This window comes from Nitrospirota bacterium, from assembly GCA_040756155.1.
Taxonomy (GTDB): Bacteria; Nitrospirota; Thermodesulfovibrionia; order JACRGW01; family JBFLZU01; genus JBFLZU01.
In genome coordinates this window covers 29,433-78,359 of record JBFLZU010000042.1, presented here as the reverse complement: position 1 = coordinate 78,359, position 48,927 = coordinate 29,433, and the positions used below count along the sequence as shown (strand labels likewise).

Genomic DNA, 48,927 nt, shown 5'->3' with positions numbered 1-48,927 from the left:
ATACCCCATTTTTCAATGGGTATCGTCCCCAGTTCTACTTCAGGACAACAGATGTCACTGGTGTGGTAAAGCTGCCTGAGGGTGTTGAGATGGTAATGCCAGGGGATAATATCTCTACGACAGTAGAACTCATCACCCCTATAGCGATGGAGAAGGAATTAAGATTCGCAGTAAGAGAAGGTGGAAGAACCGTAGGTGCAGGTGTGGTAACGGAGATAATTGAATGAGGGACATAATATTATTGACATGTACATCGTGTAAAAGACAGAATTATTCTACAACTAAGAACAAAAAAAATACTCCAGATAAACTTGAGATAAAGAAATACTGTCGGCATTGCAGGAGACATACTACGCATAAGGAGACAAAAGCATAGGCCAGTAGCTCTAACGGCTAGAGCGCCGGACTCCAAATCCGGGTGTTGGGGGTTCGAATCCCTCCTGGCCTGCCACATATGAGTTATAAGTGATGAGTTATAAGTAAAAAACGCGAAACGGTATTTAAGATACGATGCTAAACAGGGTTAAGGAATTCTTAAGGGAAGTAAAGATCGAATTAAAAAAGGTAGTCTTCCCGACAAAAGAAGAGATAAAAGGTTCTACATGGGTTGTGATAATTACTGTTATAATTGTTGCTATTTTCTTAGGCATTATTGATCTGGGGCTCTCGAAGCTTGTTGGTCTGGCATTTAAATAGGAGGATTTGAGTTTTGTTATGGCAAAAAACTGGTATGTAGTTCATACCTATTCTGGATTTGAATCGAAGGTAAAGGCTAACATAGAAGAGAAGGTAGAGGCATTAGGTCTTCAGGAGAGGATAACAAAGATACTTGTACCTTCAGAGGATGTGGTTGAAATAAAAGGCGGGAAGAAAAAAGTATCTACAAAGAAATTCTATCCTGGCTACATACTCATAGAAATGGATATGGCTGAAGATACATGGCATCTTGTAAAGAGTACCCCAAAGGTCACAGGATTTGTAGGAGGTGCAACATCACCTTCTCCTCTTTCTATAGAAGAGATCGAGGCAATAATGCATCAGATGTCAGGAGAGAAAATTGCCCCTACGCTGAAGGTACAGTTTCAAAAAGGTGACAGTGTTCGTATCGTAGACGGACCATTTAATAACTTTATAGGTATAGTCGATGAGGTAAATACAGAGCAGGGGAAACTTAAGGTCATGGTAAGCATATTTGGAAGACAGACACCTGTGGAGCTTGATTTTTTGCAGGTTGAAAAGGCATAGAGACAGTGACAGTGAACAGTGTCTGTGAACAGTCTTTACTGACAACTGACCCTGTCTGCGTGCGGACACGCACAGGCAGAACGGACACTTTAGGGGAGGTTTAGATGGCTAAGAAGGAGATCGTAGCGAGTGTAAAGCTGCAGATACCAGCTGGCAAAGCAAATCCAGCACCACCTGTTGGTCCTGCACTTGGACAGCATGGTATCAATATAATGGAATTCTGCAAGACATTCAATTCCCAGACACAGAATCTCGGTGAAACCATTATACCTGTGGTTATCACAATTTACTCTGACAGATCATTTATATTTATAACAAAGACACCACCTGCTGCTGAACTATTGAAAAAGGCTGCAGGAATAATAAAAGGTTCAAGTACCCCAAACAGAGAAAAGGTTGGGAAGGTTGCTTCGTCACAGATCGAAGAGATAGCACGGACTAAATTGCCTGACCTTAATGCAAATGACCTTGAGGGTGCAATCAAGATAATTGAGGGAACAGCAAAGAGCATGGGAATAGAGATTGTTAAATAAATTAAAAATGCAAAAATCAAAAATCAAAACCTGTCCTGACGACAGGTCAAGATTAATGGATTCCATAATTTTGCATTTTGCAATTTAATTTTGAATTTAAATAGGTGGAGAGATGGGTAAAAAATATATTGAAAGCAAGTCAAAGTTCGATAGTACGAAGCTATATAGTCTTGAAGAGGCATTGAGGTTAGTTAAAGATATTGCGAACGCAAAATTTGATGAGACAGTAGATATGGCTGTGCGATTAGGAGTCGATCCTAAACATGCAGATCAGATGGTAAGGGGTACGGTTGTTCTTCCACACGGCACCGGAAAATCGGTAAAGGTGATTGTGTTCGCAAAGGGTGAAAAGGAAAAAGAGGCAAGGGATGCAGGTGCAGATTATGTTGGTGCAGAGGATTTAGCGGAGAAGATAACACAGGGGTGGTTGGATTTTGATACCGCAGTAGCTACTCCTGATGTAATGGGTATGGTTGGCAAGTTAGGCAAGATACTTGGACCGAGAGGATTAATGCCAAATCCAAAGGTTGGAACGGTTACCTTTGATGTAGGGAAAGCAGTTAAGGAGATAAAGGCTGGTAAGATTGAATATAGGGTAGAGAAGGCTGGGGTAGTCCATGTTCCTGTTGGAAAGGTCTCCTTTGAACTTAAAAAACTTTATGAAAACACAGTAGCAGTACTGGGGTCAATTATGAAGGCTAAACCACCAACAAGCAAGGGTAGGTATCTTAAAGGTATTTCAGTTTCTTCAACAATGGGGCCTGGAATTCCCGTAGATGCCCTTCAGGTCGCAGCGATGTTCGGGAAATAGACCATCGGGGCACCCCAAAAAATCCCAAAGATTTTTTTGGGACTCTATCAGTAAAGGAGGGGAGAAGGATATTGAAAAGAGAAGAAAAAGTGAGGGCGGTAAAAGAACTCCATGACAAATTTAAAGATGCTTGTGCCGTCATTCTTACGGATTATAAAGGACTTAATGTCGCTGAGATAACAGAGTTGCGGAGAACACTGAGGGCGTCTGGAGTAGAGTACAGGGTCGTAAAGAACACACTTGCTAAGAGAGCATCTGAGGGGACGCAGGTTCGATCAGTAAATGAATCGTTCAAAGGCACTATTGGTATAGTTCTAAGCTATAAAGACCCCTTAGTTGCTGCTAAGGTTATTACGGGTTTCACAAAGAAGCAGGAAAAGCTAAGATTGTTATCGGGTATAGTTGAAGGTAGTCCTGTAACAACCGAGAAGATAAAATCAATAGCAGAGCTTCCACCACGTCAGGTATTACTCGCGGTGTTTGCATGTAACTTGCAAGCACCAATAAAGAGTCTTGCAGGGCTTCTATATGCAACGGTTGCAAGATTTGCATATGCCCTGGAAGCTGTTAAGTCAAAGAAAGGTAATTTAGGGAGGTAAAAAGATGGCAAAGGTAACAAAAGAACAGGTCTTCGAGTTTATAGATAACATGACAATACTACAGATGTCTGAGTTTATAAAGGAGTTTGAAGAAAGATATGGTGTTACTGCATCTGTACCAGTAACTGCCGTCACCGCCGCACCTTCAGCTGCCACTGTAGCACCACAGGAAGAAAAGACGACTTTTGATGTAGTCCTTACTTCCTCAGGGGAAAAGAAAATACAGGTAATAAAGGTTATTCGTGAGCTTACAGGTTTAGGGCTGAAAGAGGCTAAAGAGTTAGTTGATGGAGTACCAAAGACCATTAAGTCCGGCGTATCAAAAGAAGATGCAGAGACAATAAAGTCAAAGCTTACAGAGGTTGGGGCAACTATAGAAATTAAATAATTTAGACGGAGAGACAATGGAAGAAAAGATATTGAGGCAAAGGGTAGATTTTTCAAAGATACCTGCGATAATAGATATCCCGAATCTCATCGATATCCAGAAGTCTTCCTATGAACGATTTCTGCAAAAGGATGCATCTCCAGAAGAACGAAAAGACATCGGGCTTCAATCTGCACTTCTAAGTGTATTCCCGATATATGATTTTAATAAAACAGCATCTTTAGCGTTTGTAGAATACTCTGTGGGAAAGCCAAAATACGATGCCCGTGAATGTCTGCAGAAAGGAAGTACCTATGCGGCACCCCTTAAACTGAAGGCACAACTCATTTTGTGGGAGAAGAAAGAGGACACACAGTCTCCATCGATTCGGGGGGATGTAAGAGAACAGGAGGTCTATCTTGGCGAAATTCCTCTCATGACAGAGAATGGAACCTTTATAATAAATGGAACGGAGAGAACAGTTGTAAGTCAGCTCCATAGATCTCCGGGTGCTTTCTTTACACATGATAAGGGAAAGACACACGCCAGCGGTAAAGTTCTCTATTCAGCCCGTATAATCCCCTACAGAGGGTCATGGCTCGATTTTGAATTTGATGTAAGAGATATCATTTATGCAAGGATTGATCGACGCAGAAAATTTTCAGTCACTATACTGCTTAAAGCCCTTGGCTACACAACAGAAGAATTACTTAAGATATTTTATGCAATTGAAGAAATAAAGATAAAGCGGAATGGATTTACAAGAAAGACATCTGAGATATTCGTCGGTAGCAAGGCAACTACAAATATCATAAATAAACAGACAGGTGAATATATTGTAAGGGATGGTGGCCGTATAACTAAAACAGCCATAAAAAAGATGGAGGCTGCAGGGATTACAGAGATACCTATTTCAAGAGAAGAACTGATTGGACGTGTAACACTTACCGATATCATTGATACAAATACAGGCACTGTGATTATTGGTGGTAACGAAAAGCTAACAGACGACGTGCTTGAAAAGATAGTAGCTGCAAAGATAGAGGCGATAAAACTCCTCTATATAGATAATGTCTCCTCCATACCATCGCTCAGGGATACCCTTCTTATGGATAAGGTTACTAATAGAGAGGAGGCAATCATTGAGATATACAGGAGGCTTAGACCAGGAGAGCCACCAACACTGGAAATGGCTGAAGCACTCTTCAAAGGACTCTTTTTTGACCCAAAACGCTATGATCTTTCACCTGTTGGGAGACTCAAGCTGAATAAGCGTTTGGGACTGGATCAACCACTTACACAGAAAACACTGACAGCCGAAGATATAATAAAAACAATACACTACCTGATAAACTTGAGAGTAGGAAAGGGTGAAATAGATGATATAGACCATCTTGGCAATAGAAGGGTGAGATCTATCGGAGAACTTCTCGAAAACCAGTTCAGGATTGGTCTTGTCAGGATGGAGCGGGCTATCAAGGAAAGGATGACCCTGCAGGATCTTGAGGACCCCAAAGTAATGCCACATGACCTTATAAATGCAAAGCCGGTTATGGCATCTATAAAGGAATTCTTTGGGTCGAGCCAGTTATCACAGTTTATGGATCAAACAAACCCTCTGGCAGAAATAACACATAAGAGAAGGCTCTCGGCATTAGGTCCTGGGGGACTCACAAGGGAAAGAGCAGGATTCGAGGTGAGAGATGTTCATCCGACACATTATGGAAGGATATGTCCTGTTGAAACCCCAGAGGGTCCTAATATAGGTCTTATCGTATCTTTAGCTACATATGCGAGGGTTAATGAGTTTGGATTTATTGAATCACCATACAGAAAGGTCAAGAATGGAAAGGTAACGAATGAAATAGAATATCTCTCTGCTATAGAGAGTGAGAACTTTGTTATAGCACAGGCAAATTCACCTGTAGATTCAAAAGGAAGATTTACAAGGGATACAATATCGGCACGGGTTGGTGGAGATTTCAAGATAGTATCGCCAGAAGAGATACATTACATGGATGTTTCGCCCAAGCAGATAGTAAGCGTTTCTGCAGCACTTATTCCATTCCTGGAAAATGACGATGCAAATAGGGCTTTGATGGGTTCAAATATGCAGAGACAGGCAGTCCCGTTATTACAATCAGAGACACCGATAGTTGGCACAGGTATGGAGAGGATTGCAGCAAGAGACTCAGGTGTAGTGGTTACTGCAAAAAGAGGTGGAATTGTTGAAAGTGTCGATGGAAGCCGTATTGTAATAAGGGTTGACGGTAAAGAAGGTAAGGAGCCGTCAACAATTGATATATATAATTTAATTAAGTTTTACAGGTCGAACCAGAACACATGCATAAACCAGAGGCCTATCGTTACAGTAGGACAGCGGGTGAAGGAAGGAGAAGTGCTCGCAGATGGACCTGCAACAGATAGGGGTGAACTTGCCCTCGGTAAAAATGTGCTTGTTGCATTCATGCCATGGGGTGGCTTCAATTTCGAAGACGCCATATTGATAAGTGAAAAGCTTGTTAAGGAAGATGTATATACCTCTATCCATATTGAGGAGTTTGAGATAGAGGCAAGAGACACAAAACTTGGAAAGGAAGAGATAACAAGAGACATCCCGAATGTCAGTGAAGAGGCACTGAAAGAGCTTACGGAGGAAGGTATTATACGAATAGGTGCTGAGGTAAAACCCGGTGATATTCTTGTCGGTAAGGTAACCCCAAAAGGAGAAGTTCAACCTACACCTGAAGAGAAACTTCTTCGCGCAATATTTGGAGAAAAGGCAAAAGAGGTGAAGGAGGCATGTTTATATGTTCCGCCCGGGATCGAAGGAACAGTTGTAGATGTTAAGGTATTTTCGCGAAAGGGCACAGAGAAAGATGGACTGACAATTGCCGATGACGAAGATATACAGCGGATAGATCGAAATTTTCAGGATGAACTTAGAATACTTAATGAAGAAAGACAGAAAAGAATCCAGAAAATGATTTTAGGCAAAAAGGCATTAGAGGATATAATAGATGCTGAGACAGACGAAGTTATAGTTCGGAAAGGAAAAAGAATTCTTGAAAAACACCTCGATAAATTCTCTGAGGACTTCTTAAAAAGTGTAGAACTCGATGAAGAAACATTGGAAGAGACAGAAGCGATAAAGGAAGCAACAGAAGATCAGATACATCTCCTCAAGACCATTTTTGATGAGCAGATAGGAAGATTGAGAAAGGGTGATGAATTGCCTCCAGGTGTAAATAAGCTTGTGAAGGTATATATAGCAATGAAAAGGAAGATACAGGTCGGAGATAAGATTGCGGGGAGACATGGAAATAAGGGAGTAGTCGCAAAAATACTCCCTGAAGAAGATATGCCTTATCTGCCTGATGGTACACCTGTTGACATTGTCCTTAATCCACTTGGTGTTCCCTCAAGGATGAATGTTGGACAGATATTAGAAACCCATCTTGGATGGGCGGCAAAGGCATTGGGACTGTATGTTGCCACACCTGTATTTGATGGTGCCTCTGAAAAACAGATTAAGGATATGCTAAAGGATGCAAAACTGCCAACTACAGGACAGATTACATTATACGATGGTAAAACAGGTGGGCCTTTTGATAAACCTGTAACAGTAGGATATATGTATATTATGAAACTTCACCATCTCGTTGAGGACAAGATACACGCAAGATCTATTGGTCCCTACTCACTGGTGACACAGCAGCCTTTAGGTGGTAAGGCTCAATTTGGAGGACAGAGGCTTGGAGAAATGGAGGTGTGGGCTCTTCAGGCATATGGTGCAGCATATACACTTCAAGAGTTTCTTACAGTAAAGTCTGATGATGTATCTGGGAGGGCACGGATGTACGAGGCTATCGTGAAAGGCGAAAATACTCTTGAGCCAGGTATACCTGAGTCCTTTAATGTCCTCATAAAAGAACTCCAGAGCCTGTGTCTGGATGTAGAGCTTCTTGGAAAAAAGAGCACCTGAGTCAATGACTCATAAAGTGGAGGTTTAAATTGAAAGACATACATAGCATCTTCGAAAAACCAAAGGACTTAATAGAGTTTGATGCTATCAGGATAAAAATTGCCTCTCCTGAGAAGATAAGAGAATGGTCGCATGGAGAGGTTAAGAAGCCTGAGACTATCAACTATCGCACCTTGAAGCCAGAGCGCGATGGTCTTTTCTGTGCAAAGATATTTGGACCTATCAAGGATTGGGAATGCCTATGCGGGAAATACAAAAGGATGAAACACAGAGGGGTTGTCTGTGATAAATGTGGAGTCGAAGTCATACAATCAAAAGTCAGGAGAGAAAGATTGGGGCACATAGAGCTTGTAAGCCCTGTCGCTCATATATGGTTTTTTAAAGGAATTCCAAGTCGGATAGGGATGTTACTTGATATGACTCTGAGACAACTGGAGAAGATACTGTATTTTGAGTCTTATGTCATTATTGACCCAGGTGATACGCCTTTAAAAGAAAAGGAACTTATAACCGAAGACAGATATAGAAAACTCCTTTCTGAACACGGCGATCGATTAAAGGCTGGTATAGGTGCCGAAGCGATAAAAGAGCTGCTCAAAAAGGTTGACATCGATAGATTAGCCGAAGACCTGAGAAAAAAGGCTGGCAATACTACATCACTTGCAACCAAGAAGAAGCTCACAAAGAGGCTAAGGATAGTTGAGGCATTCAGAAAATCTGGTAATAAACCTGAATGGATGATACTTGATGTGATACCAGTACTTCCACCAGAACTGAGACCCCTTGTACCTCTTGAAGGTGGGAGGTTTGCAACCTCTGACCTTAACGACCTTTACAGGAGAGTGATAAACAGAAATAACAGGCTTAAGAGGCTTGAAGAGCTCAAGGCGCCAACTGTTATTATTAGAAATGAAAAGAGGATGCTGCAGGAGGCTGTAGATGCGCTATTTGATAATGGTAGAAGGGGAAGGATACTTCGCGGTGCAAGCAAGAGACCACTCAAGTCCTTGAGTGATATGCTGAAAGGTAAGCAGGGAAGATTCCGGCAGAATTTACTTGGAAAGAGGGTTGATTACTCCGGTAGATCGGTTATAGTAGTTGGTCCAGAGCTTAAATTACATCAGTGTGGATTACCTAAAAAGATGGCACTTGAACTATTTAAGCCATTCATCTTCAATAAGCTCGAAGAAAAAGGTTATGTTACCACAATAAAGGCTGCTAAAAAGATGGTAGAGGCTGAAAAGGATGAGGTATGGGATGTCCTTGACGAGGTGATAAAGGAGCACCCTGTGCTTCTAAACAGGGCACCCACACTCCACAGACTGGGTATCCAGGCATTCGATCCAGTACTGGTTGAAGGAAAAGCAATAAAACTACATCCTCTTGTATGCGCTGCCTACAATGCAGATTTCGATGGTGATCAGATGGCAGTTCATATCCCTCTTTCTATCGAGGCACAGATAGAAGTAAGAGTATTGATGATGTCTATAAACAATATCCTTTCGCCTGCTAATGGAAAGCCTATCGCAATTCCATCTCAGGATATGGTCTTGGGATGCTACTACATGGCAAAGGTAAAGAAGGGCGCCGCCGGCGAAGGTAAGGTATTCTCTAACCCTGAAGAGGTAAGGATTGCTTATGATGCCAACAAGGTAGAATTGCATGCATCCATAAAAGTCCGCATAGATGGAAAGATAGTTGAGACATCTGTTGGAAGGGTGATATTCAGTGAGATTCTTCCGGAAGGGATACCTTTCTCTCTGGTAAATAAAGAACTGAATAAAAAGGAAATTACGAAACTCATAGATTATGTTTACAGAGAAAAAGGGCATAAGGAAACGGTTATTCTGCTCGATAAGGTTGAGAAGATAGGATTTGAATATGCAACAAAGTCAGGCACATCTATCTGTATAAATGATATGCATATACCATTAAGGAAGGCTGATATCATCAGAGAAGCAGAAAAAGAAGTTAGAGAAGTTCAAAAACAGTATGCCGATGGCTTGATAACAAACGGTGAACGCTATAACAAGGTTATAGACATATGGGCAGAAGTTACAGAGCGGATTGCCGATGAGATGATGGCAGAGCTTGGAGCCGAAGATGGCAAGAAGATAAAAGAAGAAGAACTTAAAGAGAGGCGTTCGTTTAACAGTATATTCATGATGGCAGATTCGGGTGCAAGAGGCAGTACAGCTCAAATAAGACAATTAGCAGGGATGAGAGGACTCATGGCAAAACCCTCGGGTGAGATTATCGAAACACCAATTACAGCAAATTTCCGTGAAGGACTCACAGTCCTGCAGTATTTTATATCAACCCATGGTGCGAGAAAGGGATTGGCAGATACTGCTCTTAAGACAGCGAATTCCGGGTATCTTACGAGGAGACTTGTGGATGTATCACAGGATGTTATCGTTACCGAAAATGACTGTGGCACACCTGACGGCATATATGTTAGCTCACTTGTAGAGGGTGGTGAGATCATAGAACCACTTGAAGAGAGGATACTTGGTAGGATTTCATCAGAAGAGATCCGCGATCCGATAACAAAAGAGCTGATCATAAAGAAGGATCATGAGATAGATGAAAAGATTCAGAAGAAGATAATAGAGTCAGGCATAGACAGGGTAAAGATACGCTCAGTGCTTACATGTCAGTCAAGGAGGGGTGTTTGTGCAAAGTGTTATGGAAGGGACCTGGCTCGTGGAAAGATAGTAGAGGTAGGTGAAGCAATAGGAATAATTGCGGCACAGTCTATAGGTGAACCAGGAACACAACTTACAATGAGAACATTCCACATAGGGGGTACAGCAAGCAAAGTAGTAGAACAGACCGTACTTGAAGTCAAAAATGCAGGGAAAATTAAATATATAAATCTCAATACAGTCGTAAGCAAAGAGGGTGACAGGGTTATCATGAACCGAAACGGAAGTCTCGCAGTTGTTGATGAGGTCGGTAGAGAAAAGGAAAAATATTCAGTGCTTTACGGTGCAAAACTAAAGGTCGAAGATGGACAGAAGGTTGAACCTGGACAACGGTTAGTAGAGTGGGATCCTTACTCTTCTCCTATACTTACAGAGGTGGGAGGAAAGATTGCACTCGGTGACATAATCGAGGGAACAACCATGAAGGAAGAAGTGGACGAGGTTACAGGATTGTCAAGAAAGGTTATTATAGATTATCCATCAAACATGAGACCAAGGGTCTCAATAAAAGATGACCACAACAGAACACTCAAGATACCTCTAACAAATAATCCTGCCAGATATCTGCTTCCTGCTGGCGCACACATACTTGTTGAGAGGGGAGATGTGGTATATCCAGGAGATGTGCTTGCAAAGATTCCCAGGGAGACGACAAAGACAAAAGATATAACAGGAGGACTCCCGAGAGTGGCAGAATTGTTTGAGGCACGGAAACCAAAGGAACAGGCAATCATCAGCGAAATAGATGGTGTTGTAGAATATGCAGGCTTTATAAAGGGAATGAGGCGAATAATAATCAAGAATGGCATGGGTGATGAGAGAGAATATCTTATACCAAAGGGTAAACATGTAAATGTTCATGATGGAGACTGGGTGAAAGCAGGGGAGCCCTTAATGGATGGTTCTGTAAATCCCCATGACATCCTTGATGTACTCGGGCCAAAAGATCTTCAAAAGTATCTTGTTGACGAGGTTCAGCAGGTATACAGGCTGCAGGGTGTTTCGATTAACGATAAACATATAGAGGTAATTGTCAGACAGATGCTTAGAAAGGTAAAGATAGAAGATCCAGGAGATACAAACTTTCTTATCGGGGAGCAGGTTGACAGGTTCCAGTTTGCCAATGAGAATGAACGAGCTATCAAGGAAGGCAAAAAGCCTGCTATAGGTAAGCCAATACTTTTAGGTATTACCAAGGCATCTCTGACTACAGACAGCTTTATATCCGCTGCTTCATTTCAGGAAACTACAAGGGTATTAACAGAGGCGGCTGTCAGCGGGGCTATCGATGAGTTGCTGGGGCTCAAGGAAAATGTCATTATGGGACGACTTATACCTGCAGGAACAGGGATGAGTAAGTATAGAGATACTTGCCTTAAATCTCAGCCTCAAATGCTCCAATCTTCTTGAGTCGTTCGTATCTTTTGTTGACGAGTTCATCCGGAGAGAGAGTAAGAAGCTCTTTTAGATTTCTTTTTATTGCCTGTGCAAGGTTTTTTGCAGATGTCTGCATGTCTCTATGGGCTCCTCCTAATGGCTCGTCAACTATCTCATCTATAATCCCCAGTTGTAAGAGGTCCTGTGCTGTTATCTTGAGTGATTCCGCAGCCTTGTTTATTTCAGATGTATCTGGGGTAAAACCATTCTCTTTTTTCCAGAGTATTGCTGCACATCCTTCAGGAGAAATTACAGAGTATATTGCATGCTCAAGCATTAATATCCTATCTCCTACACCAAGCGCTAATGCACCACCACTTCCACCTTCTCCTATTATACAAACAACGATTGGTACCTTCAGCATCGACATCTCAAAAAGATTCCTTGCTATAGCTTCTCCCTGACCTCTTTCCTCTGCTCCAATACCAGGATAAGCCCCAGGGGTATCAATGAGGGTAATAATCGGTTTTTTAAACTTTGATGCTAATTTCATTATCCTTAATGCTTTTCTATAACCTTCGGGATGGGGTTGCCCGAAGTTTCTATATATCCTTTCTCTTGTGCCTCTTCCTTTTTGATGTCCAATGAACATAACTGACGTCTTTTCAAACCATCCATATCCTGTAACAATAGAAGGGTCGTCTGAAAAACCTCTATCACCGTGAACCTCTATAAAATCTTCTGCAATGAGGTTTATGTAATCAAGTGTATATGGCCTATAGGGATGGCGGGCTATCTGGGTCTTCTGCCAGGGTGTCAGATTAGAGTAAATTTCCCTTTTCAACCTATCAGCACTCTCCCTGAGCCTTTCTAATTCAAGAGTATATTCTCCTTTCTTTCCATTGGTAAGCCGTTTAAGGTCTTCTATTCGTTTCTCAATATCAGCTAACGGCTGTTCAAAACTTAAATAATATAGAGTCATTGACTTCTCCTGTACTTATATAAGAGCCACCGTGCCCTTGCCAAGCAGATCTTCTACCTCTGAGATCATAGAATCTGAAGGAATCACCTTCAGTGAATCGCCCACAGCGATCAGTGATTCATTGTGATTTGGTGCAATTATCCTCAGGGAAAGTGGGCAGTTTCCCTTATGTTTGAGTAATATATCTTTAAGTTTAATCAGATCATCCTCTGTCATTCCTGTTGAGTAAATCCTGAGTTCAACCTGAGAGGGAAACCCATCTGTAATCTGTGTTCTGTCTTCTGTCTTCTGTGCTCTGTATTCTGTCTTCTGTCTTCTGTCCTCTGTGCTCTGTGACTTCGTCGAGCTCAGTCGAGACGTTCTGTCTTCTGATCTTATCTCTGAAAGGGGGGCTATCTTCTTTGCCTTTATCTTATATCCATTCTCTGTCTTATCGATTTCACCGGTTATAAGTATCGGAAAATCTGAACTCAAGTAGTGGGCATGACTCCTGTAAAGATCTGGAAAAACAATTACCTCTGCTGTCCCGTAGAGATCTTCGATCGTAAAGGTTGCCATTTTTTCAGCCGTTTTCTTGGTCGTCATCTTTTTTATGGCAGTAACAATACCACATATTGTGACTTCACTTTTATCAGGAACATCCTGTAAATCAGATGTCTTCAGAGTGGAAAATCTCTTTAATTCACCTTCAAATCGATTGAGAGGATGTCCGGTTATATAGAAACCAAGCGTTTCTTTTTCAAAGGATAAGAGTTGATGTTCACTCCATTCAGGAATGTCAGGTAGTGACTCAACTGTTGATTCTTTACCTTCGGAGAAATCGAATATACTGACCTGACCCTGTATCCTGTCTTTTTGCCTCTTGTTTGCTGTATCCAGTGCAGAGTCTAACATTATGGAAAGTTGTGACCTCTTAATACCTAAGGAGTCAAATGCACCACACTTTATTAAGGATTCGATTACCTTTCTGTTTACTTTACGCAGGTCAACCTTAAGACAGAAGTCAAGTAGAGATGTAAACCTACCCGATTTTTCCCTTGCTGAGATGATAGATTCTATTGCCGAAACTCCTACATTCTTCACAGCAGCAAGTCCGAATCGTATCGCCTTCCCTACTACCGTAAAATCCTTGCCACTTTCATTTATATCGGGTGGAAGAATATCTATGTCCATTTCCTTACATTCTGTTATAAATCTAACGATCTTGTCGGTATTTCCCATATCGCTGCTTAGAAGTGCAGCCATGAACTCAACAGGGTAGTGAGCCTTTAGATAGGCGGTCTGATATGCTATAAGGGCATAGGCAGCACTGTGGGATTTATTGAAACCATAACCTGCAAAATACGCCATAAGGTCGAAAATCCTCTCTGCCTTTTTTACTGTGATTCCATGTGACCTTGCGCCCTCGATGAAACGTTTTTTCTGTTTTTCCATCTCCTCAGGCTTCTTCTTTCCCATAGCCCTTCTTAGTATATCTGCCTCCCCGAGAGTAAACCCTGCCAATGTATTTGCTATCCTCATCACCTGCTCCTGGTAAAGTATGACACCATAAGTCTCTTTCAGTATATCTTCTAACAGTGGAAGCTCATATTTGATAGGGATTATGCCTCTTTTTCTCTTGATAAAGTCATCTACCATGCCACTTCCTAATGGTCCGGGTCTATAAAGTGCAACTAATGCAATCAGATCATCGAATCTTTCTGGATGGAGCTTTGCCAGCAGATCTCTCATACCTGCGGATTCGAGCTGGAAGATACCAGTGGTATTTCCCGAGGAAAGTAGCGCAAATGTCTTTTCATCATCCATCTGGATAGACTTAATTGAAAAATCCATCAACTCAGGACTTCGCTCTCTTATCAACCTCTCAGCCATATCAATAACTGTAAGGGTTTTAAGTCCCAGAAAATCAAACTTTACCAACCCTATTTTCTCTATAGCGGACATATCATACTGGCTTGTGATTACATCTTCATTCGGGTTTTTATAAAGTGGCATATATTCTGTGAGTGGCTCCCGTGAGATTACTACACCAGCGGCGTGCGTTGATGCATGGCGGGCTAACCCCTCAAGTGACATAGCGATATCGATTAATTCCCTGACCTTATCATTACCCTCGTAGAGTTCTGCAAGTCGTGGTTCAGAAGATAATGCCTCTTTGAGAGTAATATTCAGTACATTCGGTATAAGTTTTGCAATCTTATCCACCTCTGCGTATGGAATCTCAAGAACCCGTCCCACATCTCTGATGACACCCCTTGCTGCCATTGTACCAAATGTAATTATCTGTGTAACATGGTCCTTACCATATTTTCTGCTTACATATTCAATGACCTGATCCCGTCTATCCATGCAAAAATCAACATCAATATCAGGCATACTGACCCTCTCAGGGTTAAGGAACCTTTCAAAGAGTAAGCCATATTTAATAGGGTCTATCTCTGTAATACCGAGGGCGTAGGCAACAAGGCTGCCTGCTGCAGAACCCCTTCCTGGTCCAACAGGGATGTTATAACTCTTTGCATACTGTACAAAGTCGTTAACAACAAGGAAATAACCAGGAAATCGCATCTTCTTTATTATATCGAGTTCTTCTATCAGCCTTTCCCTGTACTTTTCTGTATCTATATGATAACCTGCTGTCTGCATTTCTGAGAAACGGGTCTCGAGACCCCTGAATGCCAGTTCATAAAGATATGTATCTGAATTATAGCCCTCAGGAACATTATATTGAGGCAGGTGGTCCTCTCCAAATTTAATATCTACATTACATTTTTCGGCGATTTCGATTGTGTTTCTTATAGCCTGAGGTATATCTTTAAATGCATCCTTGATCTCTTCTGGCGATTTAAAATAAAAGCCCTCTGAGCCAAACTGAAGTCTATCTGTGTCCTTCAGATTCTTACCTGTTTGTATACATAATAGTATATCGTGTGCCCTTGCCTCATTTTTGTATAGATAATGACAGTCACCTGTGGCTACAATCGGGATATGAAGTTCCTCTCCAAGTTCTATTAAAAGGCGATTTACCCGTTTCTGTTCAGGAAGCTCATTATCCTGTATCTCAAGGTAGAAATTCCCTGCACCAAAGATTCTTTTATACTCAAGGGCTATCTTTCGAGCACTATCAGCCTGACCTTTTTCTAACAGGAATGGAATCTCTCCTTTCATACAGGCAGAAAGACCGACCAGCCCTCCACTATGCTGCGACAGAACATCTTTGTCTATTTTCGGTCTGTAATAAAAACCTTCAAGATAGCCGATGCTTACGAGTTTCATGAGGTTCTTGTAAGCATCGTTGTTTGATGCAAGCAAGATGAGATGGTAAGATGCCTCAGATATCCCATGAGTATTCTTTTCAAATCTACTTTCCGGGGCTATATAGACCTCACAACCAATAATAGGTTTTATCCCCGCTCTTACAGCCTTTCTGTAAAATTCAATTACACCAAAAAGATTTCCATGGTCTGTTATTGCAACTGCAGGGAATTTGAACTCTACAGCCCTTTCAAATAACTGGTCTATCCTTATGGCTCCATCGAGAAGGCTATACTCCGTATGGAGATGTAAAGGGACATAATCAGAGTGTTGCATAAAAGATTTTCTCCATTCTTGTAAAATTACTGGTGTCCCAGTATTTCCATTTAAAATACTCATTAATCGCATTTGCTGCTTTTCTCCCTGCTCCCATAGCCAGGATAACTGTTGCAGCGCCTGTAACTATATCTCCACCCGCAAAGACGCCTCTTTTAGAGGTCATGCCTGTCGCCTCTTCGGCTATAATATAACCCCTCTTGTTCAATTTTAAATCCGGCATAGTTTTCGTTAATAGCGGATTTGCCCTTGTCCCGATTGCAGGTATTGCTACATCTATTTCAATCTGAAATTCACTGCCCTTTATAGGAATGGGTCTTCTCCTGCCTGATTCATCAGGTTCCCCCAGCTCCATTCTTATGCATTCAACCCCACAGACATTTCCTTTACCATCATCAATAAATCTTATAGGATTTGTTAAGAGTACAAATTCTATTCCTTCCTCATGTGCATGATGGATTTCTGCCTTCCTTGCTGGCATCTCAGCTTCAGAACGCCTGTATACAAGATAGACTTTTTCTGCACCAAGTCTTAAGGCTACTCTTGCTGCATCCATAGCTACATTTCCACCGCCAAATACAGCAGCTTTCTTGCCTCTTTTTATCGGAGTATCATATTCAGGAAAGAAATATGCCTTCATGAGATTAGCCCTTGTTAAAAATTCATTTGCAGAGTAAACACCATTTAGATTTTCCCCTGGTATTCCCAGAAATATAGGCAAACCCGCGCCTATACAAACAAAACAGGCATCGTACCGTTGATCATTTAATAACTCATCAACCGTATAGAGTTTTCCAATCACTGCATCAAGTACGATTTCAACCCCTAACTTTTTTATATATTCAACCTCCCTTTCCACGATTACCTTTGGAAGTCTGAATTCTGGTATGCCATAGATTAATACCCCACCTGGTTTGTGTAACGCCTCAAATATGGTAACCTCATGCCCAGACTTTGCAAGGTCAGCTGCACAGGTTAAACCACCAGGTCCTGAACCTATTATGGCTACTTTTCTACCGGTAGTCTTTGGTCTCTCAGGAATCTTAATCTCGCCTTTCTCTGCCTCGTAATCGGCAACAAATCTTTCCAGATTCCCAATTGCAACAGGCTCACCCTTTTTCCCTACAATACATAAAGTCTCACATTGAATCTCCTGAGGGCAGACCCTTCCACAGACGGCAGGCAATGCATTTTTTTCCTTAACCTTATAGCATGCCTCTAAGAATTCCCCCTCTTTAATCAGAGTTATAAATCCAGGTATATCCACCTCCACAGGGCAGCCATCTTTACAGGCAGGTCTCTTGCATTGTAAACATCTGACTGCCTCCTCGACTGCCTCTTCAGGAGAATATCCATAAGGAACCTCATCAAAATTCCTGACTCTTATAAGAGAGTCTTGCTCTCTCATATTTACTCTATTTTTTGGTTTTTTCTCCTCTTTCTTCTCTTCCATATTAAATCCCTACTTTTTCTCTATACCTTTCCATATGCCTTTCCATGGCTATCCTTTCTTCATCAAGATACATCTGCTGTCTTTTCATAAGCAAATCAAAATCAACCTTGTGACCATCAAATTCAGGACCATCAACACAAGCGAACTTTGTCTCTCCCCCCACCTCTATCCTACAAGCACCACACATTCCTGTTCCATCAACCATGATTGAATTTAAACTAACTATTGTTTTTACATTGTATTTTTCTGTTGTCTTACATACGAACTTCATCATAATAGCAGGACCGATAGCAACTACTAAATCTACTTTATCTTTGTTCAGGGTCTCATCGAGAGGAACAGTTACAACTCCCTTCCTGCCATAAGAGCCATCATCTGTCGTGACAATTAATTCATCTGATACATTTCGCATCTTTTCTTCCCAGAAAAGGAGATTTTTTGTCCTTACACCTATAATTGAAAAAATTTTGTTGCCAGCCTCTTTCAATCCTCTTGTTATTGGATATATAGGTGCAATCCCGACCCCTCCACCTACACAGACGACTTTCCCGAAATTTTCTATATGGGAAGGCAAGCCGAGTGGGCCAATGACATCAGATATAAAATCACCTTCATTTAATGTCCCCAGGTGATAGGTTGTCTTACCAACCTTCTGAAAGACGGTAGTTAAGGTTCCTCTGTCCCTATCGAAATCAGCAATAGTTAAAGGTATCCTCTCTCCTTCTTCATGGATTCTAAGGATTAAAAAATTGCCTGGCTTAGACTTCTTTGCAATATCTTTCGCATCAATCTCAAATAAGGTTACTGCATCTGATAACTCTTCCTTCTTTAAGATCTTAAACATTGTACCTCCATACTTCATCCCTTCAGCACTCAGCACTAATTCGGTTATACTGTCCTTGCAAGCGTAACTGCATACACGCTTTCTGCACCTGCCCTTTTTAATACTCTTGTGCATTCTTTAATGGTTGAACCTGTTGTATAGACATCATCAATAAGCAGAACTGTCTTCCCTTCCACTGAAAGAGGTTTCTTTAAAGAAAAGGCACCCTTCATATTCCTTTTTCTTTCATCTACTTCAAGTCCTATCTGTGCTCTTGTATTGCGAATCCTGAAGAGATTATCTATCATCATAGGTATTGAGAGTCCTTTGCTTAACTCCTTTGCCAGGAGTGTGGATTGATTGAACTCTCTTTCCCTCAATCTTTCTGGGTGAAGTGGCACAGGGACTAATAACAGTGAAGAGTGAAAAGTGAAAAGTGAAGAGAAAGGAGAACTGCTCAGATATTCATATAATAATCCACCAAGGATACTGCCAAGGCTTCTTTTTTTACTATATTTGAACTTATGGATCGCCTCTGCCATAGTTCCTTCGTATGGACCAACAGAATAAGCGATATCAAAGGGTGGTGGAGAAACCCTGCATTCACCACAGATATGTTGTGGACTCTTACTCAGCGTCTCCTTTGATGAAAATGGTATCCCGCAGCGAGGGCATGTCGGTGGTGAAAACACCTTTATGGAGTCCAGACATTCTTTGCATAAACCTTGAGTATCTTTCATAGATCTGCCACAGAGAGAACAATACCTTGGATATAGGAAATCAAGCATCCTATAAAAAATCTTTAATCCTCCCATCCTTGCCGCTTAATCCTTACCCCTTAATCCTCATTATCAGAGATTCCCCACTCATCTCTAATGGTTTATCAAGCCCCATAATCTCAAGTATAGTAGGTGCAACATCTGCTAAGATGCCCTTTCCCCTCAATCGCACCCCCTTTTTAAGCAGGATGAATGGCACAGGATTTGTGGTATGTGCGGTATGGGGTTCACCGGTTATTTTATCAATCATTTCCTCGCAGTTTCCATGATCGGATGTAATTATTGCAATCCCCCCAATATTTTCTACCGCAGTAACTACCCTTTGTAAACACTTATCTATTGCCTCACATGCTGCTATTGCTGCCTGTAGTGAGCCTGTGTGCCCTACCATATCAGGATTGGCATAATTAAGTAAGATAAAATCATACTGCCTTGATTCTATCCGTTTTACCACTTCATCTGTGACCTCTAATGCACTCATCTCAGGTTTTTTATCATAAGTCGACACATTCCTCGGAGAGGGTATAAGACATCTGTCTTCTCCCTCAAAAGAAACCTCTTCACCGCCATTAAAGAAATAGGTAACATGGGCATACTTTTCTGTCTCTGCGATCCTCAATTGCTTCAGTCCATGTCTGCTTATGACCTCAGCAAATATACTCGATAACACCTCTGGAGGGAACGCTACAGGATGCGTAAATCTCTCATCGTATGAGGTCATTGTTACAAATCTGCTAAGATTCGGGATATTACCCCTCTGAAATCCATCGAACTCCTTTTCGGTCAGTGCCCTCGTAAGTTCTCTTGCTCTGTCTGCCCTGAAATTGAAGAATATTACCGCATCACCATCTGATATTATTCCTCTTGGTTTACCATCCGTTGTAGTGATTACAGAGGGAAAAATAAACTCGTCCGTCTCTCCATGTGAGTAGCCATACTCGATTGCCTCATCCTCAAAACGACGTATCCTTCCTTCTCCGAGCACTATTGCATCATAAGCCATTTTAACCCTTTCCCATCTTTTATCTCTATCCATAGCATAATACCGTCCCATGATTGTTCCAATTTCCCCTGTCCGTCCATCTGCCATATGTTCGAGGAGCTTTTTGATAAAAGATAAGGCGCTCGATGGCGGTGTATCTCTTCCATCAAGGAAGGCATGAACAAATACCTTAGAGAGACTATTCTCCTTTGCCATATCAAGGAGAGCTATCAGATGGTCTATATGGCTGTGCACCCCACCATCTGAGAGAAGCCCCATAAGGTGAAGAGCAGAACCATTATCTTTTGATGTCCTCATCGCTGAAAGCAGAGCTTCATTATTAAAAAAATCTCTATTTTTTATAGCCCTGTTTATCCTCGTGTAGTCTTGATACACAATTCTTCCTGCACCGAGATTGAGGTGACCTACTTCTGAGTTCCCCATCTGACCTTCTGGCAATCCTACAGCCTCTCCAGATGCGTCAAGCTCAGATACAGGGTACTTCAGGATTGAATTATAGAAGGGAATATTTGATAGCGCGATTGCATTCCCTTCGATTTTTGTGTTATTACCCCAGCCGTCAAGGACAACAAGGATGACAGGTCTGTAGGTCATGACTTATAGATTGAGGCCCCCAAAAAATCATTTGATTTTTTGGGGTACCCCGTTTGTGGTTTTTGTGGCGAAAGAGTAATCTCAAAGGTATTCCATCTGCCACAATTAGGACACCTTCCCGACCAGTTTACTGATTGATAACCACAATTTGAACATGTATATGGCACAACCACAAGCTTCTTGAATCTTAAGGCAGATTTAAATGAATTTACCGCCATCTCTGGCATACCGCGCCTCAGGTAGATGTTTCCTAAAAGTTTGTGCAATTCAGGGATATCAGCCTCTATCGAAGAAAGTATCTCTTCTGCATCATCTATCATCTCTAATCTGTAATATAGCTTGCCAAGAAAGAAGTTTAGGATAAGGTTCTTTGCATCCTTTAAGAGTGCGCGCCTGTAAAATTCAATTATCTTCTCAGGTTCTTCCATATTGAGATAATGGTCCTCAATCCTCAGCAGGATTACTGTTGAAGCTGTCTGTTCATATGCCCTTTCCCAGAGAGATATGGCATCTGATTCATCTCCATCCAGCAAATATATCTCACTAAGTCCTAAATATGCAGGAATGAAGTCTTTATCGAGTCTTAATATCGCTTTGAATATCCTCTTTGCCTTTTCGCGATCTCCGCCTTCGAGCAGTGACCTTGCGAATTCGTATTTAAAGCCTATAAGTCGGCGATATTCTGTCTCCTTTTCGTCCTCAGGAAGTTTACATCTCCTTACAATTCTATGCTGAGTATCTTTTGCCTCTTCCCACCTGCCGAGTCTCTGATAGATATCCCTCATTTTATAAAGTGCAGTTATATTGCAATCATCGAGGTTCAGTATATCATTAAGGATTTCAATGGCATCCTCCCAGCGATTTGCATCTTCGTAATCCGCCTCAATTGCAAATAATGTCTCTATACTCTCTCTGGCAATATCCCTTGCCTTATGGTGAAGACGGATAGCCTCTTTAAGATTCCCTTCCTTTAAATACAGGGTACCAAGCTTTAAGAGGGATTCTACATGGTGTGGATCCTGTTCGAGTATTCTGGAGAAATAGGTCTTTGCCTCTGAATATTTTCTTGCAAGCATAGAATCTGTACCTTTAGAATATAGCTCATGTATTCTTGATTCCCGTCTCTGGATCCTCGATGCTTTTAAATTGAGGAAATATCGCCTTGTATCTCTGACAGCAAAAACGATTGCCACAAGGAGAGCGCCAAGTCCAAGAGACGACACTATTAAACCTATCGTTGATATCTCATAAGATAACTTTGGTGTAAGGTTAACAACAACGGTATCTCTGTTTATATTAGCCATATACCCTATAACAACCAGCACCAATATAAAAAGAAAGAATATAAACCGTGCCATTGTGTTAACCTCTCTTCCTCGTATCCTGTATCTCTACAAGAGAGGCATCCCCCCATAGTCTTTCAAGTTCATAATAATGACGAGTCTCACGATCAAATATATGAACTATAAGGTCACCATAATCCATAAGAACCCACTTTGCCTCCTTAAGTCCCTCTATATGAGAGGGAAAACTCCTTTTCTTTGAAAGAGCCTCTTCAATTGCATCTGCAATCGCCTTTACCTGCCTTGTGCTTTCTCCAGAACATATCAAGAAATAATCAGCAATCGTGGTAAGTCCATGTATATTAAGTATTATTACATCTTTTGCTTTCTTACCCTCGGCAACTGTGGCTGACAATACCGCTTTATCTTTTGAGTCTATTTCCAATGAGTCTATTTCCAACCAACCTCCAGAAAAACAGAAAACTACAGTGAGTTAGTAATATAATGAATTAACTCTTGAAACATGTATCACTAAATCACTGAACTTATTTATAGAGATTTTCTGCAATTATATACAACTCTACCTCTTCTGGCAAGAGATATTTAATGCTTTTTCGGACATTAATATATCTTCTTATCTCTGTAGAGGATATTTCAAGCATCGATACCCTTTCCATATATACCCTCTTGCCTGTCCCGAGTTTAATAGAATGACTCAATATTTTCCCTTCGTCAATCTCTCGCAGTGGAGATTTACTGATATCCTTGAGATAGGGCGATTCCTTGAGCGCATAAAACTCCAGGGGAGGTCTGGATGTTATCACAAAGTTCGTTAGTGTAAATAGCCTCTCGGGTTCCATCCATGTCGGTAGTTCGAGAAATGAATCTATACCGAGGATAAAGAAAAAATCCATCTCTTTACCATATTCTTCAAGCAGTTCTTCAAGGGTCTTTACTGTATATGATTTCTCCTTTCTCTCAAGTTCGACTGAAGAGACCTCAAAGTGTGGATTTCCTTTTATTGCTATCTCTACCATCCTCAAACGGTGCTCAGGCTTTACAAGAACACTACCTTTATGAGGTGGTCTCGCCGAGGGAATAAAAAGCACCTTATCAAGCACGAGCCTCTCCCTTATCTCCTCTGCAGGTCTGAGATGACCGTAATGTATCGGATTAAAAGTTCCACCTAAGATTCCAAGACGCATGGTAATTCCCTTTCAAATAAACACAACTGGGGGCTAACCTCTTTCTCGACCCATGGATTACAGAATTCCCATGGTAGATCAGGGTTTTTGCATCCACAGATGTAACACTCTACGCCATATCTCTTTGAGATATCTTTTATCATATTGTATTGGGACAATCTCAGCTCCTTTGGTAGGAGTCTCGTTCTGGCAGAGGTGATTACCCTCTGCCAAGGTTGACCGTCATAAAGCCTGAGCAAATCCCTTGCCAGTTTTACGGGAAGTTCCTTCATAAGATGATTCATAATTGATAACCGCATCACGAGATGACTTATGGAGATATTTTTAACACCTGCTACCTTTAATCTCTTTATCAGATGTTCAGCCCATTCCTCAGAGCCTGAGACTTTTGGTATTATAGGGTCAATCCTCACAGATACATCAATACCTGCCTCTATGAGCTCATGGAGGACAGCAAGTCTCCTTATTACAGGTGCAGAGAATGGCTCAAAAAGCCTTCTGTAATCCTCACTGAAAGAGACAACGCCTATCCTTGCCTTGACCTTTGTGGGATATTTTCTGAGGAGATCTATCGTCTCTCTTGGCACAACTCCCTTCGTGAGAAATGATATGCCTATACCTCTCTCGAGGAGCATTTTCATAGCGCTATATGTTATATCCATAACCTCATCGATTCCCTGAAATGCGTCTGACGCAGTGCTGAAAGTAACCCATTCGGGGAATCTCCCCCTCTTTGCCTTTCTCTCAAGTTCTCTTTCTAATAACTCAGGGAGATTTTCGTACAGATGAACCTTTCCTTTTGGAGGTGCATCAGAAAACCCTCTTGCATAACAATAGACACAGGAATGTGCACAACCCCTCGTGATGTTTACAGCAGGCAGACGCCTGAAACACCCGAAGGCAGGGGGCTTGAGAACATGGGTTTTACGTTTTTCTTTAATAAGTTTTATTGGATGCATTAAAGCTTTCTTTTAATTGCTGTGAAGAATTATATAAATAAGTTGCTCTGTATTCTTCCTGCCACTTCTTTTATTGTTTTTATATTTTTATGAAACAAACAGATTTCTCTCTTTTCTAATTCCAAAGGGTCCTGTGGAATAATGAAAGCATCTTTAATCTTGTCCCAATCCCTGTTTCTTATTGTTATTATGTCATCGAGAAAAATACTAACATAACATCCATTTATTACTGTCGGCACTGCTTGTTCTAACTTTCTATTCGATATTTCTACATACCTTGGGTCAATATCAATACCTATAAACTTTCTTCCTAATTTTTTAGCTGCAATTGCAGTTGTCCCCGTTCCAATAAATGGATCAAGCACAATATCTCCTTCATCACTGCTCATGAGCAATAATCTTTCCAGAAGATGTAATGGTAATTGGCATGGATGCTCATCCCTCCTTATTTTATGCCTGATTCTGTGAATATCAGTCCATACATCGGATACAAGCGGTCCAAATGGGTGCATCTGGCTTTTTTTACCACCATAGTCCTGTAAGACATAATGGCAAACTCTACAACGCTTATGGAACATTCTGATATCATAAAATTTGAATTTATCAGATTTAACATAATATAAGATTCCATAATGATTAGGTAGAAGCGTCCTGCCAAGCGGCGGACCCATGGCATCCCAAGCAATCCAGTGCCGAAAGAGAGCAATTTCGTTCAAATATGAGCCGAAATAGATCAGCCATTTTGGAATATTGTGAACAAAAATTGAACCTGTAGGCCTGGTGATACGAACCATCTCATATAGCCATTCTTTGCACCAGGAAAGATACTCGTCAACTTCATGTTTATCATAATAGCTGTTATATTTCTTTTTTAGATTAAAGGGAGGGTCAGCAAAGGTAACATCAATACTATCATCTGGTATTTTCTGCATAACTTTTAAACAATCTCCTTGAATAACTTTATTTACCAAGTTCTCAAAAAAATTTTTTCTATTATCCATAAAAGACCTCCAATAGAAGACCTTTAAACCTGTCAAGTTCATCTTTACTGAAGGTAAAAACAAAATCATAAGCCTCAACCATGCGTCTCAGGTCACCCCTTCTCACCCACCAGCCAATTCCATCCACAAAACCAACAAAAATTACATTTGGATAATTCTTCTTCAAATACTCGGCAACCGTATTTTCTGTCTTTGCTTTATCTCCCATCCCTGAAGCAGTTGTAACGGAATACGAACACTCAATTATCAACTTTGGAGACACCTTGTCAGGAATTATAAAATCCATTGTTCTCGGAATGTTGCCTGCCTCTGGAATCCTGAACTTTCCTTTTTCAAAAGCTAATTTGTTTTCTGTAAGAATCTGCTCTATTACAATCTCAGGATTACATTCTTTGGCAGCCTTATAAGCGCCTTTTGTCTTGTACCTTATTATGGTATCTACAAGTGATGCTATTGAGAAACTGAACTTGTTTATATCAAGTTTCTTGAATTCAAAAAGAGGAATAATTTGTTTTATTATTGGGATGGTCAAACCCTTGAAGAATAAATTCACAATACCTTCGGCAAATTTTTTATTTTCTTTTATCAGTCTTTTAATTTTATCAAAATTCCATTCTCTAAAATCATTAGAAATTATGGTCTCAGGAGCCCAAAACTCTTTGTTTACAAGCTTTGATAAGGCTGGATCTCCTTTAGCTCTAACAAAAGACACAATTCGTTGCAGGCTTTCCTGAGAGAATCCAGTTATTGTAAGAATTGCTTCAATCCCATCTTCTATTTCGGTAATATGTTCAAGCAAAACAGACTCCTTTAGCCCTTCTCTTTCTATCCTGTTTTTAAGGAGAAAAATATTCTGAGCAATCGAAGAAATATGCCCCTCATAGTATTGTTCATACTCTACATTTTGAAAATAGAAAGTGTTATTTGAGATTACAGTATTAAATTTTTCTTCTAATGATGGATAATGCATGGTCATTTAGCCTTCCTCAAAAACAAAATATACTCATCCTTCATTGTATTCTGAATACCTTTTATAGGTTTAACAATTTTCTGGTCAATAACAAAGCCATTTTTCAGTGCCATTTCTTCAACTTTTGTCTCAAGCCTTATTCCACCTGTCTGAATATCATTTGAGCCAATTATAATTACTGCATATTTCCCAACTTTCAAGACCCGTGACATCTCCGATAAAACCTTATTCATATCATCAAAATAATTAGCAAGTTTTTCTTTTCTGGTCTTTCCTTTTAGACCAATCATTTCATCTTTAAGTTTATGAACATTATATCCTAAATATTCCAATTGTGGCCGATCATTTTCTGCATAATCTATGGCAAAAGAATATGGAGGGGAAGTAATGATAGCATCTATTGAACTATCCTCTAAGGGAAGATTTATTGCATCACCAATTTCAAACTTTGCTTCATTAATGCAAAGGTTAAGTTTATCTCTTGCTTGAAGAAAAGAGCCTATCTGCTCTACATATCTTTTTAAAACAGAGGGAAAAAGGATATCTATATTTTTTGAACATCTTCTTGAATAACCCATAGCGTCTAAAAAAGCAAGTAAAGTAATGGCCTTTTCTGTATCAAAACCATTTTTAAAATCAAATTCTTGGGGCAATGTCTTATTTTGTATTAGCATCTTGTAATAATTACTCATATTGTTGAATGCTGTAGATAATAAATTTTTGTTTGTCTTTAACGCCTCATATTTAACCTTGCTCATCAATACACAGAATGGGCTTTTCTCAATACCGATAGAATCAATACCTATTATGCTGGCTTCCACATTTAGCGTTCCACTTCCACACATCGGGTCAAGAACAACATCCCCTGGCTGAATCTTGAGAATATTCAATACGCCTTTAATTAATTGCGGATGAAATTTGCCCCTGTAGGGGAAAAGTCCATGTGTAGCATAACCTGTAGAATAGTTTCCTTCTTTAAAGTATGATTTGGTTATTTCAGATCTTCCTTCCCAGATGAGATGGCTATTGTTAGAACAAATCATATAATGATTGGTAGGCTTTCCATCCACACTCTTGAAAAATGCTCCTCTTTGAATGATGTCACTTTTAGTAAGAAACTTGTATTCATAGAAGGCAAACTCTAATTCAAAAAGTTCTGAAGTGTTGGGTAATAATTCATAGCCTTCAGGTAGTAAAAGTGAGGTAATTTGAGGCAAATTTGATATTGTATTAATTTTTGAGATCTGTATATTTTGCATATGTTTCTCCTTAAAACTACTATTTCATAACCCCTTCAATCAAAACCGAATCGTCAATAAAATCCTCTTTTATATCTTTCAACCCTATCCTCAAAAGCCATCTTTTTATCTCACCAGCTGAATAGCATCTTCCACCTTCTGTATTAACAAGCATATTTACAGAAAAAAGGGCACTCTGTGCAGGATGTGTTCTGTCCTTTGAAATATAAAAATCCTGAATAACTATCCTCCCACCATCATTCAATGCCTTTCTACATTTTCTCAATAACTGAAGGTTATCCCTCTCTGAATATGCATGAAAGACTTGGCTTATAAAGATAAGATCGTAACCACAGCCGAAATCATCCACTAAAAAATCACCTTGAATAAAGCTTATTTTTCCACGAAAAGACCTTTCAAATTCCCCCTCACCCCCTTTAACCCCACCTATCCTCCCCTTAAATAAGGGGAGGAAAAAGGAGGGGTTACTTATGACCCTCTTTGCAATCTCGATGGTCTCAGGGAAATCAAAAAGTGTTACATTTACACCTCTCTTTGCCATCTCGATTGAATATGTGCCTGGTCCTCCGCCAAGATCAAGTGCAGTCTTAACCCCTTTTAACCCAATCATCTTCATCACATCCTTTGCCTTTAAAGATGCAATGTTATGCATGCCGAGGATAAATGACCCATGGTCAAATGTCTTACGATTGGGTTTTCCTGTCTTTAAAACCTCATCAAGTCCTGACCAGTTCTGCCACAATGTATCCGCATGCCTGATAATATCACCCTGATAATAAGGGCTTCCACTGACCATGAACTTAGATGTGATAGGGGAGTTTGAATATTTACCCTTCATTTTCTTTAGAAAACCAAGTCCTGTGAGTGCATCAAGCAATATCTCAGTTGCCCTTAAATCTGTATTAAGTCTTTTCGAGAGTATCCTGACTGATAAAGGCTTTATGAGGTAGTCAAATACCCTGTAGTTATTCGCAGTCAGAAGCACCCTCGCAGACCTAAATCCACCCCAGATTTCTCTTAACTTTTTTACTTCCTCAAGAATCCCTGGCATAGATAACTACTCCCTTTTAAAGAACTATTTCAGGTGTTAGCATCCATTGCAAAGACCATGCTCCAGCATCGTCTCTTTTGAGACAGACTATCCCAGCCATTTTAAATGCAACGATATTTTTATCCTTATCTCCACAGAGTAATAAGGATGCGAGTTTCCCGAGATGAGGTAGGTGGCCTGCAAGCATAGTGTCATCTGTTACGCCTTTCAGGCGTTCTACCCATATCTTAGGGTCATCTAAAGGTGCAAGTCCATCGGTCTCTCTGATGCCTCTGGCTGGTTTTAGATTTTCTGCCAAGACCTCCGCTGTCTGTTTTGCCCTTAGCTTGCCACTATGGATTATCTCACTAACTTTGAGATTCAGTCGGGATGCATAGGAAGCCACTTTCTTGATGTCCTGCCATCCTTTCTCAGAAAGAGGACGAGAAGAATCTTCCTCTTCCCTCTTTGCCTCTGCATGCTGAATAAGATAGAGAAACATAGACTACCTCCTTTTTAATTCATAATAAAAATGATTCTTCTCACACACCTGTTTCCAGTCACATTCCATACAATAGTTTTCAAACCATTCAGAAAATATCTCTGGAATCTTTTTCTTTACCTCTTGCCATCTAACTCTTATGTCGGGATTAACTTTGAGGAGACTCAATGCTGTCTCATCCATCTCTCTTACCTCTTTATCTGCATGTTCATCGTATTGACATTTATAATCTTTTAGATGGGGGCATCTTCTACATACATCGTCTGCTCCATGACAGACCTCTATCTCCTCATCTTCTGCCCTTTTCAGAACATTCTTGAGATTTTCAACAAAAGAGTCATCATAGCCCTCTCCACTAAAGAAATGAAGACATATAAGATGATGCCCTCTGAGTTTTAACATCAAGCCCTCTCTATTCCATTATGCTTCTATTCCCTGCTGCCACGACTGCCCCGTAACAAGGTCGCTGGAACCATTGTAAATCTCTTCTTTGAAGAGTTTATAGAGGTTGTAAATAATCATAAATTTAGTTATTCCCTTGTGCTATTTGTATCATATCATAAATAACCTTTGCTCTACGAGCAGCCTCATCTGCTGGCAATGCATCCTCTGTTGAAAGTTTTTTATACTTTTTATTGTGAATCCTTTCCTGAAAAACAATCGCACTTAATGAGCAATTAGCAAGCATAAAATACAAGGCATCCTCATGGTTAAAATCGGCTTTCAAAAGCAATCGAAAGAGGTTATCAAATGTAAAACGAGCATATACGATATACAGCTCGTTCTCGTCTTTTGGAAATTCTTTAAGAAAGTCTAACTCTTCTTCCATTAGAATAACCTTTAATTGTCGCCGATGATTGTGGTAGTTTTAGATTTCATATCCTTCAGATCCTTTCAACATAATGCCTTCCTACATTAAAATTCTGAATGTTTTCGACCAGTTCTTCAATACTCATCTTCTCTGCAACAATCTCTATGGCTTCTTCTGCTGTTTCCGCCTCCACTTCAATATGACCTGCAAATTCAAAGTCAACAAAGAATTTATGCATAGAGCGTCTCCTTTCACTTTTTACCTCGCCATACTGCCCCTTGGATTACTGAAAACCTATCTTTAACTCCAAAATTCTCATACAAATTTTCAGTTACGGTTCCTGTTGGATAATTAGTTTTTTCCTGTATCGCCACAGGTTCTATTGCAACAAGCAAGAATTCAATCGTGAACTCTCCAACTTTATCTAATTCCTTGAAGGGTTCGATGTGTTCGGGTTTAAAAAGCTGGAGAGTGGGTGGAAATGAATTTACAGGTTTAATCTGACTAAGCATCCTCAAAATATGGTCTCTTAATTTTAGCGTTAATGATGGATTATAGGCATGCTTAACATATAGCTCTAACAGTTCTCTATTTCCACCATCAGCTCGGATATTTCGTTCAAAACCCATTTGTGGCCACACTCGCATTCTCCTCGATATTCATTCCGATATTGACCGCCAACACGGTCTAAAGTTAACTCTTTACCACATGGACATTCAATTACCATTCTGTTAGGATTTTTCGGTGATTTGTCTGTCATGATTCACCGCCCAATATTTTACTCTCGGTTAGCATCAGTTCATAGGATTTTGCATGCCATTGTGATACTTCTTCATAACTTATGAAGTGAGTTTTTCCTTTTATAGGCTTAAAACCAGAAAACTCAATCTTAGATAGAAATTCTCTTTGCCTCTCTTTATATGAAGCAATATACATCTGTACATTGAAATCCTGAAGTTCTAAGAACTTTAACAAAGCATTTTTGAAATCCGTCGAGTATTCTATTTCGAAAATGTGTGCAGGAAATTTTCTCTCGTTAAACCAGAACACATCAATGGATTGAACTTTTTGTATGACATCTTCATAAGTGAACTTGAAAATATCATTCAAATTTACTAATTCTTTCAAAGGTCTGTTTAAAAATTTTTTATTTTTATCTTGCGAAGGAACATATGTTTTGAATCCTTTAATATTACCTATTTCAATAATCATCCCTTGATAATAAGAATGCGTAAACTTTCCTTCTTTTTCTATTTCTTTATCTTCCTCAATTAAAGAAAGTATTTCTTCGGGTAGTTTATTTTTATAAGTTTTCAATGCCCACAAACCAGGTTTTATTTTGAAAAAGAATCGTTTATCCTGAACAATTCTGCGAATAGTTGCAAAGGGTGTCTTGGTTTTCCAAATAACTTCTGGTACTTTTAGTGCGTTTTCATATAGGTAACTCAAAATAGCAAATCCTCCATTTTCTTTCATAACTTTTATTACCGCTTCATATTGTTTCATAAAACGCACTCCTTTCCGAAAAATGGCGGTTTTTATAGTTGTGTTGTCGTTTAATAATAAGTTCTCTTAATTTAAAGCCAGCATTAAGATAAACATTTATTAATTTAAATCCTAATGGTATTACATGCCTATATCTTCTCATATCACCAATAAGAATCGCACATTGTCTTCCTGGTTTCAATACCCTATAACTTTCTTTTGCGACCTTCTCCATCTCTTTCAGAAAATACTCAGTATCAAGATATGATAAATCTCCCTGTTTATATTCTGTATAGTGAATAATATTGGCATAAGGTGGATGAGCACAGATAAGGTTAATTGAATTATCTTCTAAAAAGGATAAATCCCGTGCATCACCTACAGATAATTCTGGTTCGTATATTTTTTGGAACGGCAGTTCTTCTATTGGAACACTAAAGTTGAGATTCTTTTTTGCCAATTCTATAGCCTTATCATTAATATCAAAGGCAATACACTTTCTACCCAACAATTTTGCCTCTACCGCTGTCGTCCCAGCGCCACAGAAATAATCTAAAACAAGTTCTCCTGGCTCAGAATATTTTAAGATTACATTCCTTGGAATATATGGTGACCAGTTGCCTCTATACTCCCCACTATGCGTTGCCCAATTGCCACGACTCTTAAAACTCCATACAGTAGTTGTCTCTTCTTTGAAATCTTTTGGGGATAAATTCTTGATTTTTTTCTCTATCCTGACAAAACTTACACTTATGCCCGTAGCCTTCCTGATTACCTTCTCTAACTGGCGATATGTAATTCCATACTTTCTACCAATCTCAACATCTGACATCCCTCTGTTTTTATCAGCAATTATCGCTGATTCTATTTCTCTTTCCACTCTTTAGCCTCCAGGATTTTTAATTTATCTATTCCCAGAACTCCCTTAGTCCAAGGCTAACCTCTATTGCTCTATTAACCTCTATCATCTTACGCTCTGAAAGTGCCCCGACGAGATTTTGGAGCCGTTCTTTATCAATGGTATATATCTGTCCAAGATGAACCACAGATTTGTGAGGCAGTCCACTTTCTGATGGTGTTATCAGTACACCAACTGGAAGTTCTGCAACCCTTACATTGCTTGTTATAGCAGCAACTATCGTAAGACCACTTACTTTATTAGCAACGTCATTTTGAATAACAAGAGCTGGATGAGGCCCTTTTATTTCTCTGCCTTTTGAAGGACTGAAATCAAGGAAATATATCTCACCCCTCTTGGGTTGTCTCATTTTCTTTTTACCTTTCTGACAGTCTTATATGTAGCAACTGACTCAGCACAAATGCTCAGAAAATCTTCTGCAAGATGTCTGTCATCATCTGCGATCTCTTTATAAATCTTTTCTGCCTTTTCAATAGCTTGCTGCCTTTTATGATCACTAATCATCTTTAAAACTGCATCTCTAACGATTTTGCTTCTCGACCTTTTTAAATCCCTTGATAGCATGTCTATTTCCTCAACAAGTTCCTTGGGGAAGCTTATGCCAAGTTTTGTGACCGGCATTTTATGACCTCCTTGTAATACTATTTTCTATAAGTAAGAATACCATAAAGAATACTAAATTACAACTTCTCATATACCCAAATCTTTCTCCATTCTTTCAAAATCCCAAAATATTCTTTTGTAAGTTTTATCTTCACTTAAAACTTCTCCTTCCATTTGTTTCTGTATAGCCAAAAATTTATCTTTGTATTTAAAGTTTATAGAAGAATCTACATCAGCCAGTTTATTTTTAATCAGATGGGCATTGATAAAGGTTTTATTTTTCAAATAAAGATAGCACAATAAATTATTGTCATCATCGTATTTAACAGTGTCAAATTTAATAAAAACCTTTTGTCCCCTCAGTTTATTTAAAAGGAATTCCTTCGCCTTTCCATTTAATTTTTTGTCCCCTTTCACTCCTATCAATCTGACCCTTAAATTATTATTTAGTATTACTATCTCTGGGCTTATTATTTCTTTAACCGAATAATAAGGCTCCCTCTGATAGTCTGAATCATCTATTTTTGAACCAAATTTTAATTTCTTTGGGTCTATTTTTTTATCAAACCTTACAAGGTCTTTAAAGATATATGGCAATTTGCTGATTTCTTTTTTGTAATCTATAGTTTTCTTCTTCTGAAAGATTATCTCAGAATCTTTCTGTTGCTTTTTTATATTCAATTTCTCTTTGATTATCGGAATAAAATCCTCCTTGATTTCATATCCAATAGAATTCCTTCCCAATTTTTTTGCAGCAAGACAGGTTGTCCCGCTTCCTAAAAATGGATCAAGTACGGTATCACCCACAAAACTGAACATCTTTATCAATCTTTTCGGTAATTCTTCTGGAAACATGGCAAGATGTTTGTCCTGCCTTTCCCCTGGAAAATCCCAGTGACCATAAAAATATTCATTCCATTCTTCAAGGGTGAGTTTAGACCTCTCTTTTATCTCTCTGTTTACCTTTGGAGGATTGCCCAATTTCTTGAAGATTAAAATAAACTCATAGTCAAGTTTTATAATTCCATTTCTTGGATAAGGAAAAGACCCCATGATAGTAGCGCCGCCTGTTGTATTGCATGTAGTAACCTTTTGCCAGATAATCGCACCCATATAGTCAAAGCCGACTGTCTCACAGAATTTGATTATCTCTGCTCTTATCGGAATTATTTTATACCTGCCATAATAGACAGATCTTGCAAACTGGTCTCCGATGTTAATGCAGAGTCGGCATCCTTTATGCAAAACCCTGTAACATTCTTTCCAGACAAGGTTTAAGTTATTGATATAGTCCTCATAACTGTCATTAAACCCTATCTGGCTGCCATTGCCATAGTCTTTTAATTGCCAATATGGCGGAGAAGTGATGACGAGATGAACCAATTCATCTTTTAATTCTTCCATCCTCCGACTATCGCCGATGATTATGGTGGTTTTTGTGATCATAAATACCTTTTTTAACTTTATCCCTTTGATCCTTCAATTGGCTCTATACCAATGGAATTAAGCCATTCTATAACTTCATGCCTCATCCTCTCATCCTTAAATGCAAACCACCGCTTCTCTTCTTTAGGATAATCAGAGAGAACATTCTTAAATCTTCTGAAAGCACCTTTACTATCAAGGGCGATGTCAAGCTTTTCTCTGAGATTACTGTCTTTCACAGAACTTGCAAATTCAACCATAAGATTATATGCCTCGTAAGAAGGTTTTCTGGGTATCTCAACATACCGTCTAGTCTCGTCTGAAAGCACACTTTCCGCTATTTCAACCAGATCTTTTTCCCATTCTGGCAGAGCGTTAATCGCCTCTTCATCCTCAGACTCAACTGCTGACATTACCTCGCCAGAGATGTTAACGGTTTCCCCTGTCTCGGTGTCAAATAGATTTATGCTACCAAAATCATCGGACATCTCCATAACAAGAACAATTTCATCCAAATCTATCTTTAGTTTTCTCATATATCTCCTCCAAAAACTTATATTCCCTTTATTTCATCTATAAAAGCAGGTCTTCTCCTGTATTTTTCTCTCAGGTGTTCAATGTATTTTTTAAACTTGTCCTGAGTGCCCGGTATCTCTTTCATCAGTTTCAACCAGTAAGCAGTCTGACGGTATGCGTCTCTGCTTTTTACATCTTCTACAAATTTGTTAATCTTCTTCTTGTAAAGCTCAAAACATTCCTCAGGGTATCTGTCGCGAATCTTTTTGACTATTAAATTGGAAACATCAAAACGAATACTCTCTCTGGCAAGGTTCAACATCCTCTCGTAATCATCTTCAATGGAATAAATCTTAAAAAGCAGGTCATAATCTCTATCAAGAAGCCTTTCTAATCGTTCTATAACAGCAATCTTTTCCTGTGCGGTCTTTATGATTTTTCTCAACTTCCTGTAATAGGCAATATCCCTTTCTGACTTTAAAAGCATAATAAGATTTTCAATTATCTTTGGATAATCGTTTTCAAGGCTGTAATATTTATCAAGGAACTCTCTTAATTCCTTGAGAGGATCAGACAGGCTAATGCCAGAATAAAAATCTCTCCCCCTACCCCGAATAATCTCAACGGCTTTCTCTGCTGTGACTATAGCCTTATCTCTGAGATTGTTTTTCAGATAAAATTCTGAAAGATGAACAGCTATTTCGGGATATTCTTTATAATGTTTTTCACCAAAAGAAAAGACAGATTCGGATTCTCCCTTTACTATAAGAATGTTCAATTTAATAGGGGGTATCAAATCAATGCCATGTTTATTGAGAACATAATCGGCGTCTTCAGGGGAATTGATGATTTTCAGGAAGACATCCTTAAAGACTTCTTTATCCTCAAATTCATTATATGCCTGCAGGAGATAGTCGAGGTATGGCTTTTTATCTTTTAATGAAACGGAAAGCTTCCGGATATTTTCGGCTATTGCATAAAATGCCTGCTGGGCTTCATAATGAATATCATCGTAGAAGTCTTCAAGTTTTTCATTACGGAGGCTTTCAATACATGCATCACAAATACCCTGATATATCTTTATCGCCTCTTTGTAGTTTTCCTGAGCAGCATATTTGGGGGCAGCTTCAGTAAATTTATCTATAATCTCACTAATGGGATGCTCATATGAGTCACGGTAATGATCATAGTAATACTCTATGTCCTTTAATCTTTTAAAGAACGAGAGTATTTTCTTTTTGTACTTTTCAGACGTGTTCTCCGTTTCCTCTTTTCCCCTTGCAAATATCTTGAAGTCTTCGAGCAAATGGGAATTAGTGGTCAAGATTTGAAAAAGGAATTTCTTCAGTCTGTCAGTGTCCACCTTATTTATAAGGGACTTAACGTTTTCTGCATCTTTCTTATGCTCCTTTATCTTTTTGTCGTTACATATCGCGAGCAAGGCAGCGACAACATGCTTGCATACCCCTCCCCAGTCATAAGGGCATGTGCAGTCAGTTTGTATGGTTCCTTTGTTTTCCTTTATAGTTACTGTATAAAGCTCGCTGCCATAGACATGGGCCTTGTAAGCGTCTTTTTCTATCCAGACCTTCTCAACAGCGCCACCATGAAAATAACTATAGCCCTTGCTAAGTGATGCCACTGAATCAATCTCATGAATAATATCTTCTGTAATCTCAGGCAATGGCATCCATACCCTCCAGCAGAAATAAATATGACCCATTTACTTTTAGCCATAGCGAGCCACAGAGATTACAGAAATCGTATGCGGACTCGAGCTTATGGTTAGTTATATAGTCTTTAGCAAGCCCTATATTCTCATTCCATGCATTTATTACAGCATTGCGATGCATAAAAAGGTGTGGATTTTGTCCGAAGTTGTAGAGTCCTCTCTCCTGCCAGAATATGAACATCTCTAAATAAGTCCTCAACATAGCCGCAATAAAGGGGGCGTCTTTAATACTATCCTTTAACATCTTTATTGCCTTAGATTTTTCTTTCATTGAATAAAGGAGCAGTGCATAATTGTAATGCCCTTCATGCTCGCCATATTTTCTGTAGTATCTTGCAGTATTCTCGATATCTCCCATATAGTAATAAACATCACCTATCAGGAATCTGACTCCCTGGTTATCATTGGGATTGAGATCAAGCAATGTGTTAAATTCCTCCAGTGCTTCCTTAAATTTTCCAAGACGCATATAGCAGAGACCGAGTCCATGGCGGGAACGCATATACGGCCTTGTATGAATGCTTCCCCAATAGGTAACGCCTTCAACTTTTAATTTCCCTCCCTGTTTTGCTACTGCATCTCTGATGGCATCTTTATAAATCCTTTCTGCATCTTCAAACTCAAACCTATCCATGTGAATGGAGGCAAGGATATTTCTGGCATCAACACAGTGAGGATATATAGCAAGTGCTCTCTGTGCCTTTTTCTTTGCGGTTATATTATCTCCGCTGGAAAGAAAATCCCATCCTTCATACACATAATGCATTGCTGCCTTATCTAGAATCTCATCTGTTTTTTCAATATCGCCTCTGGACATATAAATAGATGCAGCCTTCTGTGCGAGCCTCGTTCCCCTCACAGGGTTTTCTTTCATAACCTCAATGGCGAGGACTTCCATCGCCTCTGCAAAATCGGTTTTAAGTTTTATGGCCTTTTCAAGGTATTTTATCCCCTCACGCTTCGAGTCACGATTAAAGTATCTTATCAATGCCCTGCCGAGTTCAAAATGGAGTTCTGAAGATTTTGGGTTATTTTTTATTTCATCTCTTAACTTCTTAATCTCTCTCTGTCTTTCGATCTTCCAATGATGAATTATCTTTGCCATTTCATTCACCTGCTCCCTAATTACCTGTTTTTCGGTAGTTTTCTCGAATATTCATCAGTAATATTTTTAAATAGATATAAAAGTTATCAAACCACACTCCTGTTCTCTTATTCTTTCAATCTTTTCCTTCCCGAACATCTTCGGAAACCTCATTTATAACCTTATCCACCATCTTATCTCTTTTAGGAATGGTCCGCTACCGAACTCTATCTTATATTGGTTTGTCAAAACAAAACTTTTTATCTCATCTATAGAAATATTCTTATTAGGTTTTAGCTCTTTCCCTCTCAGTAGGACAACTGATCGTATGAGCTTTTCGTTAAGAAAATACTCATAGATCATTTCCTTACTTTTTATTAGGGACACTTCCCATATTTTCAATTTCTATCCTTTAACCTCTTTTCAATCTTCATAAATCTGTTATGTGTAGAGAAAGACACTATTCATACAGTCTATCATCTCTTCCTGTAAATCCATTTATCGTGTTTTCTCCCGTAAGATTTACCCCGTTAGAATGCCCCGCTGCTTGCAGCGGGGATGAATAGGTTAGATGAAAGTTATTCCCTTTAACAAAGCCCCACCCTTTGGGTGGGGTGGTTTACTATCTTCAGCTATCCCTGATATGGAGAAAATAGAACCAATCATCCTTTTTAATTCTCTCTCGAGTTCCTTGCGATCAATGATCCTTAAAATAGCAATCTCATTGCCTGTAATCCTGTAAAGCACTCTGTAATTGCCAATTCTCATGCGATAAAGCGGTGGAGTAAAGCCCTTCAGTTTTTTAATTAAACCCTTACCTAAAGGTAGGGGTGCAACTTCTAATATTTTCAGGTCCCTTGTAACCTTTAAAGCAACCTCCGTAGGAAGATCATCCAGTTCTTTCAAAAAGACCTTTGATGTCTTAACGGCGAGCCTTTTTTGCAACCTTTTTCTCCAGTTTTTCTATCACAGAATCAAGTTCGACTCCGCCTTCAGAAAGATATTCGCTGTATGCTTCTTCTATTTTCCTCCTTATAGTTGGACTGTTTGAAACAATGTAGTCTTCCAATTCTTCTCTAACAAGACTATGCAAAACTGCACGGGGTTTTCCATGAGATGTTACAATGATATCTTCCTTTTCAGCCTCCTTAAGGTATTGAGATAGTTTAGATTTTAATTCCCTGACTGTTGCTGTCTTCATCGTTCCTCCACTATAGTCTCATTTGTAGTTACAAATATATTAGCAGCTAAACAAATACTTCTTCAAGGAAAATTTCTACAGCTTCTTATACACCCAGACCCTGCCACCTTCTCTTATTTCGTCAGTCCTGACGACAAGGCGTTTTTTATGTAGGTTCAATAGTCTTGTTCCGCTGGTATTGGCTTCGAGGTTAAGGGTTTCTGAGAGTTCTTTTGCAGTAATAGAGCCTTTCTTGTGTATCAGATCGAGGGTTTCTCTAAGGTAGTTATTAAGGATGCCAAGAAGAAGCCTTCTGCCATTTCTCAATTCACCAATGGCTGCAAGCTCTTTCCTCTCAAGGGCTACTTCTATATTTTCTCTCTGATTCTCATTGAGCCCTGAAAGGACGATGTATTTGTTACCATATTCGCCACTGAGGAGGCGGGAGATGAGCTTTGCTACTATCTCATCGGCACAGGAGTAATCAATTATACCAACTCGTGAGAAATCAAGTAATACCTTAACACGTTCTTCAAAGGATTCGAGCTCTTTTTCAATCCGTCTCCTTAGAATCTCCCCCGTGCTTCTGGTGACAAGGTTATCCGAGCCATTTTTTAGTTCCTGTCTTAGTATCTCGTGAAGGTCGTATTTTGTAGTCTTCATGTTCATCTCCGAGTATCATCAATACAATTTTTTCCTTGTCTTCCTCTGTAAGCATGATGGAGAGGGGAGATTCAGCTATTATATCAAGAACCTCTTCTCTAGTCATAGTACCCTCCATTTTTCAGTTGATTCAATTGAATCATAATTAAATGAGGATGTCAAGGAAAATTTTTGAGATTTGCAATTCGAGTTAAACCAGTTTCCTCAGTGCTTTAATAAATGCCTCATTTTCTTCCGGCCTTCCGACCGTTACCCTGAGGCATCCCTTGAGTGCTCCTGGCTTACTCAGGTTTTTAATGAGTATTCCTTTCTTGAACAATCCTCTGTAAATGGCATCGCTATTGCTACCCCTGAAGAGTATGAAGTTCCCTTCTGATGGAAATGGTTTTATACCCTTTATCTTTAAAAGGGCTTCATATAATCTTTTGCGTTCATTTATGATTGCATTAACCTGCCTGTTTATAATATGTCTGTTTTTTAATACCGTTATCGCTGCTGCCTGCGAAAGGCTGTTTATGTTATATGGAAGTCTTACTTTGTTTATCTCCGTGACTATCTCAGGATGGGTGATAAGGATGCCCACCCTCAAACCAGCAAGCCCTATCTTTGATAGTGTTCTCAGGATTATAAGGTTTTTATAGTTCTTGAGATACGATAGAAAACTTTTTTTGCTGAAGTCATAATATGCCTCATCGATAACCACTGCTGCCTTTGATTCCTCTATGATGCGGATAATCTTATCCCCTGAGAAACAGTTACCTGTAGGGTTATTCGGATAACTGAGGAATATCAGGTGGGGTTTCTCTTGTTTAACCGTGAGCATGAAATTCTTAATTGGTATATCGAAATCCTTATCAAGCCTGACTTCTACAGGGATCTGCCCCAATGCCCTTGAGGTAATATTATACATTGCAAACGAAGGAACAGGATAGAGTACCTTTCCTGGCGAGTTACCGAAAACAGCGATAAGGTACTGGATGAGTTCATCTGAACCATTTCCAAGAACGATATTATCTATATTTACTTTTAGTTGCCTTGAAATGATTTCTCGAAGTACCTTTGATTCAGGGTCAGGATAGCGGTTTAGCAATACCCTGTTCAGTGCATTAACTACTTTACTCCTTAATTCATCCGGAAGGGAATAGGGAATTTCATGTGCGTCAAGTTTTATCCTGCATTTTGCATTCTCAACAGTGTATGCCTTTAACCGTAGTACTTCTTTTCTTATAAGGTTCTTGACTTTCCAATTCTCACTTCTCACTGGTCTCATGGAATTACTTTATTCAGTTGATACTCCACAATCCCTGATGCACCTGCCCTTTTAAGTTCAGGAATAAGACTTCTAACAACCTTTTCGTCTATTACCACATCGAGGTCATACCAGTCTCCATTTACCAAGGGTGCAATCGTTGGTGCGTGCATGGCTGGAAGTATTTTGATAACATTTTTGAGTTTATCTTTAGGAACATTCATCTTAAGCCCTACCTTCTCCTCTGCACTCAGTGCACCCTTAAGAAGGAGAACCATATTTTCTATCTTATTCCTCTTCCATTTATCTCTCCACGCCTGCCTGTTAGCAATCACCTTGGTTATAGATTCAAGAACTACATCAATTATCCGGAGGTTGTTTGCCTTGAGTGAGCTTCCTGTCTCGGTTAATTCTACTATTGCATCGGCAAGCTGTGGAGGTTTGACCTCTGTTGCACCCCACGAAAACTCTACATTAGCTTTTATTCCTCTCTTCTCAAGATAACCTTTAGTTACCCCTACAAGTTCTGTAGCTATTCTCTTACCATTGAGATCCTTCACACTCTTTATCTTAGAATTGACAGGGACTGCTACTACCCACTTAACCGTTCTCAGTCCTTCTTTTGCATAATTTAAATCTGCCACTTCCACCACATCTGCCCCTTGCTCAAGTATCCAGTCCTTACCTGTAAGGCCAGCATCGAGTATTCCATCGGCGACATATCTTGCCATCTCCTGAGCCCTTATAAGTATACACTCGATCTCGGGATCATCGATTGTAGGATAATATGACCTTGCATCGACAGTAATGTGATAGCCCGCCTTTTTAAAAAGTTTCAGGGTCGCTTCCTGAAGACTCCCTTTGGGAAGACCGAGTTTTAACTTTTTCTCCACCTTTTTCATCTTCACCTCCTCATCCTTACCTTCACAGCCTCCTTGTGACCCTGTAGTCCCTCTGAATCGGCTATTGTAACTACTGCATTAGCGATTTTTCTCATCCCATCCCTTGAAAAATAAAGGACGCTTGATCTCTTTGTGAAATCATCCACACTAAGTGGTGAGAAAAACCTTGCAGTTCCTCCTGTTGGAAGGACATGATTGGGACCTGCTGAGTAATCTCCAATCGCCTCTGGTGTATAGTTGCCGAGAAAGATTGCACCAGCATTCCTGATTATTGCGAGGATCTCAAATGGCTCTGCTACAGAGAGCTCAAGATGCTCAGGTGCGATATCATTGGCTAAATTTACGGCATCAGTAAGGCTTTTTGTGAGAATTATCCATCCAGAGTTTTCTAATGATTTCTCAGCAATCTTTTTCCTGTTAAGACCCCTTAACTGTTTCTTAATCTCTATATCTACATTGGTTGCTAACTCCTCTGAATTAGTTATAAGGATAGCAGATGCCATCTCATCATGCTCAGCCTGAGAGAGCATATCGGCTGCAACAAAGGATGGCTCAGCAGTTTTATCGGCAATAATAAGTATCTCGCTTGGACCTGCAATCATGTCTATATCGACATCTCCAAATACAATTTTTTTTGCAATAGAAACATAGATATTCCCAGGACCAACTATCTTGTCCACCTTTTTTATGGTCTCTGTTCCATATGCCATTGCGCCTATCGCCTGAGCACCTCCAATTCTGTATATCTCATCAACCCCTGAGATGTCTGCTGCTACAAGTACTTCAGGATTAGCAATTTTACTACGGGATGGAGAACACATGACTATCTCTTTGACCCCTGCCATCTTCGCAGGGATCGTGTTCATAATAACCGAAGAAGGATATGCAGCCTTTCCCCCGGGGACATAAATTCCTATCCTCTGTAGAGGTGTCACAAGCTGACCGAGCAAGGCACCATCCTCTGAATACATCCATGACCTCTGTCTCTGTTTTTCATGGAATTTACCTATCCTCTGAGCAGATAACTCAATAGCATCAATGAATTTTTTGCTAACCTTTTTATAGGCATCTCTGATTTCCTTTTTCTTTACCTTCATCTCTGATGGTTTCAGGGAAACATGATCGAATTTCTCTGTATATGCGATTAGAGCCACATCTCCTCTGTTTTTGACATTATTAAGTATCTCTCTGACTGATTCTTCTAACCCTGCTGGTATTCTTTCATGTCTATTAATAATTCGATTGATGACTCCAGATGCATCTTTCTGCCATGCCTTTATAATCTTCATTTCTCCTTTATCCCCATTTTTTTCTGTCTTCTGTCTGCTGTCTTCTGTCTTTCATTACCCCTTAACCCTTTACTCCTTAATCCTTTCTATATCAGCACCGAGTATTGCGAGTTTTTCTTCAATCCGCTCATAGCCCCTATCTATATGATACACCCTTGAGAGGGTAGTCTCCCCTCTTGCGGCAAGTCCAGCAAGTATCAGAGATGCACTTGCCCTCAGATCGGTTGCCATTAGGGGAGCACCACTGAGGTCATCAACCCCCTGAACGATTGCATTGTTTCCCTTCACAGTGATGTTTGCTCCCATCCTTCTTAATTCTGCTATATGCATGAATCTGTTTTCAAAGACTGTCTCACTTATTACGCTCAGTCCATCTGCTATGCACATTAAAGCCATCATCTGTGCCTGCATATCGGTTGGAAAACCTGGATACGGCATTGTCCGTATATCTACTGACCTTGGCTTTCCTTCTCCCCGAGCTCTGAGTCCCTCTTTTTCCGCTAATATCTCCACCCCTATTTCCTTGAGTTTTTCGATAATTGCGTCAAGATGTTCAGGGATACATCCTCTAATAAGTATATCACCTTTTGTGATACCTGCTGCAATCATAAATGTACCTGTCTCTATCCTGTCCGGAATGATAGTATGCTCTGCTGGTTTAAGTTGATTAACACCATCTATTATTATCTTATCGGTTCCATCTCCCTGAATGCAAGCACCCATCTTCCTGAGCATTGATGCAAGATCAGATATCTCTGGTTCACACGCAGCATTTTCTATAACCGTTCTACCTTCTGCCAGTGTAGCAGCCATCATCAAGTTCTCTGTTCCTCCAACTGTTGGAATATCAAAATAAAACCTTGTCCCTTTCAGCTTCTTAGCCTTCATATTTATATAACCATGTTCTATCTTTATCTCTGCACCCATCTTTTCAAGCCCCATCAGGTGAAGGTTGATTGGACGTGCCCCTATTGCGCAACCTCCAGGTAATGATACCATTGCCTTACCAAATCTTGAAACAAGTGGGCCAAGAACAAGCACAGAGGCTCTCATTGTCTTTACAAGCTCATATGGGGCTTCATAACTGTTGATGCTTGATGTATCAATGGTTATTTTATTGTCCTGTATCTCTATATCGGCACCTAACATTTCCAGGAGCCTGCCCATTGTCTTTACGTCTGTAACATCAGGGGTATTATAAAGAGTGGTTTTTCCTTCTGTCAGGAGTGTAGAACATAGTATTGGAAGTGCTGCGTTCTTTGCACCGCTGATGGTTACCTCACCCTTCAGCCTTACACCACCATGAATGACTATCTTTTCCATTCTCTTTTTTTGGCGGTGATGATCCTATCTATTCCTGCAATGTCTTTTGAGACCTCTGGAGATTCATACCTCCCTGTGGAATCCAGCATCTCAAAGACATTTCCAGCCTGTCCATCACCTATCTCTAAAATGAGATACCCCCCTGATTTGAGAAATCTGTGTGCCTCTTTGCTGATCCTCCTTAGATAACATAGCCCATCTTTTCCTCCGTTAATAGCAATTTGAGGGTCATATGCTACCTCTGCCTGTAGATATGGTATATCATCGGTTGGTATATACGGAGGATTGGAAATGATTAAGTCGTAAGTATCAAGGTATGAGATATAATGTGTGAGGGGTTCAAAAAGATCACCTGCAAGAAAGGTAATCTTGTCTTCAACACCATATCTTTCTGCATTAATTTTAGCGATCTTAAGTGCCCTCTGTGAAATATCTGTTGCAATAACCGTTGCCTCAGAAAATCTCCTCGCTAAAGCTATTGCGATACAACCACTACCTGTACAGAGGTCTAAAATCCTGAGTTCGGAGTTATGAGTTCGAAGTTCGGAGTTTTTCCTTTTGTTTTTACTCATAACTCCTAACTCATAACTCTTAACTCTACTTATCGCCTCTTCCACTACCAGTTCGGTCTCAGGTCTGGGGATAAAAACATCAGGTGTAATAAGCAACTCCATATGCATAAAGTCACATCTTCCGAGAATATGCTGAATTGGAATCCTTTCAGCCCTTTTACAGATGGACTTTCTATACGGTGTAAAATCCTGCTCAGAGACTGTTATTTCAGGATACATGTACAGCCATAATCTGTTTCTGTCTATACACGCCGAGAGGAGCATCTCTGCCTCTTTACGGTATTCCTGAATCTCTGCTCTTTTCAGTTGTTCTGCCCCCCAGAGAAGGGTATCCCGAATTATCATAGGGTTTTTAACCTCTCTGCAGTATCTGATGCCATTAAAGCATCTATAATCTCATCAAGCTCTCCACTAAGCACGCGTTCTAACTTGTGAAGGGTCAATCCAATCCTGTGGTCGGTGACCCTGTTTTGCGGGAAGTTATATGTCCGTATCCGTTCACTGCGTTCACCAGTGCCAACCTGTAACTTTCTATCCTGTGATCGCTCCTGTTCTTTCTTTTCCCTTTCTATTTCAAGGAGTCTTGACCGCAAAACCCTCAGTGCTTTAGCCTTATTCTTTATCTGTGATCTTTCGTCCTGACATTGAACCACAAGCCCTGTGGGTATGTGTGTAATCCTCACAGCAGAATAGGTAGTATTTACTCCCTGTCCACCTGGTCCAGATGCACAGAAGGTGTCTATCCTGAGGTCCTTCTCATCTATCTGGACATCTACCTCCTCTGCCTCAGGAAGAACTGCAACTGTTGCAGTTGATGTATGTATCCTTCCTCCAGCCTCGGTTACAGGTATCCTTTGAACCCTGTGCACACCTCTTTCAAACTTGAGACGACTGTATGCACCTTTTCCCTGTATTGAGGCGATAATCTCTTTAATGCCCCCTACCCCTGTGTTATGAGAGTTGATGACCTCAACCTTCCATCGTTTGCCTTCGGCATACTTGGCATACATCCTGAAGAGGTTTGCAGCGAACAGCGCAGCCTCTTCACCACCCGTCCCTGCCCTTATCTCGAGGATAATATCCTTATTATCGTTTGGATCCTTTGGAAGAAGAAGCATCTTCGATTGATGCTCTATAGTATCCTTCTTACCTCTTAAATCCTGTAACTCCATTCGTGCCATCTCTTTTAATTCTTCGTCGGCATTCGTCTCAGAAAGTATATCTTCAGCATCTGCAATTAGTTGTAGTAATCTCTTGTATTCTTTGTAAAGTTCTACAAGTCCAGATATCTCAGCCTGTTCCTTTGAATACTTCATGTATTCGGATGGAGTGCCGAGCACAGAGGGATCGCTCAAAAGCCTTGTAAGCTCTTCATACCTCTCTTCTACTGACTTTAATCTTTGAAGCATGTCAATAAACAAAATAATAGGAAACCCACCTTACTGGTGGGTTTCCTATCTCAGTTATCACTGAACCTAAGAAGGGATGACAGTCTCTTTATGAGACTTTTTTGAGTATCTTCTCTTAAATCTCTCAACCCTACCTTCTGTGTCAACGATTTTTTGTTTGCCTGTGTAAAAAGGATGACACTTAGAGCAGATATCCACATGGATGTCCTTCTTAGTAGACCTCGTGGCAAACCTTTCTCCACAGGCACAGGATACAACTGCCTCCACATATTTAGGATGAATTCCAGCTTTCAAATATCACTCCCTCCTTTGAATTAAAATGTTATTTACTATTATAGCAAAAATTTTGCTGATATTACAAATCAATTCAATTTATTTTATTCTGTATTTCTCAAGTATTTCAGTCTTTGCAGGTTCAACGGTTATCTTTCCAACCCCACACCACGGGTTGACACCGGCGGCTTCTGGGTCTGACCCTGCGGAGACGAGGTTACGTTCCTTGCCGCCTTGACAGGTAGGGCTTTCCCTTGGTGCTGGGTGAACATCAACAGATACCTGAGGTTTCTCTTTGCTATCCGAGTATCTTACGCATATGGATGCAGATAGCTCAAGAAATTCAGAGGCATCCTCTCCCCTTACAAGTACAAGCGGACTTCCAACGCCTTTTACTTCAAGGAGATAGTCATCTTTGGACCTCAATTCTGATATGATATGATTTTCTTGTTTGTTTCTTCCGACTATGATTTTGCATCTATCAGAGACCCTGAAGTGTCTGCCGACTTTGAGAAGGTTTAAATCGTTAAAATTTGGTTCAGGATTATATCTTAGTAGGTCTCTTAATCTCTTTGAAAATATAGGGTCTGTAAGCAGACATCCTCCAGAAGGATTCGGATATTCAACAAGTCGAAATTCCCTTGCGATTGCTATCTGCTGTTTTCTTGACCTTCCGGATATTCCGTAAAGCCTTTCTCTGTCTACAATACCATTTGTCTCAGGAATGGTTGGTGGTAGTAACTTTGCAGAAAGAGGTCTTAATACACGACCATCAAGGCCACTTTCGCGTGAAATCAATTGCATGGTCTCCCTTCTTTGAGACATCGGTCTCTGTCCCAGGACCTCCCCTGTGATTACAAAGTCTGCACCTGTAAGATCCATAAGTTCTTTTGCCTCCTTGAGCATCAGGATTCTACAGTCTATGCACGGATTCATATTCTTACCATGTCCAAACCTTGGGGCCTTGACAATCTCTACAAATTTATCGCTCAAGTGATAGAGTTTCACCTTAAAGCCAAACTTCCCTGCAACAGGGAACGGATTCGTGGAGCAGCTTGAGTGGTCTTCTATGCTACAGCCAAAATGTGTCAGGAATGTTATGGCAGTAATATCTATATCCTGTTTAAGGATTATCAATATTGCCAAGGTGCTATCAAGTCCACCAGATAAAAGTGCTATAGCCTTTCTTCTCATAACATAATATAACCAAATAAAGATTGGTGTGTCAATCATAGCATGGCAATATTCTAAAAAGAATTGACAAAATGTATCGTTTAAAGGTATCCTTATAGCATGGAAATGGAAGAGAGATTAAAGGAACTTATTATGGAGCTGGCTTCAACTCTCGGTGTTCTGCTTTCAGATAGCACCGAGCTGAAGAAGGCTATCGAAAATATAGAGAGAGAAGGTTACCATCTCGACCTTATAATTACATCAATTATGAAAATTACCAGAAAAGAAGGAAGTCAAGAAGAGTTAAAATTTGAGTTTAACGCCCTTGATAAAGCCTTCCTTGAGTCCCTCAAGATACGCATAGATAAAGAAAAAAACTAACACTATCCTTTACAACCTTAAAGAACTATGATATAAACAATTCATGGGTAATCGCATCATAAGCGGACAGAATCTTACTGCAAATGCACTCAGGATACTCGAGAGGAGGTATCTCGTAAAGGATGAATCAGGTTATGCAATTGAATCGCCTGATAATATGTTCAGAAGGGTTGCCGCTGTCGTCTCATTAATTGATCAAGACCCGGATTCAGAATCTCAATTTTACCATATGATGTCTCACCTCGAATTCCTCCCTAATTCTCCAACCCTTATGAATGCCGGGACTGATATAGGACAGCTCTCTGCATGTTTTGTGATACCTGTTGGAGACAGCATGAAGGAGATATTTGATGCTGTTACCTCTATGGCATTGATTCACCAGTCAGGAGGTGGCACAGGTTTCTCCTTCTCGAGACTCAGACCCAGGGATGACCCTGTTCGTTCAACAGGTGGGATTGCATCAGGACCTGTATCCTTCATGCGTATATTTGATACTGCAACCGAAGTTATAAAACAGGGTGGTAGAAGAAGGGGTGCAAATATGGGGATACTCAGGGCTGAGCATCCTGATATTATGGAGTTTATTTTTGCAAAGGAGAAAGAGAATTTCCTTACCAATTTTAACCTCTCTGTGGCTGTTACAGACTACTTCATGGAGTGCTTTATCAGAGATGGAGATTATGAACTTATAAATCCAAAAACAAAACAGACTGTAAAGTCCATAAAGGCAAGGGTTATATTTGATGCAATTGCTTCTGCTGCATGGAATACGGGCGACCCTGGTATTATTTTCATAGACGAAATAAACAGATACAATCCTGTCCCGGATATAGGAGAAATAGAGGCTACAAATCCATGTGGTGAACAGCCACTGTTACC

At 40.0% G+C, this 48,927-nt stretch carries 52 protein-coding genes and 1 tRNA gene; 13 read left to right on the top strand and 40 right to left on the bottom strand.

Annotated features, from left to right (window positions below):
• The 11 genes from tuf to rpoC all read left to right on the top strand — a co-directional run.
• The coding region (tuf, locus tag AB1488_04035) for an elongation factor Tu (GenBank protein ID MEW6409267.1) at positions 1-227 on the top strand (227 nt) is incomplete at its 5' end.
• A complete protein-coding gene (gene rpmG / locus AB1488_04030; protein ID MEW6409266.1) occupies positions 224-376 on the top strand; it encodes a 50S ribosomal protein L33 in 153 nt (50 codons plus the stop codon). The genes tuf and rpmG, both read left to right, overlap by 4 nt.
• Positions 375-451 (top strand) — tRNA-Trp (locus tag AB1488_04025). Before rpmG ends, AB1488_04025 begins: the two co-directional genes overlap by 2 nt.
• 59 nt (positions 452-510) lie before the next feature.
• Positions 511-696 (top strand): preprotein translocase subunit SecE, encoded by a 186-nt coding sequence (gene secE / locus AB1488_04020; GenBank protein MEW6409265.1) that lies wholly within the window; start codon positions 511-513, stop codon positions 694-696.
• 18 nt (positions 697-714) lie between these two features.
• Entirely contained in the window at positions 715-1,245 is a 531-nt protein-coding gene (nusG, locus tag AB1488_04015) for a transcription termination/antitermination protein NusG (protein MEW6409264.1), read from the top strand.
• Between the two features lie 104 nt (positions 1,246-1,349).
• The gene (gene rplK, locus AB1488_04010) at positions 1,350-1,778 is read left to right on the top strand and encodes a 50S ribosomal protein L11 (GenBank protein ID MEW6409263.1); all 429 of its coding nucleotides are present in this window, start codon (positions 1,350-1,352) and stop codon (positions 1,776-1,778) included.
• 112 nt (positions 1,779-1,890) lie between these two features.
• Positions 1,891-2,589 carry a 50S ribosomal protein L1 gene (rplA, locus tag AB1488_04005; protein MEW6409262.1) on the top strand — a complete coding sequence of 233 codons (699 nt, stop codon included), beginning with the start codon at positions 1,891-1,893 and terminating at the stop codon, positions 2,587-2,589.
• 71 nt (positions 2,590-2,660) lie between these two features.
• Entirely contained in the window at positions 2,661-3,188 is a 528-nt protein-coding gene (gene rplJ / locus AB1488_04000) for a 50S ribosomal protein L10 (GenBank protein ID MEW6409261.1), read from the top strand.
• A 4-nt stretch (positions 3,189-3,192) separates the two neighbouring features.
• Entirely contained in the window at positions 3,193-3,576 is a 384-nt protein-coding gene (gene rplL / locus AB1488_03995) for a 50S ribosomal protein L7/L12 (protein ID MEW6409260.1), read from the top strand.
• 16 nt (positions 3,577-3,592) lie between these two features.
• The gene (gene rpoB / locus AB1488_03990) at positions 3,593-7,540 is read left to right on the top strand and encodes a DNA-directed RNA polymerase subunit beta (GenBank protein MEW6409259.1); all 3,948 of its coding nucleotides are present in this window, start codon (positions 3,593-3,595) and stop codon (positions 7,538-7,540) included.
• A gap of 29 nt (positions 7,541-7,569) precedes the next feature.
• Entirely contained in the window at positions 7,570-11,658 is a 4,089-nt protein-coding gene (gene rpoC, locus AB1488_03985) for a DNA-directed RNA polymerase subunit beta' (GenBank protein ID MEW6409258.1), read from the top strand.
• On the opposite strand, the gene AB1488_03980 is transcribed toward rpoC, so the two are convergent.
• From AB1488_03980 to AB1488_03785, 40 genes are all read right to left on the bottom strand, one after another.
• Positions 11,624-12,607 carry an acetyl-CoA carboxylase carboxyltransferase subunit alpha gene (locus AB1488_03980; protein MEW6409257.1) on the bottom strand — a complete coding sequence of 328 codons (984 nt, stop codon included), beginning with the start codon at positions 12,605-12,607 and terminating at the stop codon, positions 11,624-11,626. The two genes, rpoC and AB1488_03980, sit on opposite strands and share 35 nt — an antisense overlap.
• 15 nt (positions 12,608-12,622) lie before the next feature.
• Positions 12,623-16,198: a DNA polymerase III subunit alpha gene (locus AB1488_03975; protein ID MEW6409256.1), complete on the bottom strand. Its 3,576-nt coding sequence runs from the start codon at positions 16,196-16,198 to the stop codon at positions 12,623-12,625.
• Positions 16,185-17,651 (bottom strand): NADPH-dependent glutamate synthase, encoded by a 1,467-nt coding sequence (gene gltA, locus AB1488_03970; GenBank protein MEW6409255.1) that lies wholly within the window; start codon positions 17,649-17,651, stop codon positions 16,185-16,187. Before gltA ends, AB1488_03975 begins: the two co-directional genes overlap by 14 nt.
• Before the next feature lies 1 nt (position 17,652).
• Complete coding sequence (locus tag AB1488_03965; GenBank protein MEW6409254.1) at positions 17,653-18,495, bottom strand: sulfide/dihydroorotate dehydrogenase-like FAD/NAD-binding protein; 843 nt, start codon at positions 18,493-18,495, stop codon at positions 17,653-17,655.
• A 44-nt stretch (positions 18,496-18,539) separates the two neighbouring features.
• The gene (locus AB1488_03960; GenBank protein MEW6409253.1) at positions 18,540-19,262 is read right to left on the bottom strand and encodes a ComF family protein; all 723 of its coding nucleotides are present in this window, start codon (positions 19,260-19,262) and stop codon (positions 18,540-18,542) included.
• Between the two features lie 43 nt (positions 19,263-19,305).
• Complete coding sequence (gene gpmI / locus AB1488_03955) at positions 19,306-20,850, bottom strand: 2,3-bisphosphoglycerate-independent phosphoglycerate mutase (protein ID MEW6409252.1); 1,545 nt, start codon at positions 20,848-20,850, stop codon at positions 19,306-19,308.
• Entirely contained in the window at positions 20,847-22,208 is a 1,362-nt protein-coding gene (locus AB1488_03950) for a tetratricopeptide repeat protein (protein MEW6409251.1), read from the bottom strand. Before AB1488_03950 ends, gpmI begins: the two co-directional genes overlap by 4 nt.
• Positions 22,209-22,212: 4 nt before the next feature.
• Positions 22,213-22,593 (bottom strand): ribosome silencing factor, encoded by a 381-nt coding sequence (gene rsfS, locus AB1488_03945; GenBank protein MEW6409250.1) that lies wholly within the window; start codon positions 22,591-22,593, stop codon positions 22,213-22,215.
• An 85-nt stretch (positions 22,594-22,678) separates the two neighbouring features.
• Positions 22,679-23,338 (bottom strand): nicotinate-nucleotide adenylyltransferase, encoded by a 660-nt coding sequence (gene nadD / locus AB1488_03940; protein ID MEW6409249.1) that lies wholly within the window; start codon positions 23,336-23,338, stop codon positions 22,679-22,681.
• Positions 23,320-24,297 carry a radical SAM protein gene (locus AB1488_03935; protein MEW6409248.1) on the bottom strand — a complete coding sequence of 326 codons (978 nt, stop codon included), beginning with the start codon at positions 24,295-24,297 and terminating at the stop codon, positions 23,320-23,322. The genes nadD and AB1488_03935 overlap by 19 nt, the downstream gene beginning before the upstream one ends.
• A 29-nt stretch (positions 24,298-24,326) precedes the next feature.
• On the bottom strand, positions 24,327-25,298 hold the full coding sequence (locus AB1488_03930; protein ID MEW6409247.1) for a DNA methyltransferase: 972 nt from the start codon (positions 25,296-25,298) through the stop codon (positions 24,327-24,329).
• The gene (locus tag AB1488_03925) at positions 25,291-26,274 is read right to left on the bottom strand and encodes a DpnII family type II restriction endonuclease (protein MEW6409246.1); all 984 of its coding nucleotides are present in this window, start codon (positions 26,272-26,274) and stop codon (positions 25,291-25,293) included. Before AB1488_03925 ends, AB1488_03930 begins: the two co-directional genes overlap by 8 nt.
• A complete protein-coding gene (locus AB1488_03920) occupies positions 26,271-27,527 on the bottom strand; it encodes a DNA methyltransferase (GenBank protein ID MEW6409245.1) in 1,257 nt (418 codons plus the stop codon). The genes AB1488_03925 and AB1488_03920 overlap by 4 nt, the downstream gene beginning before the upstream one ends.
• 19 nt (positions 27,528-27,546) lie before the next feature.
• On the bottom strand, positions 27,547-28,578 hold the full coding sequence (locus AB1488_03915) for a methyltransferase (GenBank protein ID MEW6409244.1): 1,032 nt from the start codon (positions 28,576-28,578) through the stop codon (positions 27,547-27,549).
• A gap of 16 nt (positions 28,579-28,594) precedes the next feature.
• Positions 28,595-29,059, bottom strand: coding sequence for a phosphohistidine phosphatase SixA (gene sixA / locus AB1488_03910; GenBank protein ID MEW6409243.1), 465 nt, complete (start codon positions 29,057-29,059; stop codon positions 28,595-28,597).
• A 3-nt stretch (positions 29,060-29,062) separates the two neighbouring features.
• The gene (locus AB1488_03905; protein MEW6409242.1) at positions 29,063-29,461 is read right to left on the bottom strand and encodes a DUF1284 domain-containing protein; all 399 of its coding nucleotides are present in this window, start codon (positions 29,459-29,461) and stop codon (positions 29,063-29,065) included.
• Between the two features lie 124 nt (positions 29,462-29,585).
• Complete coding sequence (locus AB1488_03900; GenBank protein MEW6409241.1) at positions 29,586-29,888, bottom strand: hypothetical protein; 303 nt, start codon at positions 29,886-29,888, stop codon at positions 29,586-29,588.
• A gap of 55 nt (positions 29,889-29,943) precedes the next feature.
• Positions 29,944-30,108 carry a hypothetical protein gene (locus AB1488_03895; GenBank protein MEW6409240.1) on the bottom strand — a complete coding sequence of 55 codons (165 nt, stop codon included), beginning with the start codon at positions 30,106-30,108 and terminating at the stop codon, positions 29,944-29,946.
• Positions 30,109-30,121: 13 nt separating this feature from the next.
• On the bottom strand, positions 30,122-30,499 hold the full coding sequence (locus AB1488_03890; protein MEW6409239.1) for a hypothetical protein: 378 nt from the start codon (positions 30,497-30,499) through the stop codon (positions 30,122-30,124).
• A 127-nt stretch (positions 30,500-30,626) separates the two neighbouring features.
• Positions 30,627-31,376: a hypothetical protein gene (locus AB1488_03885; GenBank protein ID MEW6409238.1), complete on the bottom strand. Its 750-nt coding sequence runs from the start codon at positions 31,374-31,376 to the stop codon at positions 30,627-30,629.
• Positions 31,363-32,235: a DNA methyltransferase gene (locus AB1488_03880; protein MEW6409237.1), complete on the bottom strand. Its 873-nt coding sequence runs from the start codon at positions 32,233-32,235 to the stop codon at positions 31,363-31,365. The genes AB1488_03885 and AB1488_03880 overlap by 14 nt, the downstream gene beginning before the upstream one ends.
• A 28-nt stretch (positions 32,236-32,263) precedes the next feature.
• Positions 32,264-32,623, bottom strand: coding sequence for a type II toxin-antitoxin system PemK/MazF family toxin (locus AB1488_03875; protein MEW6409236.1), 360 nt, complete (start codon positions 32,621-32,623; stop codon positions 32,264-32,266).
• Positions 32,620-32,895, bottom strand: a complete 276-nt coding sequence (locus AB1488_03870) for a ribbon-helix-helix domain-containing protein (protein MEW6409235.1) — start codon at positions 32,893-32,895, stop codon at positions 32,620-32,622. The genes AB1488_03875 and AB1488_03870 overlap by 4 nt, the downstream gene beginning before the upstream one ends.
• 69 nt (positions 32,896-32,964) lie before the next feature.
• Positions 32,965-34,323 (bottom strand): DNA methyltransferase, encoded by a 1,359-nt coding sequence (locus AB1488_03865; protein ID MEW6409234.1) that lies wholly within the window; start codon positions 34,321-34,323, stop codon positions 32,965-32,967.
• 17 nt (positions 34,324-34,340) lie between these two features.
• The gene (locus tag AB1488_03860; GenBank protein MEW6409233.1) at positions 34,341-34,838 is read right to left on the bottom strand and encodes a UPF0158 family protein; all 498 of its coding nucleotides are present in this window, start codon (positions 34,836-34,838) and stop codon (positions 34,341-34,343) included.
• A 17-nt stretch (positions 34,839-34,855) separates the two neighbouring features.
• Positions 34,856-36,508, bottom strand: a complete 1,653-nt coding sequence (locus AB1488_03855; protein ID MEW6409232.1) for an SWIM zinc finger family protein — start codon at positions 36,506-36,508, stop codon at positions 34,856-34,858.
• Positions 36,495-37,655 (bottom strand): tetratricopeptide repeat protein, encoded by a 1,161-nt coding sequence (locus AB1488_03850; GenBank protein MEW6409231.1) that lies wholly within the window; start codon positions 37,653-37,655, stop codon positions 36,495-36,497. The genes AB1488_03855 and AB1488_03850 overlap by 14 nt, the downstream gene beginning before the upstream one ends.
• A gap of 153 nt (positions 37,656-37,808) precedes the next feature.
• Complete coding sequence (locus AB1488_03845; protein MEW6409230.1) at positions 37,809-37,997, bottom strand: hypothetical protein; 189 nt, start codon at positions 37,995-37,997, stop codon at positions 37,809-37,811.
• Positions 37,998-38,201: 204 nt separating this feature from the next.
• Positions 38,202-38,579, bottom strand: coding sequence for a type II toxin-antitoxin system RelE/ParE family toxin (locus AB1488_03840; GenBank protein MEW6409229.1), 378 nt, complete (start codon positions 38,577-38,579; stop codon positions 38,202-38,204).
• Positions 38,557-38,835: a type II toxin-antitoxin system Phd/YefM family antitoxin gene (locus tag AB1488_03835; GenBank protein MEW6409228.1), complete on the bottom strand. Its 279-nt coding sequence runs from the start codon at positions 38,833-38,835 to the stop codon at positions 38,557-38,559. Before AB1488_03835 ends, AB1488_03840 begins: the two co-directional genes overlap by 23 nt.
• 75 nt (positions 38,836-38,910) lie before the next feature.
• Positions 38,911-39,477: a hypothetical protein gene (locus AB1488_03830; GenBank protein ID MEW6409227.1), complete on the bottom strand. Its 567-nt coding sequence runs from the start codon at positions 39,475-39,477 to the stop codon at positions 38,911-38,913.
• Entirely contained in the window at positions 39,413-39,583 is a 171-nt protein-coding gene (locus AB1488_03825; protein MEW6409226.1) for a hypothetical protein, read from the bottom strand. The genes AB1488_03830 and AB1488_03825 overlap by 65 nt, the downstream gene beginning before the upstream one ends.
• Positions 39,584-39,667: 84 nt before the next feature.
• Positions 39,668-40,738: a histidinol-phosphate transaminase gene (hisC, locus tag AB1488_03820; protein MEW6409225.1), complete on the bottom strand. Its 1,071-nt coding sequence runs from the start codon at positions 40,736-40,738 to the stop codon at positions 39,668-39,670.
• Positions 40,739-40,743: 5 nt separating this feature from the next.
• Positions 40,744-41,628, bottom strand: coding sequence for an ATP phosphoribosyltransferase (gene hisG / locus AB1488_03815; GenBank protein ID MEW6409224.1), 885 nt, complete (start codon positions 41,626-41,628; stop codon positions 40,744-40,746).
• A 2-nt stretch (positions 41,629-41,630) separates the two neighbouring features.
• The gene (gene hisD / locus AB1488_03810) at positions 41,631-42,917 is read right to left on the bottom strand and encodes a histidinol dehydrogenase (GenBank protein ID MEW6409223.1); all 1,287 of its coding nucleotides are present in this window, start codon (positions 42,915-42,917) and stop codon (positions 41,631-41,633) included.
• A gap of 69 nt (positions 42,918-42,986) precedes the next feature.
• On the bottom strand, positions 42,987-44,240 hold the full coding sequence (murA, locus tag AB1488_03805) for a UDP-N-acetylglucosamine 1-carboxyvinyltransferase (protein ID MEW6409222.1): 1,254 nt from the start codon (positions 44,238-44,240) through the stop codon (positions 42,987-42,989).
• A complete protein-coding gene (gene prmC / locus AB1488_03800) occupies positions 44,228-45,157 on the bottom strand; it encodes a peptide chain release factor N(5)-glutamine methyltransferase (protein MEW6409221.1) in 930 nt (309 codons plus the stop codon). The genes murA and prmC overlap by 13 nt, the downstream gene beginning before the upstream one ends.
• Positions 45,154-46,221, bottom strand: a complete 1,068-nt coding sequence (gene prfA, locus AB1488_03795) for a peptide chain release factor 1 (protein MEW6409220.1) — start codon at positions 46,219-46,221, stop codon at positions 45,154-45,156. Before prfA ends, prmC begins: the two co-directional genes overlap by 4 nt.
• A gap of 66 nt (positions 46,222-46,287) precedes the next feature.
• Positions 46,288-46,515: a 50S ribosomal protein L31 gene (rpmE, locus tag AB1488_03790; GenBank protein MEW6409219.1), complete on the bottom strand. Its 228-nt coding sequence runs from the start codon at positions 46,513-46,515 to the stop codon at positions 46,288-46,290.
• A gap of 78 nt (positions 46,516-46,593) precedes the next feature.
• Complete coding sequence (locus tag AB1488_03785) at positions 46,594-47,688, bottom strand: hypothetical protein (protein MEW6409218.1); 1,095 nt, start codon at positions 47,686-47,688, stop codon at positions 46,594-46,596.
• A 99-nt stretch (positions 47,689-47,787) separates the two neighbouring features.
• On the opposite strand from AB1488_03785, the gene AB1488_03780 reads away from it, so the two are divergent.
• Both AB1488_03780 and AB1488_03775 read left to right on the top strand, forming a co-directional pair.
• Positions 47,788-48,048, top strand: coding sequence for a hypothetical protein (locus AB1488_03780; GenBank protein MEW6409217.1), 261 nt, complete (start codon positions 47,788-47,790; stop codon positions 48,046-48,048).
• Positions 48,049-48,091: 43 nt separating this feature from the next.
• Positions 48,092-48,927: ribonucleotide reductase N-terminal alpha domain-containing protein (locus AB1488_03775; protein ID MEW6409216.1), on the top strand; the 836-nt coding region annotated here is incomplete at its 3' end.

Bases quoted from the DNA above. Each gene is read 5' to 3' on its own strand.
- gltA (MEW6409255.1), bottom strand. From the start codon at position 17,651: ATGGAAGAGAAGAAAGAGGAGAAAAAACCAAAAAATAGAGTAAATATG.
- murA (MEW6409222.1), bottom strand. From the start codon at position 44,240: ATGGAAAAGATAGTCATTCATGGTGGTGTAAGGCTGAAGGGTGAGGTA.
- AB1488_03960 (MEW6409253.1), bottom strand. From the start codon at position 19,262: ATGCTTGATTTCCTATATCCAAGGTATTGTTCTCTCTGTGGCAGATCT.
- AB1488_03865 (MEW6409234.1), bottom strand. From the start codon at position 34,323: ATGATCACAAAAACCACCATAATCATCGGCGATAGTCGGAGGATGGAA.
- AB1488_03830 (MEW6409227.1), bottom strand. From the start codon at position 39,477: ATGAAGACTACAAAATACGACCTTCACGAGATACTAAGACAGGAACTA.
- AB1488_03980 (MEW6409257.1), bottom strand. From the start codon at position 12,607: ATGACTCTATATTATTTAAGTTTTGAACAGCCGTTAGCTGATATTGAG.
- AB1488_03870 (MEW6409235.1), bottom strand. From the start codon at position 32,895: ATGCCGGTCACAAAACTTGGCATAAGCTTCCCCAAGGAACTTGTTGAG.
- AB1488_03900 (MEW6409241.1), bottom strand. From the start codon at position 29,888: ATGGAAGAAGAGTTAGACTTTCTTAAAGAATTTCCAAAAGACGAGAAC.
- AB1488_03930 (MEW6409247.1), bottom strand. From the start codon at position 25,298: ATGGATAATAGAAAAAATTTTTTTGAGAACTTGGTAAATAAAGTTATT.
- AB1488_03925 (MEW6409246.1), bottom strand. From the start codon at position 26,274: ATGACCATGCATTATCCATCATTAGAAGAAAAATTTAATACTGTAATC.
- prfA (MEW6409220.1), bottom strand. From the start codon at position 46,221: ATGCTTCAAAGATTAAAGTCAGTAGAAGAGAGGTATGAAGAGCTTACA.
- AB1488_03950 (MEW6409251.1), bottom strand. From the start codon at position 22,208: ATGGCACGGTTTATATTCTTTCTTTTTATATTGGTGCTGGTTGTTATA.
- rpoB (MEW6409259.1), top strand. From the start codon at position 3,593: ATGGAAGAAAAGATATTGAGGCAAAGGGTAGATTTTTCAAAGATACCT.
- AB1488_03915 (MEW6409244.1), bottom strand. From the start codon at position 28,578: ATGCCAGGGATTCTTGAGGAAGTAAAAAAGTTAAGAGAAATCTGGGGT.
- nusG (MEW6409264.1), top strand. From the start codon at position 715: ATGGCAAAAAACTGGTATGTAGTTCATACCTATTCTGGATTTGAATCG.
- AB1488_03890 (MEW6409239.1), bottom strand. From the start codon at position 30,499: ATGGGTTTTGAACGAAATATCCGAGCTGATGGTGGAAATAGAGAACTG.
- AB1488_03895 (MEW6409240.1), bottom strand. From the start codon at position 30,108: ATGCATAAATTCTTTGTTGACTTTGAATTTGCAGGTCATATTGAAGTG.
- rpmG (MEW6409266.1), top strand. From the start codon at position 224: ATGAGGGACATAATATTATTGACATGTACATCGTGTAAAAGACAGAAT.
- prmC (MEW6409221.1), bottom strand. From the start codon at position 45,157: ATGATAATTCGGGATACCCTTCTCTGGGGGGCAGAACAACTGAAAAGA.
- AB1488_03835 (MEW6409228.1), bottom strand. From the start codon at position 38,835: ATGAAGACAGCAACAGTCAGGGAATTAAAATCTAAACTATCTCAATAC.
- AB1488_03825 (MEW6409226.1), bottom strand. From the start codon at position 39,583: ATGACTAGAGAAGAGGTTCTTGATATAATAGCTGAATCTCCCCTCTCC.
- rplK (MEW6409263.1), top strand. From the start codon at position 1,350: ATGGCTAAGAAGGAGATCGTAGCGAGTGTAAAGCTGCAGATACCAGCT.
- AB1488_03785 (MEW6409218.1), bottom strand. From the start codon at position 47,688: ATGAGAAGAAAGGCTATAGCACTTTTATCTGGTGGACTTGATAGCACC.
- AB1488_03935 (MEW6409248.1), bottom strand. From the start codon at position 24,297: ATGCATCCAATAAAACTTATTAAAGAAAAACGTAAAACCCATGTTCTC.
- hisD (MEW6409223.1), bottom strand. From the start codon at position 42,917: ATGAAGATTATAAAGGCATGGCAGAAAGATGCATCTGGAGTCATCAAT.
- rplL (MEW6409260.1), top strand. From the start codon at position 3,193: ATGGCAAAGGTAACAAAAGAACAGGTCTTCGAGTTTATAGATAACATG.
- AB1488_03855 (MEW6409232.1), bottom strand. From the start codon at position 36,508: ATGCCATTGCCTGAGATTACAGAAGATATTATTCATGAGATTGATTCA.
- AB1488_03885 (MEW6409238.1), bottom strand. From the start codon at position 31,376: ATGAAACAATATGAAGCGGTAATAAAAGTTATGAAAGAAAATGGAGGA.
- AB1488_03965 (MEW6409254.1), bottom strand. From the start codon at position 18,495: ATGTTTAAGATCTTAAAGAAGGAAGAGTTATCAGATGCAGTAACCTTA.
- AB1488_03850 (MEW6409231.1), bottom strand. From the start codon at position 37,655: ATGGCAAAGATAATTCATCATTGGAAGATCGAAAGACAGAGAGAGATT.
- hisG (MEW6409224.1), bottom strand. From the start codon at position 41,628: ATGAAAAAGGTGGAGAAAAAGTTAAAACTCGGTCTTCCCAAAGGGAGT.
- gpmI (MEW6409252.1), bottom strand. From the start codon at position 20,850: ATGACCTACAGACCTGTCATCCTTGTTGTCCTTGACGGCTGGGGTAAT.
- AB1488_03975 (MEW6409256.1), bottom strand. From the start codon at position 16,198: ATGCAACACTCTGATTATGTCCCTTTACATCTCCATACGGAGTATAGC.
- AB1488_03920 (MEW6409245.1), bottom strand. From the start codon at position 27,527: ATGCAAAATATACAGATCTCAAAAATTAATACAATATCAAATTTGCCT.
- sixA (MEW6409243.1), bottom strand. From the start codon at position 29,059: ATGTTTCTCTATCTTATTCAGCATGCAGAGGCAAAGAGGGAAGAGGAA.
- AB1488_03860 (MEW6409233.1), bottom strand. From the start codon at position 34,838: ATGAGAAAACTAAAGATAGATTTGGATGAAATTGTTCTTGTTATGGAG.
- AB1488_03780 (MEW6409217.1), top strand. From the start codon at position 47,788: ATGGAAATGGAAGAGAGATTAAAGGAACTTATTATGGAGCTGGCTTCA.
- nadD (MEW6409249.1), bottom strand. From the start codon at position 23,338: ATGCGTCTTGGAATCTTAGGTGGAACTTTTAATCCGATACATTACGGT.
- AB1488_03875 (MEW6409236.1), bottom strand. From the start codon at position 32,623: ATGAGACAACCCAAGAGGGGTGAGATATATTTCCTTGATTTCAGTCCT.
- AB1488_03905 (MEW6409242.1), bottom strand. From the start codon at position 29,461: ATGTTAAAACTCAGAGGGCATCATCTTATATGTCTTCATTTCTTTAGT.
- rplA (MEW6409262.1), top strand. From the start codon at position 1,891: ATGGGTAAAAAATATATTGAAAGCAAGTCAAAGTTCGATAGTACGAAG.
- AB1488_03845 (MEW6409230.1), bottom strand. From the start codon at position 37,997: ATGATCTATGAGTATTTTCTTAACGAAAAGCTCATACGATCAGTTGTC.
- secE (MEW6409265.1), top strand. From the start codon at position 511: ATGCTAAACAGGGTTAAGGAATTCTTAAGGGAAGTAAAGATCGAATTA.